We start from the raw sequence: 45,989 nt of genomic DNA, 5'->3' as shown, positions 1-45,989 counted from the left end.
ATTTGGTGGGGGTGCAAAAACGCCGGTCATTCAGACGCTCGTAGACTCGCTCTAAGCGAAGCCATGCCGTTCGCGCAGCGTCTCGTAGAGAAGGCTTTACGCTGCGCTATCCGCCAGTTATACAGAATTCAGAATGAATTCTGACTCCTGACTCCTGAATTCTGTTCGATAAAGCACCAATCAGATAAAAGCTGTGCTTCTAGCACAAGGCTTTAAACCCTTTTTTTGGTAAAAATTTAGAAAAGTAGGGGGCTTTATACCTCCTACTTCTCACGGCTTGGATAGATAATTTTGCGGAATCAGTTCAATCTACTAATGGTGTATTGCTAGCTCATATTAGGAATATGCCAGAGAGTAAATCAAAGAAATATTTACCCTAAAATTTTTCAATTCAGCTTTGTCCTTCGGAAAATCCAGTTGCATCGCCTTCTTTGACGAATCCACTGTAAGCTTCCATACCGTGTTCACCAATATCCAAACCTTCTAGTTCTTCTTCTTTGGATACTCTGATACCTAAAGTAGCCTTTAGGGCCAGCCAAAAAATACTACTGACTAGAACAGTGAAGCCACCTACTGAGACAACGCCCAGTAACTGAACACCAAACTGTCCGAAGCCACCGCCTGCAAATAAACCTTTTGCTGGGCCAAGTGCATCACCATACCAGGAATAAACGCCAGGGCCAATAGCCCAAAGACCTACTGCTAAAGTTCCCCAGATCCCACAAACTAGGTGAACTGATGTAGCTCCAACTGGGTCATCAATCCCAAGTTTGTCAAAGAATGTTACAGAGAAAACTACCAGTACTCCAGCAATCAAGCCAATGATTAAAGAACTAGGAATACTTACGTAAGCACAAGGCGCTGTAATAGCAACCAAGCCAGCCAAAATACCATTGATAATCATTGACAAGTCTGGTTTACCTAAGTACAACCAAGCTGTAATTGTGGCGGCAATTCCACCGGCAGCACCAGCCATGTTAGTGGTGACAGCAATATGACTGATTGCATTAGGATCAGCAGCCATCACAGAACCTGGGTTGAAACCGAACCAGCCCAACCACAGAATCAGACAGCCCAAAGTGGCAATACTCATGTTGTGACCAGGCAAGGCCACAACTTGCTTATCTTGATATTTACCCAGACGGGGACCAAGAAATGCTGCTCCCATTAAAGCTGCCCAGCCACCTACGGAGTGAACCACTGTAGAACCAGCAAAATCCCAAAAGCCTCTGTCTGCTAGCCAACCAGTTCCCCAAATCCAGTGTCCGGTAATGGGGTAGAGAATACCTACAAGCAAGAGGCTAAAAATGAGGAAATCAACAAACTTAATCCGTTCGGCTACTGCACCAGAAACGATTGTTGCTGCTGTTCCAGCAAACACTAGCTGGAATAAAAACTTGGCAGCTAAAGGTACACCAGCCCAACTGATAGCACTGAAGACACCTTTATAGGCATCTCCAGTCGCTGGACTGTTATCTGTGCCTCCTAGGAAAAACCCATTCAATCCAATGAAGTCGTTGCCATCACCGAACATTAAGCCAAAACCGATTACCCAAAAGGCAACGGTGGACAGAGCAAATACAATCAAGTTTTTGGAAAGAACGTTGACAGCATTTTTCTGGCGACAGAAGCCGGTTTCTAACATACCAAAACCAGCGTTCATGAAGAACACTAAAAAGGCTGCGATCGCAACCCACAGCGTATCAAGAGCAACTTTGAGTTCTGCTGTCGTTGGTCCTGCGGCTGGAGCTTGGGCAACTGCGGCATAACCCCAACCCAATACAATCAGACAAGCTAAAGGTAAGCAGGCTTGCCAACTGGGAGAGAGCCGCTTAATTGCTAAATTAAATAGCTTGACTTTTGAGTTGGATTGTGAATTTACAGTGTAATTTCTTGGAGACAGACGCCTATTTTTTGTTTTTGATTTTTGTTTATACATGAATTTCAACATTATCCTCCAAACCATCCTTAAAAAAGCGAAAAAACAGGTTAAGCAGAAAAAACTACCGTCCGAAGTTCAATCCAGGTTTTTTGATATTTTTCACTTTAGACCACTTATTTAAAAAGCAGAAACTCAAATAACCTTAACAGGAGTTTAGGAAATTATTGGCACATCTGTAAATATTTTTCGTAGATATTCTTAAGTAATTATGATGTAATTTCTGAAACCGTCAAGTCTTCTTCACTTAATCTTTAATTTTTCAAAAATAAGTTGTGCTTAGGTAATTACCACAAATTATCAATATTATATCTATAAAAAAAGGTGCAACACAGTTACAGCCGATTTTTCCTCACACTAAGATTGTTACAGCAATATTGATGAAGTTTTCTAGTAAGGCGTGAACTACACCTCTTGGACAGATCAAACCTGCTTCTAACATGGCAAAGCCGATTTACATGAAGAATACTAAAAAACCAGTGATTAGTACCCAGCTAGTATCAATGGAAGTTTAAAGTTTAGTTGTAGTTTCAGATAAAGGCTCAACAGTGAGAGCTTGACAGAAATTATGAGACTACTTCCTATTCCACCTCTAGTAAATTTATGGCTAGACGAATAAATTTGATTGATTGTCTATTTACTCAAACCAAAAAACTGTATTGCAGAATACATTTTTTCGTTTTTTTGGTGGCAATTAGCTCTTGATGCAACAAATAAAGCATCTATCTCCTTTATGAGTAAGTATTTTCCGCTTTCAGGATAGGAAAATTATGAATATTATTAAGTTTTTATACAAAAAGTTAATTTTTGTTAACCTTGCAGCCAGTAATTCTTCTTTAAATCGACCACTGGGTGTAATTCAGAAGCTACCATCAGATAAAATAAGCGATAAATTGCCCGCAGCCTCTACCATCCAACACTTCTCGGCTTTTGGGGGAAAGGGAAAGAAAAATTTTTAACCAAAATCCGATTCCGAATTAAAAATGCAAAATTGCCATCCAACCTTGTTGATAAAACTGACGGTTATGGAGATACACTCAACACGGAGGTTAATGTAATTCACCCCTGCAAAAATTTGTATTAAACGCAGATTTCCATGCCTATGCTGACAGACTGGATTAGTCGAGCTATTTACAACAGATTTTTCACTCAGGTAAACTCACAGGCGATCGCTATCTTAATTGATCAGGTACGCCAGTTGATCAAAGACGCTCCGCTTCTGACTTGTCGTTAGACATTACTTTACCCATTAAGCACCAATCAGTGAGGGAAACATCTATCGAAACTCACATACAAGCTTATAGCCTCAGTTAAATAGAATCGTAGAGGTAAACAAGGCTAAAAAACCTAATTTCCTTGAAGAAACCGGGTTTAGAGTACCTGTAATATGGGAGACTTGGCAATATTCCCTATAATTCAGATTCAAGATGAGTAACACAATTTCGGACATCGCAGTTAAGACGATCAATGGTGAGGATAAGCAATTAAACGACTACACCGGAAATGTACTCTTAATTGTGAATGTGGCTTCCTTCTGCGGTTATACTTCTCAATACAATGGGCTAGAAAACTTGAACCAGAAGTATAGGGAAGCAGGGTTACGGATTTTGGGGTTCCCCTGTAACGATTTTGGAGCGCAGGAACCAGGAAGCAATGAAGAAATTGTGCAATTTTGCACGAGTAAATATGGTGTTACCTTTGAACTATTCGATAAAGTTCATGCCAAAGGCTCGCAGCAGCATCCACTTTATGAGAGGCTTACCCAAGCCGTTGAACCAACGGGAACTGTTGCTTGGAACTTTGAAAAATTTTTAGTTAATAAACAAGGTGAAGTTATAGCTAGATTTAATAGTAGTGTCCAGCCAAATTCACCAGAAATAATTGCCATAATTGAAGAAGAATTAGCAAAATAGTCATTAGTCATTAAGTAAAAACTTCTGTCTTATTGAATATTGACTGTTAGTTCTGGAGTGTTAAATTTATTTACGTCCAGTCCTTCAATTGAGAATATTGTCTCGATGAGTAGTTTAATTCATTTGTATCTAATTTGTCATGAACGTTGCAATCATCGGTTGTGGTTATGTTGGTTATAAAGTTGCTGAATATTGGCATAAAAAGGGAAATTTTGTTGTCAGTGTAACCACAACTTCTTCTGAACGTGTCCCTACACTAAAAGCAGTATCCGAAAGAGTTGTAGTTACCCGTGGTAATGACCTAGATCGTCTAAAATCAGTTTTACACGATCAAGATGTTGTACTTTTGAGTATCGGTGCAAAAAATGGGGAAGTTTATGAAGAAACTTATCTACAAACTGCCCAAACTTTAGTTACATCTTTGCAGCAGATTCCGAGTATAAAACAATTAATATACACAGGAAGTTATGCAGTGTATGGTGACAGAAATGGTGTATGGGTAGATGAAGAAACACCGCTTGCACCCGCTAATTTAAATGCACAAATTCTCCGAAAAACAGAGGATGTGTTGCTATCAGCATCTAGCGAAAATCTCCGCGTTTGTATCTTTCGCTTAGGAGGAATTTATGGCCCTGGTAGAGAACTGTTGAAAATATTTAGCAGATATTCTGGTACAACCCGTCCTGGCGGTGATGATATCACAAATTGGATTCACTTGGATGATATTGTTGGTGCGATAGAATTTTCGCGTCACCGACGTTTGCAAGGGATTTATAATTTGGTAGATGATGCACATCTCACGAGTCGAGACTTGCTAGATAGCCTATTTGAAAAACATAATTTGCCCAAAGTTATATGGGATACTTCTGTCAAAAGTATCCGTCCATATAATGCTTGGGTATCGAATGAAAAGCTTAAAGAGGCAGGATACCAGTTAATTCATCCACAGTTGATTTTTTAGCAAGTATTAAAAACTAGGAATTATGCAATCATCTGCTAGAACCAACATAACAAATTTGACAGCATCTCCTAGCCAGTTTTATACTTGGCAGAATTACTGTTGTGCTTACGAAGTTCATCAACCAACTAACACAACGCCTGAAGGTATTCCCTTACTATTAATTCATCCTATTGGCGTCGGATTGTCGCGGCAATTTTGGCAGCGTTTTTGTCGGGAATGGTATAATACAGGTCAGCGTAATTCAATTTACAACCCTGATTTATTAGGATGTGGCGAAAGTGATATGCCTCATGTGGCTTACACTCCTAATGATTGGGCAGAACAGTTGCAGTACTTTTTACAAACAGTAGTGCAAAAACCTGTCATTGTAGTAGTACAAGGTGCTTTATTACCAGTTGCCATCGCATTAGTCCAAAAGCAATCAAACTTAATTGCCAAACTTGTACTTTCTGGGCCTCCAACGTGGGCTTTGATGACAAATAAATCACCAGAATGGCGGCAAAAATTTGCTTGGAATCTGTTAGATTCGCCTTTTGGGAGTGCTTTTTATCGCTATGCACGCACCCGAAAGTTTTTACATTCTTTCTCGACTCGTCAACTCTTTGCTTCTGAGAATGCTGTGGATGCAGAGTGGTTGAACACATTGCTTGCAGGTGCAGAAAATCCTGAGAGTCGTCATGCAGTTTTTTCTTTTCTAGCAGGGTTTTGGCGACAGGATTATACTAGTTCTATCGCCTCTATTGAGCAACCAACATTAGCGGTTATGGGGGAAACTGCATCGAGTATTAGTCAAAAAAGTAAAAAAGAAACACCAGACGAACGCTTGACTCACTACATCACCTGTTTGCCCCAATGTCAAGGTATAAAAATAAATGGGCGCAATGTTTTACCTTATGAATCAACTGCTGAATTTGTAGCAGCGATCGCTCCATTTATTAATGAAATTTTTTAGCTGATTGATAGTTACATCATACCAGTCTTCCCATGATAGGTTATGACTGGAATTGATTACTTCAGGAAGCAAAATTATGTTCCCCAATCGTCGAGGACAAAGAGTTCCTAATGTCACTTTTCATACTCGTAAGGATAACGAGTGGGTGGATGTGACAACCGATGAATTGTTTGCTAATAAGACAGTGGTTGTCTTCTCTTTACCAGGTGCTTATACTCCGACTTGTTCATCAACTCATCTTCCTGGTTACAACGAATTGGCTGGGGTTTTCAAAGAAAATGGTGTCGATGACATTATCTGTATTTCTGTCAATGATCCCTTTGTGATGAACGAATGGGCAAAAGTTCAAGAGGCAGAAAATGTTACAGTAATTCCCGATGGTAACGGTGAATTTACTGAAGGCATGGGAATGCTGGTAGATAAATCAGACTTGGGGTTTGGTAAGCGATCGTGGCGCTACTCGATGCTGGTAAGAGATGGTGTAATTAACCAAATGTTTATTGAGCCAGAGGAGCCAGGAGATCCCTTTAAGGTGTCCGATGCCGAGACAATGCTCAGATATATTAACCCCCAAGCAGTGAAGCCCGAAGTAGTTTCTCTGTTTACGAAAGTGGGCTGTCCCTTCTGTGCCCGTGCTAAGGCGATGCTCAAGGAACATGGCATCAACTACGAAGAAATTACCTTGGGTAAGGATATTACCACACGTTCGTTACGAGCAGTTGCAGGCGCGACAACAGTTCCCCAAGTATTTATTGATGGTAAATTAATTGGTGGTTCTGAGGCATTAGAAGCCTACTTCGCTTCTAAATAGATTTTAGTTGGCGCACACAGCCTTTACCTGTATTAACTTCAGGTGAAAGTCACGGTATTTATGACTATAGCCTGATTTGTGAGAATTGAAAGCCACAGATCCCCGACTTCTTAAAGAAGTCGGGGATTTTGTTTCTCGTCAGCAATTAATAAATCTACATATGGATAGATGTATTTTTGCCCAGCTATTAACAAATTATCATATAAAATTGACTCGGATTGAATTTCCTTTTATTTAAAAGACAATATGTTTACCAGAATCCGCCGAATTTTGAGTCAATTTTTTAGTAAATCAAGGACAATCAACAACGAACCACTGAATAAAGTAAGTTTGATTGTCATTATTTTGATTGATATTTTTATCTTGATTAATGTTTTTACCGGACTTGATGACATTAGCAGATGGCATATCAGCCCTACTGAGGCTTATCCATGTTATTCAGAGTGGCAAAATTACCGGACAAAAACTACTCAAGATAAAGACTATGAAATTATTAGACTTTCATTGCTATATAACCCGAACAATCAATTCAGTTTTCAGCGAAATTATCAACAAGCTGAAGCAGGACATCTGGGAAAGGTTTCTACAACGTGCTTGCAGTATGCTGGCTACAAAGATAAGATTAACAATCCTGAAAAGCAACAAATCATAAAAGTTATTGATCAAAGACAGGCGAAAATTAGTAGGCTTGAACAAGCCAATAGCACCATTAAAGCTCAATATGACTCAACGCTCTTAGAAAAAATTGCAGGACAAGGGCGTGAACAATCAATTAATCAAGTTAGTGCTGAAAAAGCTAAACAGACATTAGAACAAAATAATCGCCAAATTTCTAACCTTAAACAAGAAATTTCTACTCTTAAAAATGAACTGCTTGCCAAACCAGAAAGCATTAGTTTTATAGCCTTTCTTAAAGATGACAATCAATTCCGGGAAGTTGACAAAAGCTATCAGCAAGCATCATTTTGGTATCCAAGTATCCAGCTTGCTTTTCAGTCCCTCTTTCTTCTTCCGCTGATTCTCATTGCCTTATCAGTTCACAAATTTGCCCAAGGAAGAGGATATGGTTTAATATCGCTGATTAGTTGGCATTTGCTAGTCATATTTTTTATCCCATTAATCATTAAAATATTTGAATTCCTTCAAATAGGTGCAATATTTAAATTTTTATTTGATATTATTAGCGCCATTTTTGGTGGCTTACTTTTTTTAATAAATTATGCTTATATCCTGCTGATTCCAATTATTGGTTTTGGAATTATCCAGTTTTTTCAAAAAGTTGTCTTTAATACTAAAGTCCAGGCAGCTAGCAGAGTTCAAAAATCACGGTGTGTCAACTGTGCCAAGAAAATTCGACATTTTGATGCTTACTGTCCGCATTGTGGTTATTATCAAAGCATTGAATGTCAAAACTGTCATAATCTTACTTATAAACATTTGCCATACTGCAAACATTGTGGAACTTCTCAAGATTCAATTATTTTGTAATCAAGACTGATTTGCGTAGTTAAGCAATAGGCAATAAGCAAGTGGACTGAACAATCAATTTAGTCCACTTAAGTGGACTTCAGCTATGAGACTCGGAATTTATTCCGAGGCGGGATAGAAACGTAGTGCGAGATTTATTGGCTGCGACAAGACTTGTGTGTACACCGTAGCTCTTTTTAGGGCGTTGCTGATTCCATGTATGAAAATGATTTTGCATAATACCAAAATCCTTGTAGAAACGTAGCAGTGTTACGTCTCTACATTCAGATTCATAGTTTAATTAAGCAACGCCTTTTTTAGTAGACAGGCTTTGAGTCTTGCTCCCCAACGCTAGTAGGGAAGAGAGGTTAAGTTTGTATTAGACTCAACTGTAAACTGCTATATCTATAGTCAGTGGTAAACTTGACAATTAAGTTTTAAAGAATACAAAAAATATGGTGGTATTTTGATATACATGTAAAAAAAAGAGGAATCAAATTTGACTATTTTAGAATTTTCATTATTAGTTTGGATTGGTTCATTTAGCGCTGGTTTGTTAGGGGCGCTAACTGGTTTAGGGGGCGGAGTGGTAATTGTTCCCTTATTAACTTCGGTATTTGACGTTGATATTCGATACGCCGTTGGTGCTTCACTGGTATCTGTAATCGCTACGTCTTTGGGTGCAGCATCTACCTATATTAAAAGAGGCTATACCAATTTACGATTGGGAATGTTTTTAGAAGTAGCGACAACCATTGGTGCGATCGCAGGAGCAATGATCGCTACTTTTGTTTCTGTGAAAGCCCTAACTATCGTACTAGCGATCGCCCTTATTTATTCAGCATACCTTTCACAACGACCCAGAATAGAACATATTGAAGATGAAGCAGCAGATCCCATAGCAAATTATCTGAAACTGAATGGTACTTATCCAACTCCTGATGGAGTGATGTCTTACCAAGTTTATTCAGTACCAATGGGATTTGGTGTGATGTTAATAGCTGGGGTACTTTCTGGGTTACTTGGTATTGGTTCCGGGGGATTCAAAGTATTGGCGATGGATCAAGCTATGCGTTTACCCTTCAAAGTTTCTACTACAACTAGCAATTTTATGATTGGCGTTACAGCAGCAGCATCAGCTGGAGTTTACCTAGCACGAGGCTATATCGATCCGGGACTATCCATGCCAGTGATGTTGGGGGTATTACCTGGTGCTTTCTTAGGCGCAAGAATCCTGACGGGCGCTAAAACGCAAGTTTTGAGAATGATCTTCAGTCTTGTGTTGGTGGTAATGGCTTTGAAAATGGTCTACAACAGTTTAATAGGAGGGCTATAAAATGTATAAATTTAATAGTAGCTTTCGTAGGACATTATTGGCACAGCTTGATATTGAAGTGATTACACCAACCTTACAGCAGGAAGATATAGATTCCAATATAAAACAATTAAAAGAGCAACGCACTAGTGCAGTAACGCAATTTCCGAATAGCTGTGAGATTGTTACTAACAAGAGCGTGACAAAAACATTAAGTGAGCAGCAATTAGAATATTTGCTCAGTAAATTCCTGAAATATGGTGTTTTGATAGCTAGTTTTGTAGTTTTGATGGGGGGTATACTCTACTTGATTCATCACCGTGATGAACCTGCGGGATATCACTTTTTTCAAGCAGAACCATCCGAATTTCGCTCACCATTAGGTGTCGTAACAGCAGCTTTATCAGGTAGCGACCGCGGCATTATTCAACTCGGACTGTTACTACTAATTGCTATTCCAATTGTGCGTGTTTTGATTTCCCTGTTAACTTTCTTGCTACAGCGAGAATTTATCTATGTGATTATTACTTTATTAGTATTGTCTAGTCTAATTTACAGTCTTGTAGGAGCATACTATTAGGAATATTCTCAAAGGTTAAGGAGTAAGTTTAACCTTTTACGCTTAACCTAATTATCCAACAACAGATATTTAATACTTATTGTTGCAAAAGCTCATTTATTGAACTTATACTCTGTTTAATTTGTTCTATTATAGAACTTCTTAATTCTTTCTTACCCAGCAAGGGATGTGAGCTAATTTATAGTCGTTTTTAGCATAAAAAGTAATGAAGAACCGTAATTTTATTGTAGCTATTAAGTAAATTGGTGCAATAAAACCAAACTATGTAATTAAAAGTAAATAAGGCTCAAACTCTTTCTCACCCTGCTCCCTGCCCCCTGCTTTATTGCAATAATAATTATTTACGCCGACCTACTTATTAGTTAAGGCTAATCCAAAATTGGTATAACTATCTTCCCAACTTATTAGGAATACCTTCACAACCGCTAGGGATAGTGCCCCTAGTTTTTTCGCCACCCCAAGCGCAACAATAGTTACGTGCAGACTCAGACATCCGCTGTACATTAGTGAAATCGGCATTTTCCACCACAGCGCCAGTGTGTTCGCCAGTTTGATAATTTGGTGGTTCAGTGCGACTGCGAGGTGATGCTTTATCCACTACACCATAAAATAGCCGAATCCCATTGATGTCAGCACCGCTGAGATTAGCATTATATAAAATTGTGCGGGAGAGGTTGGCTTTTACTAAATCACAACCGCTCAGATTAGCACGGACAAGATTAGCTTCACTGAGGTCAGTCCAACGTAAATCAGTACCAGAAAGGTCTGCTGCGGCTAACATAACGCCTAAATCAATGACGCGCACACCTTCTAGGCGGTCTTCTGCATATCCGCCACTTCCGTTGAAAATGGCTCGACCTAATCGGCCATCGCGTTTTAGAGGTGACAATAACTTAGAACGTGAGAGAAAACGGAGAATTTTCGCTTTACCACTGCTATCAACACTACTGAAAATTGCCGCCGTGCGTCCTTCAGCGATCGCTCTTTCTTGAGGCCAATCTTCTAATAATCCTTCTTCATCTAACACCAAGTCTGAAACGCCTTGGAAATAGGAATCAATTGTCTGTTGCTGGGTGATAATATTTTGCTGAACTGTGAGCAGGTTTTGCTGAATTGTCAAGTCTTTGGAAATAACATATTGCCGCCAAGCTACATAAACGGCAATGATGGCGATGAGAATTTGTCCCAAAGCGCCAAACCATTCTGCTAGGCTACCAGCAATGTCCCAGTTAATTTTGCGCCCTAAAGCAAGTAAGCGATCGCCTACACCTGTAAACTTGAGCAAGCCGATGATGGCTACTATTAGTCCCAAAAAAGCAACAAACAGGGTGCGTTCTTGGGGTGAAAACCACTCGTCTAAGGCTTTTTGCAACCAAGGCAATAGTATCGCTAGGGATAACAGCAAAGTCATCAGTGTGCCGATAATACCGACGATCCAGTTATTGAGGATAAATCCAATAAAGGTGATGGCGATCGCGATTAAAGTAATTAGCAATGCCCTCGGCTTAACTGTAAATTGCTTGGTAGTGGGTTGCTGAAAGTCAGAACGGGCTTGTTTGAGAGCAGTTGTATGTTGCGGAGATTGCAAAGACCCAATCGCTGCTAGGGCTTGTTGTGTCGCTAGTGCTTCTGAAGTTAGGTTTTTCTCAGTTCCATTACCGTCAAAGTCATCTGGTTGCAAGTCATTTTCAGGGATTGGTTCTGGGGTTGGTAGATTAGAGGAATCGGGTTCAATTGTCATGTTTTCTATTTTGCCCCAGCAGATTCAGTTCAACATCTGTTTTATCAGAAATTGCACAAAACCAAAAACGAAAGAACTGGATTCAATGCAGCAAAAAACGCTAAATTTAGCAGTTTTCAATTGCGTACAGTACACATAATTTGTAGGAGCATCGACTTCCAAATAGAAAAAGCTCTAACATAAATGTTGTGGGGTGGGCGTCTTGCCCGCTCTAATTGATGAGCGTGCAGGATGTCCACCCCACAAAATGGAGTAATTTATTTGTTGGAATTCCCAGTCTTTTGCACTTACCTAAGGCGCAAGGGCATTACCCCGAATTAGGCTACCAATGGTTTTGGCAGTAATTTTCAATTGGGTGATGGGATTAGCTGGGACAACCGTCTTATACAGATAGCTATCAAATGTTAGCCGCTGTACATCCAGGTCATCACACATCTCCACAAACGCCTCACGGGTGGCGTTGGTACGATAGAACACACTTTGCAGAATGTCCAGCACCTTGTAAGTGAGTCCGTATCTTTTATCCCAACGCTTCAGATAAACCTTGAGGTCATCTTCTGTAGGAATACGGCTACCACTGTTAGATGTTTCTACAATGGTTTCGGCACACATCCGCCCAGATTTAGCGGCAAAATAAATACCTTCGCCAGAGGACTTGGTAACGTAACCAGCAGCATCTCCCACCAAAGCTATGCGACCAACAACACGACGGGGACGGGGATGTTCAGGAATGGGGTGCGCTTCTACTTTGATGATTTTACCGCCTGCCAATTTCTCGGAAGCACGAGCGCGGATGCCAGCTTGTAACTGTTTGATGCTGGCTTTATTGACATGCATTGTACCTGTACCGACAGCTACGTGATCATATTTGGGGAAAACCCAAGCGTAGAAGTCAGTAGAAACGTCATCACCGACATACATTTCGGCGAGGTCGTTATAGTAAGCCATTTTATCTTCGGGTAAGCGAATTCGCTCTTGGAAAGCGATCGCATAATTGTAATCCCCAGCGTCCATTTCTTTGGCAACGCGAGAATTAGCCCCATCTGCCCCAATAATTAGATCCACCTTCAGGGTTTTGGCAATCCCCTGTGAGATACCTTCTGTATGGTCAACGTAATGGATGGTATAGGGATCAGTATTGTTTCCTGGTATATCAAGTTTATGAACAGTGGCATTAATTAAATTTGCGCCTAATTTTGCCGCGCGATCGCGCAAAAAGCCATCCAGCACTTCCCGGCGGCACATTCCTATATATTCTTCTTCATTTATCAGATTGATATCAACCTCACGATTGGAAGGCGAAATCATTTTCATCTTCCGTACCCGGCGATCGATAATCTCTGGTGGTAAGTCAAATTCACTCACCATACATAGGGGAATTGCACCCCCGCAAGGCTTTGCATTGTCTAGCTTCCGCTCAAACAGGTAGGTTTCGATCCCAGAGGCTGCCAGTGTTTCAGCGGCAGATGAACCAGCAGGGCCTGACCCAATAACAGCAACCCGTAGTGTCAAAGGTCTTTCTCCCAATCTTCACATTTACCGAGAGCATACTACCACGGTCTTTCTAGTGATTTGGCGGTTTACCTCCAGGTTTCTGCTTAAATGCAATATTCCTTAATGTTTCGATACGAATAGAGATTGGGGATTGGATCAGTTGGTAGCTAAATATTGTTCATCTATTAAATAATTTTGTATGGTATATGTAAGACACGGTAATCCTAGCAGGGAACTGTAGATTAGTTGCAGAGGTATAGCGCCAGTGGGTATAGTAGTTGAAAATGTCTCCAAACAATTCGGGAGTTTCAAGGCAGTTGATCAGGTCAGCCTGGAAATTAAGAGTGGTTCGCTAGTTGCGTTGCTCGGCCCATCGGGATCAGGTAAATCTACGCTACTACGGTTAATTTCAGGTTTAGAAATGCCAGATAGCGGCAAAATCCTGCTTACTGGTAAGGACGCTACATACCAAAGCGTACAACAGCGCAATATTGGGTTTGTGTTTCAGCACTATGCCCTATTTAAGCATCTGACTGTCAGGCAGAATATAGCCTTTGGCTTAGAAATTCGTAAGGCACAGCCAAAAAAAATTAAGGGGCGGGTAGAACAGTTACTGGAATTGGTGCAGTTGAGTGGACTAGGCGATCGCTATCCATCACAACTTTCTGGTGGTCAAAGACAACGGGTAGCATTAGCCAGAGCATTGGCAGTAGAACCCGAAGTATTACTACTAGATGAACCCTTTGGCGCACTCGATGCTAAAGTCCGCAAAGACTTACGGGCGTGGTTACGCAACCTCCATGATGAGGTTCATGTTACCACGGTTTTCGTCACCCACGACCAAGAAGAAGCAATGGAAGTCTCTGATGAAGTTGTGGTTATGAATAAAGGGCGTGTGGAACAGGTGGGGACACCAGCAGAAATTTACGATAATCCTGCCACCGCATTTGTGATGAGCTTCATTGGCCCGGTGAATGTGTTACCCAGCAACTCGAAGATTTTTCAAAGTAGCGGATTTGATGCGCCACACCCACAAGTATTTTTGCGGCCGCAAGATGTGATTTTGGAAAAGGTTGCCAACGGTGCTACTACGGCTGCTACAGTGAGCCGTTTGATACATTTGGGTTGGGAAATTCAGGTGGAATTAACTTTTGATGACGGGCAAGTGGTGATGGCGCATTTAACCCGCGATCGCTTTAACCAATTAGAATTAGAACCGAAACAGCGTGTATATGTGAAGCCAAAGGATGCGAAGTCCTTCCCACTGTCTTATTCAATTTAATTGGCAGTGTGGAAGTATTTATGCTTACAGCTTTAGCTTGCAGCAAAAAAGCATTGCCAGAATGTTTGGTGAATCCACCATTAGCCAATGTAATTGGAGATGCTGCTCAGATAGTTGCACCAAAGTAAACAAAAGCACCAGAATAGTATCATGCTGAGGCTGGTGCGCTTGTTTTTCACTCATTTCTTGTGAGGATTAATTTAACTCTGTAACATTCTACTTTCTACATCGCACCGCTATATCTGCTCCTACTAACAAGGAGTAAAAGTAAACCTAATTCTATAGCCCCGATCGATTCTAATTTGAGTTTGCTGCCCCGCGGCTACATCTCTGGCACGCGCTATCAAATTTGTGTTGATGCCGAAAACCGAATTCACTGGGTTAGCACATGCGTCTATTGTATCTGGTGTAATACCTACATCTTTTACCCATCCGCCTGAAAAGCCAGACGGGAAGTTTGCGTTTGGATCATTACTAGAATTTGGAACATCTTTCCCTTGAAACACTAATCTAACCCTTAGGGCAGCACTGCCCCCCTGAGGCACATTTGTAAAGCCAAAATATCTGATATTAATGGGTTTAACTCTGTAGCCCTTAGGCACATTAAGCCCAATTCTCAGATTGCAAGATTCTGATACAACCTTAGGAGATAAAGCTATAGCCTGAAATCGAGGTAAAGTTACAGACAGAGTATTTCCTTGCAAATTTGTTTGGGCATTTCCCGATGGGCAGCCATTTCCAAAAACAGTTACTGGAACACTTTGAAACTGAAATCCTGGTGATTGAGCCTGTACGTGAGATAAACCCACAACATTTAAACTCAGTAGCGTCAAACTGGAAATAAAAGCACTTAAAACTTTCATATCTTTCATCTCAAACAAGGAGAGTTTAGTCAGCTTTGTTGTCAATACTCTTTCTTCTAAAAACAGAGACTCAAATATTCATTCAGAGTGATTAAAAGAAAAATTTCGATAAACTAGTAAAGCAGCTTGACAGGAAGAAGCTTTTATAAAAAATGAAATGCAAAACTTTTATGCATTTAAAAAACCTAACAAGGATTAAAATCAAACTTGATTTGGAACAATACAGGACCAACTGTTGTGTCGATTGTATCAATTTGAATTTGAGTTTCTTGTTCTGGAGGTATATTTGTAGCTCTTGACGTCAGAGTTGAATTGATACCAAAAATCGAATTCACTGGTTTCTTACATGCATTTATTGTGTTTAATATAATACCTACATCTTTGCTCCAAACATCTGAGAAGCCAGACTTAAACGTTTGGTTTGGATTATCGGTAGTTGGAACTACTTGACCTTGAAAGAGGATTCTAACGTTGAGGTCAGCACTGCCTCCTTTAGGTACATCTGCAAAGCCAAGATACTTGACATTAATCGGCTGAACGTTCAATCCAGAGGGTACATTAAGACCGATCCGCAGATTACAGGATTTTGATACAACCTTAGAAGGTGAAGCTAAAGCTTTAAATTCATCAAATGTTATTGAAAGAGTATCTCCATTCCAAATCCCCTGTGCTGTTCCTGATGGACAACCATTTCCGGCAAGAGTTACTGGAACTGGTTGAAATTCAAATCCTTCTTGCTCTTCTTGTGATTGAGCCTGTACGTGAGATAAACCCACAATATTTAAACTCAGTAGCGTCAAGCTGGAAATAATGCCAGTTACAATTTTCATATTTAATCACTCCTCCGAAAACGTTTGATTTCCGATGCACATTCGCTGCAACTTAAAATTCCCTAAGATATTTTACCCAGCAGCTTCTTTGGGGTTTAGGGGCTTAAGTGTATGCAATACGCTCTGGTAAAAGCAGACAGAAATAGGTTAGAACAATCAATTTCTGGCTCTGAAATTATTTATCAGCATATTTCGTTTATTTGACAGTTGGCATTTTTGCCAATACTATTTTTCAAAATAGATAGTCAAATATTTTTTCATAGCGATTGGAAAGAATATTTCGAGAAGTTGCTACAGCAGCTTTAGAGGATGTTTTAAAAGGATATTTTGTTCTCATAATGAGAAGGGTAAAGCAACCTAATGCATGGCTGTAACCTTCTTTTTTAGTTACAGTTTCTCTGAGTCAAAACGGTAAAATTATACCTTCCGGGACTCTTAAAACATCCTCTTAGAGATATCAGTCTTTGTGAAAAATTAAATGCAAAACTTACTATGTATTTCAAAAACCTAACAAGGATTAAAAGCAAACTTGATTTGGAACAATACAGGACCGATTGTTGTGTCGATTGTATCAATTTGGATTTGGGTTTCCTGATTTGCAGGTATACCTCTAGCTCTTGCTATCAGAGTTGAATTAATCCCAAAAATCGAACTTACTGGTCTCTTACATGCATTTATTGTGCCTAATATAATATCTACATCTTTGCTCCAAACATCTGAAAAGCCAGCATTAAACCTTCGGTTTGGACTATTATTAGTTGGAACTGCTTGACCTTGAAAGAGGATTCTAACGTTCAGATCAGCACTGCCTCCTTGAGGCACATCTGCAAAGCCAAGATATTTAACCTTAATCGGCTGAACGTTCACTCCAGAAGGTACATTAAGACCGATCCGCAGATTGCAGGATTTTGATACAACCTTAGGAGGTGAAGCTAAAGCTTGAAATTCATCAAATGTTATTGAAAGAGTATCTCCATTCAAAATCCCCTGTGCTGTTCCTGATGGACAACCATTTCCGTTAAGAGTGACTGGAACTGGTTGAAACTCAAATCCTTCTTGTGATTGAGCCTGTACGTGAGATAAACCCACAACATTGAAACTCAATAGCGTCAAACTAGAAATAATCCCAGTTAAAACTTTCATATTAATGCTCCGCAAACAAAAATGTGTAATTTCTTGCACACATTAGCTGCAACTTAAAATTCCCTAAGATATTTCTACACAAAGAGATTTTACCCAGCAGCCTCTTTGAGGTTTGGGGACTTATAGCAATTCTTAATTGTGTGCAATACGTTCTGCTTAAGACAGAAAGAAATTGGACAAAACAATCAATTTCTGTCTCTGAAATTATTTATCAGCGTATTTCGCTTATCAGACAATAATTCAGTAGTTAAAATCCAAAATTTAGAATTAAATTCTGACGACTGGCAGATCAAAAAATAGGTTTAAGTCACCGACTAAATCGTTCGCATAACATCTCCAAAGGAGAAAATTTAGTGGTTAAATAGAAATCGGTGGGTCTTAATACCCCAGTATTTGATTTTGACTCCTGAATTCTGACTTCTTCTATTGAGAATTGCCCTTATAAGAAGTCTCGATAAAATAATAAGTCATCCGAGAAATGTATTATATCCATCCAAAGATATATATTATGCAAACCTTGACAAATTATTGCGGGAAAGTACGTAGACACATAACGATGAGATAACGCTCTTGGTAGAGTTTATCCCGTTGTAGCAACTGCTATCAAGTGGCGTCAGGCGTTTGCGAACCCGGTCACGAGTCAGACGCTCCTACAAACGCTTGTTCCTCTCTACGAGATGCTGCACGTAGCTTGCTTTGAGGATAGGAGTAGGAGTACGCTAAAACTGCGCTATCGCTACCGCAATGCTTACACAATGTTATTGTCAGCGCCTTTACCTAAGGTCTCTCAACGGCTATGTGGTATCGCTAAAGGTAAACTAATCTTCTAAAATCTGAATTTCATCAAGTTGATTAATCACCACATTCGCACCTCGGACATTATCTGATTTACCCACCCAAGTTATACCAATACAACCTGCGGCTTTAGCGTCACGCGCCATTTGCATATCACCAATGGAATCACCCACCATCAATGTAGCGCCTGGTTCGACTCCCAAAGCTTGGCAAGCTTGCAAAAATAGCAATGGATCTGGTTTACTTGGTCCCTCATCTACTCCCATTTCCAACTGGATATAATCATTTAATTGGTGATTCTTTACAAAGTTATGTACTTCAAGGCTTGTTGCAGCTGAGAGGATACCAAGTTTCAAACCACCTTCCCTTAGGTATTTCAACAAGTCTAAGCTACCCACAAACAGAGGTGAAGGAGTTTGTTCAATATATTTTTCCGCTTCATCCAAAGCTTGACGGGCTATCTTTAAGGACTCAAACCATCCTCTACCTGTTTCGGCAATATATGCCGCAGCCGCAACTTCTGTTTCACGGCGACTCGCTACTGATATCAAACCTGCTGGATCTAGGCTACTACCATTCACACCAAATGCCATTAATAGCGGTTCGCCAGTACCGGGAACTTGAGCATCTATCAATCTTGCTGCTTTTTGTGCAAGCGATCGCAAATACGTTTCTGAATCTTCTAGAGTACCGTTTTTGTCAAACAAAATCGCCTGGATATTATTAAAAGTGATGTTTCTACATTTAATAGTCGCCATAATATTTAATTCCATTTATTTAGCTAAAAGTGAAAAGTTATAAGTTTTTATTCTTAACTTATACTGTTACCAATTCTCCACATAAAAAAAGAGGGTTTTTCCCTCTTTATACAATGATTTAATACTCTTACTTAAAAACAAGTAAAACTATAAATGTATTATTCTTCAATAGCTGCTGGAATTTCTTCTTCAGTTTCCGTTGCTGCTGGAATTTCTTCTTCAGTTTCCGTCGCTGCTGGAATCTCTTCTTCAATTTCCGCAACTACTGGAGTTACTTCCTCAATTTCTGCTGCTGGTGGAATATCTTCGTCAAGTTCCGTTGCTGGTGGAATATCTTCTTCTGCTGCAACTTCCTCAGGTGCAGCAGGCGCAGCAGTAGCACCTTGTTGCTTGGCTAACAGCTGTTCACGATATTTAGCAGCCATTTCTTCTGCCTTATCGTAGACCAAATCTCGGTTTTTAATCATGTCACCGGGTTCGGGTTCTAGCTGCTTGGTAGATAGGGAAATCCGACCTCTTTCTGCATCCAAGTCAATGATCATAACTTTCACTTCATCATTGACATTGAACACGCTATGAGGTGTATCAATATGTTCGTGGGAAATTTCAGAAATGTGCAGTAGACCACTGACGCCGCCAATGTCGATGAAAGCACCGTAGGGCTTGATACCACGAACTGTACCAATTACTACTTCGCCGACTTCTAGGCGGTTCATCTTGCGTTCAACCAGCGCCCGACGGTGAGATAGAACTAAGCGGTTACGTTCTTCGTCCACCTCTAGGAATTTCAATGGTAAATCTTCGCCTACCAATTCTTCTTTAGGTTTGCGAGTACTGATATGGGAACCGGGGATAAAGCCACGTAATCCCTCAATTCGTACCAATGCTCCACCGCGATTGGTTGCAAACACGCCAGAACGGACAGTAGCATCTTCTGCTTGCAACTGTCGCACGCGCTCCCAAGCCCGCATATATTCAATACGGCGAATGGAAAGGGTTAATTGACCATCTTCGTTTTCATCGGTAAGGATGAAAAATTCCCGCGTTTCGTTTGATTGTAAGACTTCTTCCGGGCTATCTACCCGGTTAATAGACATTTCTTGTATAGGAATATATGCTGCGGTTTTAGCACCAATGTCAATCAGAGCGCCGCGCGGCTCTATACTGAAAACTGTTCCTGGGACAACATCACCAGGGCTAAAATGATAATCGTATTTGTCAAGTAGAGCAGCGAAATCTTCGTGAGTGAATCCAATTTCTGTAGCGGTTAAATTCTGATTGACCATGCTGATTTGTTCCTGGTTCTAGTCTCCGTAAAGGTTGTGCGACAAGCGCGATGCGTTATGCAAACAGTTTTATGGCAATTTACATTAACATCCATTTTTATCCTAGCGCAGAAAAGCTAGTATTAACACATATCTACTCCCAAGATTGGAAATTATATCACAATATTAAAATGATTGGTCATTTACTTAGTAGTTAGAACCAACAGAGGGCATACACAATAATATCCGTTGCTACTAAGGATCGTAGCAACGGATACTAACATTAAATCCGCTTAAAGGTCTGGTAATTAGGATCTACTTATCTTTTGGTTTCTCAAAGCGAGGGGGTTCGCGAAATGCGATCGCAAAAAAGATAGTACCTATACACAGAGTAAAAATCAAGATGTACGCAACGCTTTCCATATTACGATTTCCTGCCTATCCAGCTAGTAATGAGGGATTAGGGATTGGGTACTGGGTATTAGGGACTAGGAAAAGTTTTCCCAGTCTCCAGTCCCCAGTTTCCTGTTTTTTAAAGGGCTTCTTTCCGGCGGGTTGACTTGTCACCCACTTTCTGGAATAGACCCCACTCAACTTGCTCTTCTAGATCGGCATCAACACCAGCAAATACGTCTCGGTAGATTGTCCGAGAGCCATGCCAGAGATGACCAAAGAAGAACAAGAGAGCAAATACTGCATGTCCAAAGGTAAACCAACCTCTAGGACTGGTGCGGAATACACCATCAGAGTTCAAGGTTTCCCGGTCAAATTCAAAGATTTCACCGCCTTGAGCTTTCCGGGCATACTTCTTCACATCAGCTGGTTCTGTAAAGGTCTTACCATTCAGATTGCCACCATAGAAGCTGACGGTGACGCCAGATTGCTCGAAGCTATACTTAGATTCTGCCCGACGGAAGGGAATGTCAGCGCGGACAATTCCATCTGCGTCGGTCAAAATCACTGGGAAGGTTTCAAAGAAGTTGGGGAGACGACGCACGGTCAATTCCCGTCCTTCAGAATCTTTGAATACGGCGTGACCTTGCCAAGACTGAGCAATACCATCACCCTTGACCATCGGCCCTGTACGGAATAGACCGCCTTTAGCGGGGCTATTACCGACGTAATCATAGAAAGCCAGCTTTTCAGGAATCTGCGACCAAGCTTGGTCAAGGGTTGCACCTTGGGCAACACTTGTTTGGACACGCTGCTGGATTTCTTGACGGAAGTAGCCCTGATCCCATTGATAACGGGTTGGACCAAACAATTCGATGGGAGTGGCGGCGTTACCGTACCACATAGTACCTGCAACAACGAAAGCAGCAAAGAAAACTGCTGCAATACTGCTAGAAAGTACTGTTTCAATGTTCCCCATCCGTAGGGCTTTATAGAGCCGTTCGGGTGGTCTGACTGTGAGGTGGAATAAGCCTGCAATAATACCAACAACGCCAGCAGCAATGTGGTGAGCCACAATACCACCAGGGTTGTATGGGTTAAAACCATCTGGGCCCCATTCTGGTGCGACTGCTTGCGCGGCTCCAGTTATGCCGTAGGGGTCAGTAACCCACATGCCTGGGCCAAATAGTCCGGTGAGGTGAAAAGCACCAAATCCAAAACAAAGTAGACCAGATAAGAACAGGTGAATGCCAAACATTTTTGGCAAGTCTAGGGCAGGTTCACCAGTGCGTGGATCTCTAAAGAGTTCCAAATCCCAATAAACCCAGTGCCAAACGGCAGCTAGGAACAAAAGACCGGAAAGAACGATGTGAGCAGCTGCAACGCCTTCAAATGACCAGAAGCCAGGATCAGTTGCTGGGCCACCAGTAACGCTCCAACCACCCCAAGATTGGGTAACGCCCAAACGTGACATGAAGGGTAGAACGAACATCCCTTGACGCCACATCGGATTGAGAACCGGATCGCTAGGGTCAAAAACAGCCAGTTCGTAGAGTGCCATCGAACCAGCCCAGCCTGCTACTAAGGCTGTGTGCATTAGGTGTACAGAAATCAGCCGCCCTGGATCATTCAGAACGACTGTATGTACTCGGTACCAGGGTAGTCCCATCGACTACGCTCCTCCTCGATGAGTTAGTTTACAAAGCAATTTTCTTACTGAGATTCTGAGAAACGAAACTCGCCACTCAGAAAACTCTCTCTTGTTTTTTGTTATTGCCACAGCCAGAACCTTACCACAACTTAGTCTTATAAGTTAGACAGTGTGGGTGCTTTAGCTATGCTTACTCGCTTCGGGAGGTTTACCTTGTAGGGTAGCCATCACTAAGCAAAAATGAGAATGTTTTAAAAAGTGTAACTATTGATGGAATTGTTTGCAAGCGTGTAAATTGATGCGATCGCGTAGCATCTCCGAGTTTTTTCGCTACCAATCCCTTTCGGAGATTAAATTTGCTTATCTTTTCTTGATGAGGGGAATGGGGAGTGGGCATTGGTGTCAACTTAAGCTAAAAGTAGCTTAACTGAAAGTTTAACTCGCCCGCCTCGAACTAAAGTTCCTTGCGGGACATGGCTTTTACGTTAAGTTGACACGTATGGGGAGTGGGGGAACAAGAGGAGGGGACAAGAATAATTATGTTACTTTGCCTATTCCCTACTCCCTACTCCCTACTCCCTACTCCCCACTATCTACTGAACCACCAATTGGATGTTTTGCAGGTGACACTTCGCCTCAGCTGTACCCAGGCGTTCGATTACCTGTTCGGCGCTCATCAGACGCTTGAGTACTACTTGACCTATGGTTTCACTGGCAATTACTGGTGTTGTTGGCTTCACTTCCACAGTTAAAATGGCTTCTTCAACTCGATAAAGCCATAGCAATTCGTTTTGTTCCACTAAACAAATATTCATTCGCTGAATATCTGGTTGACGTCGCCATGCATTTATTTGCCAGAGTCCATCAGATGCCCAGACTCTAGCAACTGCCCATCCTTCAGATAGAAAGAAATACTTCACGGTCTTCGTCTCACTATTAGACTTTCAATCTGCTGTTAACGATATCGCGATCGCTTTAGTCGCTGATGTTCAAACACTCTTCTTTTTGACAATACAGCCGATCTTTACGATAAAACGCTTTATTATTGCGAATTGCGAATTGGATTTATATATACTACTTAGGCTAAATTCAAAGCTTAACTTCCTAGTAACTATGAATTTACGACAAATTTAACCAATGTTGAAAATCTTAATCAAATAAAAATTTTTCAGTACTTATCTGGCTGCAAATTATGTTTATCTATCTGCGTATACTTAGCCACAGGTATTGCCGTAACTAATTGTAAAAAGTAAGCACAATATTCACAAATGTAGTAGAATTGCTGACCGCTGACATCAAATATTTTATTACTATGACCTGGTTTTCCTTGTCCATGAAACGGTGGGGTCGGATTACACAATTCCTATCTTTGTTCTGTGTATGTTTCTTTCTAGTTGTTAGTTGCGCTTCTCGTCCGCAGACTACGCCACCATCGGGTTCTGTGAATAGCTCTACAGGTGATGGTCGTATTACTATAGGTACAACAGCAAAGCCGAGAACCCTTGATCCGGCTGATACTTATGAGTTAGCATCTTTGGGTTTGGTGTTTAATATGAGCGATCGCCTCTACACCTACGAACCAGGAAGCACCGAAATTAAGCCACAACTCGCCACAGCATTACCTAAAGTCAGTCAAGATGCGTTAACTTATACCATCCCCTTACGTCAGGGTGTAGTTTTTCACGATGGGACTCCCTTCAATGCCCAAGCAATGGCATTTACCATCAACCGCTTTATTCAAAATAAAGGCAAACCCTCTTTCTTACTAGGCGATATAGTAGATTCGGTAACAACCACAGGCGAGTATGAGTTAAGCATTAAGCTGAAAAAGCCCTTTGCAGCATTTCCCTCACTGTTGGCGTTTCCTGGGGTGTGTGCAGTTTCGCCAAAAGCTTACGAACTAGGTGCAGGTAAATTCAAGCCGAATATTTTTGTGGGGACTGGCCCTTACAAGTTAGCGCAGTATGGTACTGATTCCATACGATTTGACCCATTTGATAAGTATTGGGGAGAAAAACCAGCTAACAAGGGTGTTAACCTCCAAATTCAAACTAGTCCGGTTAATTTGTTTAATGCTTTCCGTACAGGCGCAATCGATGTAGCTTACCTGTCGCTACAACCAGATCAAAATCGTAGCTTAGAAGAAGGTGCTAAAAAAGGAGATTGGCAAGCGATCGCTGCTCAAGGTAGTGTAGTCAGTTATATGGTATTGAATCGTAATCAAAAGCCTTTAGATAAACCAGAGGTAAGAGCTGCGATCGCATCAATCATTGACCGTCCACTTTTAAATCAGCGGGCTTTACTTGGTCAAGCAGATCCGCTTTATAGCATGATTCCCACGACATTCAATGTTTCCCAGCCATTATTTAAAGATAAATATGGCGATGCTAACTTTGAGCAAGCTAAAAAATTATTAGCTACTGCTGGTTTCTCCAAAGAAAATCCCGCAAGAGTACAAATTTGGTATCCTTCTAGTTCGCCTACTCGGAGTTTGGCAGCACAGACACTCAAATCTCTTGTGGATGTCAAAATGGATGGAATCCTGCAATTTGAAGTCACCCAAGCGGAAGGGCCAGCCTTTTTTAAGGACATTTCCAAGGGATTATATCCAGCAGCTTTACTTGATTGGTATCCAGACTTTTTAGACCCAGATAATTACGTCCAGCCGTTTTTGTCTTGTGATAAAGGTTCAGTTGCCAAAGGATGCGAAGATGGAGGCAGTCAAACTCAGGGTTCGTTTTACTATAGCGAAGCCATGAATAAACTGATTGATCAGCAACGCAAAGAACTAAACCCCGAAGCGCGTCAGAAAATTTTTACCGAAATTCAAACGCAAGTAGCGACTGATGTACCTTATGTTCCTTTATGGCAAAGCAAAGACTATGTATTTGCCCGCAATGGTGTGAGCAGCGTCCAACTTAACCCTACCCAAATTCTGGTTTACCAAAGAATTAAAAAGTAGTCATTGGTCATTAGTCATAAATGTTGACTATTGACTTTTGACTATTAAATAAAATATTTTATGCTCAATATATTTCTAGTTAATAGCTAAGATAATTCTAAAAACTGCATTTTAAACTTTTAACAAAGTTTGGGGGTTTAATTCCCCCGCCTCTACAGGCAGCAGGTTTTGTGTCGGGGTTAAATCCCCGTTACAAAACGTAATTGCGAATTGCGAATTGCGAATTGGTTTAATTGCTTATGTCTCGTTCTAAAGCCTTACAGTATTACATTGTTTCTCGCCTGCTTCTCGCGCCACTTCAGCTATTAACAATCATCACGATTGTATTTCTTTTACTAAGAGCAACACCAGGAGATCCAGCAGATGCAATTCTCGGCGGACGTGCGCCAGAAGCAGCTAAAGAGGAATTGCGAAAACAACTCGGTTTAAACCTTCCCCTGTGGCTACAGTACCTAAACTATTTAGGAAGCATACTGCGCTTTGATTTGGGAACGTCTTTAATGAGTCGCGGACAAAATGTTTGGGACATAATTGGGCAATATTTCCCGGCAACGGTAGAGTTAGCAGTATGCAGTATGGCGGTTGCGCTCATCGTTGGAATTGCGGTTGGGACTCTTTCCGCCTCTCGTCCTGGGACATATTTTGATGTCGGTGGGCGCTTATTTGGGATCATCACCTACGCACTCCCCATGTTTTGGGCGGGAATGCTTTTGCAGTTGATTTTCTCAGTACAACTAGGTTGGTTTCCTAATTCCAACCGCTTTCCACCCAATCTTCCATCTCCCACTCCTGTCACTGGATTGTATACAATTGATAGCTTACTCGGTGGAAACTTCACCCAGTTTTTCACATCTTTGCACCATCTAGCCCTACCGAGTCTCACACTAGGAATTTTGCTCAGTGGAATTTTTGAGCGAATTGTGCGAGTGAATTTAAAGCAAACCTTGCAAGCCGATTATGTAGAAGCTGCTAGAGCCAGAGGTATTGGTGAAAATAAGATTTTAGCCTCTCATGCTTTAAAAAATGCGCTAATTCCAGTAATTACAGTCTTGGGATTAACCTTTGCGTCTCTGTTGGGTGGAGCGATTTTGACAGAGGTAACGTTTTCTTGGCCTGGTTTGGCTAATCGACTTTATCAAGCGATCGCAGATCGTGATTATCCCACAGTCCAGGGAGTGCTAGTCTTTTTTGGTGCGATCGTTGTGAGTGCCAGCATTTTAATTGATATTTTAAATGCTTATGTAGATCCGCGAATTCGATATTAAGCTGTTGGACATTTTGTTAAATTTCTTGAGAAATACCACTGGCTAAAATCCCCAGAATTTTATTCACATCTTTGAGATAATATTCGCTTAAATCAATGGTCAATATTTGTTCTTCTAGTTTGAGGAATTGCCAAATACTGCCCGTTGTGACTGCACCATAAATTGTTTTAATCTCACTTGCAGCTTGCTCATTAAAGATTTGGGCTGCTACCATTTCTGCTGCACACTGACCCAAACCCCCATTAATATTTTCTTTTTTAGCTTCTACAACTGTAATTACTGGTGCTGTCAAAATTAGAATTTCTGGAGATTTGGTAATAATAAAATCGCAAGTGCCGTTTAATCCTTTGCTATTATCGACAGTAAAATCTACCCCAGAAAATAAACTAACTTGTTCGTGTAATTGTCGGCGTAAATCAACTAAAATGGGAGCAATAATTAACTCAGAACGAGCTTTTTCACTATTACTTCCTAAAGCGATATCCAGGTTATAGTTGAGTGTTTCTACAAGTAAGTTACTCGCTGTTAATTCAGAAACACCAGCGAAGATATTGCGTTTTTCTAATGTGCTTAAACTAAAGTCTTGTTTTGCTTTAGCTAAACTAAACTCGCTGTAAGCCATAAAACTATTACTCTCTTTCGCTTTTAAATAGAAGACTGAAATTACCGTCCAACATCCAAGTCAAAATAGAAACCACCGTCAACAATTCTGTTGCTGCCAACATATTTGATAATGGGTATGCTAACTCGGTGCTGTCCTGGTTCAAGCGTCCAAGTTTGTTGAAAATTACCAATATTATGACAAGCAGCATAAATCGGGAAGTTACTAGGAGTGGAAAGTCTATTTTTATAACTCTCAACTCCATTTGGAAACAGATAAACTTTTACTTCTACTCGATTGACTGGAGCTTTAGATGGTATGCAATAGGTTAGATTTGATAATCTTAGAGTATCTCCAGCTTTTAAAGGTATGCGATCGCTATTTTTTACTTGCTGAGGTTCGTTGCTATTAAACTGCACTGTAAGATTATCAACGCATACTTTAGCCACAGTAACTTTATCACACGTTGTAGAAGTGGCGGTGACAGAGGGTGACTCTAGAGAAGATTTGTTCCCAAGCCCCATTATGGCAGGCACTCCGGCAGCTACTATGGTGGCGGTGGCAGCAATAAGAGCAAGTGCAAGCTGTTGTCTAAAAGTTGTCATTTCTCAAACTCCTCAACTTTTGTGCTGTAACACCATCATCACTTGAGACACAGGCTCTATAGGTAGGCGTTAGTAGGAAGTTTGAGCGACTAAATTGTTGTAAGGGAAAGTAGGCAAATGTAGGTTTGTAGGGTAAAGTATTACACTACTGCCTGATTTTTACTTCGCTCTGCCAATTCAATTACGTCTAATGGACTCAAAAGAACTGTTAGCTTTCATTAATGGGGTACTTGCAAAAAATGATAACCAAGTCTTAAATGAGTTAGAAGTAAAGCTCTTTTTAGGGATGTGGGAAGGGAAGGAGTATACAGACATTGTTAATGATGCTTCTTATAGTGCTGAACATGTAAGAGATGTGGGTGCAAAATTATGCAAGAAGATTGCAGAACATATAGGAATAAAAGTTACAAAAAGAAATTTTAAAAACCCAATAAAAGAACGATATCAACAGTATTCAAAAAAAGTTTCACTTTCCCAAGAGCCAATTACAGAACCAACTAATCCAGCACAAGAAGATGAATCACAGCCAGATAATCTATTACAGCGAAGTCATAATCCCTTCGTTCCCTTTAATGGCAGAGTAGAAGAAAAGTATTTATTCTTTGACCGAGGCGGCGAAATCTGGCAAGTATTTGAGGTACTAAATAGCGGTAGTAGTGTCGTTTTAATTGGTGAAGAGGGAATCGGCAAGTCCTCGCTGCTATGGATGATTTGCCAAGAAGCAGAAACTCGTCTAAATGTTAAACGTCAGCCAGTTTTCTTAGACCTGAATTTACTTCATAATGAAAGTCAATTTTATAGTGATTTGTGCTACAAGATTGGTATACCTGAAAGTAAAGACTATCAGTTAACCCGCAATTTGCGAAGTTGTAAAATACTACTGGCTATAGATAATGTAGGAAAACTTACAGGCGAAGGTTTTACTCGCAACATAAGAGATTATTTGCGCGGTTTAGCCGAAGGGAGTAATGCTCCGTTGAAGCTGATTTTAGCTGCCACCGAACCTCTGAACAACCTTTTTAACGATAGCCAGGACCAAGGTAATACTTCTCCATTGGCAGGTATTTGCCAAGAGGAATACATTCATCCTTGGGATGAAGCTACTATGTGTGCTTTTATTATCAACCGTCTAGCTAGAACTTCTGTGAGTTTTACTGAAGAAGAAACCATCAAACTAATCCACGAAAGTGGCGGACATCCTCGTAAACTGATGCAACTGTGTTATCGAACTTATTGGCGGTATGTGAAAAGTTTTCAATGAAATATAGTGCTTTACATCTCCTTTGCAAAGGAAGGTAATTTAGGAAATTAGGTTTTTCACAGGTAAAGAAGGAGACTGAATCATGACCCAACACCTCGCTGTACCCCGCTTAGACTTAGCACCTAAATTGAGGCGACCTCTCTCACTTTGGAATCCCTGGGATTATGTGCGTCTATTACACTGGGTATTTTTCTTTCCCCAAGCTTTACGATGGTATACGCTTTGGTACACACAAAATTTGCCAGAAGGATTTTTTATTCCTGAAAATCTGAATTGGAAAAATGCTTGGGGATTATTACCTAATAAGATTATTGGTAAATTATTTTTACAGAGTTTAATATTAGCGATTATTCTAGCATTAGGTCAGTCCTTTATTTTGCAAAAAATAGGTTTTACCTTAAATTATTTATATGTATTAGCTGGTATTGCTTTAATATTTATTGGTTATTTTTTCTTTTTGTATCTATTTTATCTGTCTAGTTATGAATCAAATAGAAATAATTATTATGTAGAAATTTTAAAAAGCTGGATAAATTGGGGTCTGCCTTTATTTATCATTTTAAGTATTACTTTTAATCTATTTTATAGTATTAGTACTTTGCCATCAAAAGAACAATTTTCAGATATATTAACTCCTTTAAGTTTTTCAGTATTACGATTTATTTGGTTAAGTATATCTCTTCAGACAGCTTTTGTAATTTTAGTAGATGTAGCAAATATTGAATCGTTTTTTATAATTAGCATATTTTTATTTTTATTTATTATAACTAATTTTTTAGTCATTTTTCAGAATATTCCAGTTGAGTTTGGTTTATTAAAATCTATACTATTTATTTTATTATCAAGTATTGCTTCTATATTAATTATATGTTTTATATTCTTACGTCCTGATGACTGGCTTTTAAGTTTATTTAGAAAAAAAAACTTATGTAGCGATAATAGAGGGCAGGAATTTCCCCATGTAACTCCAATACCTTTTCCCTATCTATCTGAACAATTGAAAATTTGGTTACATTATAATTGGGAAGAAGGAGCAATAAATGCTAAAAAGCTTTTTTCTTATACTTTTCAATTTATACCTATTATCAAAGCTCTTAATCAAGTTTTAGCTGAAACAGATTCAGACCAATTAGTATATCGTGTAGCACAATTGGCCGAACCTCCTTATAATTGGGAATTGATTCGTTGTCTCTGTGGTTATCTGTTTCCTCTATCGTATCGATTGGATACTCCGGCGACTGCTACTGCTGCTGGATTTTGGTTTTTACATCAAAAAAATCTTCGTGAGTCTACAGAAGCTTTTGCTGCTGTACGTTCTCTAAATCATGGGTCAGAGATGTATATTCTTACTCAAACTTTGTTCAACTTTGATAGAGCTAAGAATTTAAATAATATTGCTGCCCTTAAAATACAAAATTTTCCAATAGAACGTTTGTTACGCCCGGAGACTTGGAAGGCAATTGCTAGTTTGCGTCGAGTTGCAGAAGATATCAAAGTTATTAGGGATAGTTTGTCTCGTTCTGCCAGAGCCTTTGCCCTCAGCCGTGCTATTGGAGAACTTAAAAGTTTGCGAGACAATTATTATATTTTACCTGAACTTGAACGAGAGCTAATTAAAAAAATAGCGATTAATTGGTCAGTAGCCCTAATGGATGTAGCTACTGAGGTAGGGCAAGTTCGCATCGATCATCGTGTGGCTAATCCCTACATAGTTGGTGATCCCGTTCAGGGAAACCTTTTCATTGGTCGAGAAGATGTTATCAAGCAACTACAAGAACTTTGGGTGCTGGGTTATCAACTTCAGTCTATAGTTATCTACGGTCACAGGCGCATGGGCAAAACCTCTATCTTGCTTAATGCTACTAACCGTCTAGGGTTAGGAATCAAGCTAGCATATGTCAATTTACTGCGTTTGGGAGATAGCCCTCAAGGTGTTGGTGAAGTTTTAATGGCAATTAGTGATGAAATTTCTCAAGCTGTACAACTTCCACCTCCTGCTGATTGTGATTTGCTGAATCTTCCCTACCGAACTTTTGAACGGTATTTGAAACAAGCGGAATCAAATTTAGAAGGTGGGCTAATCATTGCCTTAGACGAGTTCGAGAAGATTGAAGAACTGATTGATGCTGGCAAAATACCTTCAGACTTTGTAGCTTATCTGCGAGGGTTGGTGCAAATGAGTTGTAAAGTCGCTTTTGCATTTGCTGGTTTGCATACTTTAGAGGAGATGACAGCAAATTACTTTCATCCATTCTTTGGAAGCCTAATTAATATCCATGTCAGCTTTCAAGAACGTGCAGCTACGCTCCAAATTCTAGCTAACCCAGGTAATGAAGACTTCCTCCTCGACTACACCCCGGAAGCTTTAGATGAAATTTATGCTTTGACACATGGTCAACCATATCTAGTGCAACTGCTGGGTTTTCAGCTAGTGCGCCGCTACAATGACTTTGTTTTTGAGCAAGGACGATCGCGTGGGCCAGTTTTCACAGTAGAAGATGTGGAAGCAGTTATCAATGACCCTAAATTTTTCAAGCAGGGAAGCGGCTATTTCACTGGGGTTTGGGGTCAGGCTGCGCGGGGTGCTGAGGATCAACAGTTAATTCTACAAGTGCTTGCACCTCACTTAGAAGGGCTAAGTTTGGATGCCTTAGCTCAGTCTACAGGTATGAACAATGCCGATTTACAGGAAGCCCTGAATACTCTGAAGCGTCATGATGTCGTTGAAGAAACTCAGGGAAGTTGGCGGATTATGGTAGAGCTTTTTCGCCGTTGGGTTTTGCAGCAGTAGATTTTTGCAGTACCGGGCGAATAGAATTCGCGGCTACACAGGCAAAGTCCGCCTTCGCGGACTAATTTCGGCGAACTCATTTGTTATTTCGGCGAACTCATTTGTTACTTCGGTGATCGCATTTGTGACTTTGGCGCTCGCATTTGTTACTTCGGAGTTCGCATTTGTTACTTTGGCGAACTCATTTGCTATTTCGGAGTTCGCATTTGTTACTTGGGCGAACTCATTTGTTATTTCGGCGAACTCATTTGTTGCTTCGGCGTTCGCATTTGTTACTTTGGCGAACTCATTTGTTACTTCGGCGAACTCATTTGTTGCTTCGGCGTTCGCATTTGCTTGTTTGGCAACAGCATTTGCTATTTCAGCGATCGCATTTGCTATTCTAAACGCTTATCTCCTCAAACTACGAGGATCAAGTGCATCTCTCAGTCCATCACCGAGTAAGTTGAATGCCAGTACTGTGAGGATAATCACCACAGCCGGCGGCCAGATTAACCAAGGTTGCAGTACCAAAATTGAAGCATTGCTAGCTAGAGAAAGCATATTTCCCCAAGAAGGGTCTGGTTGTTGAATACCCAAGCCGATGAGACTCAATATCGCTTCTGCACCAATAAAGCTGGGAATTGCAAGGGTCGCAGAGATAACTACATAACTAGCTGTTTGCGGCAAAACGTGGCGGAGGATGATATAAAGTGGGTTCGCACCCATTGCCCGCGCTGCTTGGACAAATTCTCGCTCTTTAAGTGATAATACCTGTCCGCGAATGACCCGTGCTAAACCAGCCCAACTAATAACCGAAGTAATCACCACAATCAGCAAAAAGCGCTGAGTACTGCTTAAACCAGCTGGTAAGACTGCGCCCAATGTCACCAAAAGATAAATACTAGGGAAAGTCATTAGCACTTCTGCCAAGCGCATAATAAGGCTATCAGTCACACCGCCGAAATAGCCAGAAATTCCCCCGATAAGCAAACCAAGGGGATAGGTAATGATAATGCCAAAAATCCCGATAAACATACTGATGCGACCGCCATGCAGCAAGCGACTAAATTGGTCGCGGCCTTGGTCATCAGTGCCCAAAACATTGACTTTGACGCCACTTGTTGTCCCAAATAAATGCCAATTTAAGGGGATACCAGGAAAGATCGTGACTTCATCCCACTTGGGGGGTAATGGCAAACTCATCTGTAACAATCGGTATTCTGGCCCGGAGACAAATAGACGCAGAGGTGAGGGCTTTGTCGAGTCTACAATGAGTTTGCGATCGCCTGTTTCTAAATTAGTGTCTCCCTGAGTCGTCGGATAAACATGGGGCCCGATAAACTGCCCTGACTGAGAAACCCAGTGTATTTTAGTTGGTGGCAGCAGTGAACCATTGGGCTGTGAAGCATAGGGGTCATAAGGAGCCACGAAATCAGCGGCAATTACTGCTATATAGAAAATTAACAGCAAAATTGCCCCAAATCGTGCCAAAGGATTTTTCTTCAGTCGTCGCCACCAATCCATAGTAGTTAGGAGTTATAAATTAGGAGTTAACGCGATGTGCAACTTAATTTTTGACCTCTCTCCAAACCTCTCTCCTGCAAGGAGAGAGGCTTTGAATTCTCCCCCTTCCCTACCAGGGAAGCAGGGTGGTTTCATACAACGAGAGAAAAAAACTAAAACTGGGTTTCAAAGCCTCTCCCCCCGTGGGGGAGAGGTTTGGAGAGAGGGAAAAAGCCATGCCACAAAACGAGAAATCAAGACTTATGTATTTTTCTTTTTCCGTATGAAACCACCCTGCCCTTCCCTACCAGGGAAGGGGGCTGGGGGGTTAGGTTCGAGTAAAAGTTGCACACAGCGTTCGTTATTAAAGTTTTATCTTAGTTCATAACTCATCATTAATAATTCCTAACTCCTAACTCTCAGTTCCCCACTCCTAACTTTTCTAAATACCGCTGCTGTTCTTGCTGTTGTTTTTCGTGTTCTACAACAAACACATTTGAGTAGAGATTAGCCAGAATTTGTTTTCCCTGCTGTGTCAGTGATAGATAATGTAGTCCCTCTTGGATATAGGGAAAGACGCCATTCCAGTAGAATTTAGCGTAGTTATTACGTAAATCGGCAGGGGTTTTATAGCCCAAAACTTTATTTACACCAGTTTCTTCAAACTCATAAAATAAAGAAGTAATTTTCTTCAGATAACGTGGGTCGCTTAGTTGACCAATCAAATCAGCAGCCCGGACTAACCCGGCAAAGCATTTTGTATCTTGATGATCTTCTGCCGCAGGCACGGGAAATCGAGTTAATTCAATGTTGCTCTTAATTGCCTCAGCATCTATTAACTTGTGACCTCCAAAACGCTCATCAATAAAAAGCTTGGCTCTATCAACATGATACGGCGTGAGACTGGCATCAGAAGCGCCAGGAGCTACAGAAATCATTTTGCCATTTTTACCTGTGGCATATAAGCCTGCTGCTTCTCGGTCTTGTCGGCAAACTCCCTTAACGTAGCCAATATCATGACTTACCAAGGAAATAATACAATGCAACCAATCTTCACTAGAAACACCACCTTCCCTAATGTGTTTGCCACGTAAGATTTCTTGCCCCACTAGAGTGACAAGGACAGTGTGTTCAACATTGTGATAAAGGGCGTCGCTATTGGCAATGTTTTCCAAAGCCATGTTACCAGCCCAGGCGATAATGTCCTGATAATCATTTTTAAAGCAGCCGTAGGTGCGACGGTAGCCGTCTCGAATTTCATTTACAAAGGCATCAATTAAAATTTCAGTGGCATTGAACATATCTTGTTACTCTGGTAAATACCAATTATTTATTGATTGATTTCAAAATTCCATAATCAGGGCCATCCTTGCTGGAATTTAGGGCAATGGATTTGCTCCTTTGTAACTCACGTGTAGCTGTGGACGCTAGCTTGAGCTATGCCTAAATTGCATGGTAAAGAATAGTTTTCTGGTAATACAAAGGCTTTAGAGGAATTATCAATGCCAAACTGAAGCATTTTTTAATATAACTTTATACATTAAAAATTGGATTTTAAATTAGATAAATCTAGATTAGCCTCACTAGTTTTTCATATCTAACCATTGGTTGACAGTGATCTAAATACATATGGTGTGTGACCTTGAGTAGCTAGATGAGATGAAATAATCATTAGTATCATAATTTACGTAACAAGCTTAAGTGTCACTTGCTAGTAATTACTCTTAGCAAAATTGTTTTATTATATACAGTTTTATATAAAGGACATATACTATGAAATGCGTCATAGTTGATACGAAGTAAATAAATTTCAATTTTTCTTAAGAAAATACCAAGATTGGTATGCATAGATAGAAAGTGGAGGTCGGACTGTGAGCGATGAAAGTTTTTCAGAAATCGAGGTGGAAGAAGCTATAACCTCTGAAGATAGGAGCTTTTTGAGCAAATCAGATCAAAAATTAACCAAGGTATGGTTGAAGCCGTTATTCTTGGGTGCTGGTTTAGGAATTGCGATCGCCTTTGGTGGAATGGGTGTACTAAATCGTCTTCCGGCTCGTCAACAAAAAGCGGTAGCGGATAAAAAAGTTAACCCAGTGATGACAGTCACCATCGCCAAAGTAGAAACCGCCCGTGTTTTCCGTACCCTTAAAACTACTGGGACAGTAGCAGCGCGTGATTTAATTGCGGTGTTACCACAGACAAACGGCTTACAAATCAAAAGCATCCCTGAAGATGTAAAAGAAGGGACTTTTGTCAGAAGAGGTCAGGTGTTGGCGGTGTTAGATGGTTCCATACTGCAAAGCCAAATTAGCCAAGCAAAGGCAGATGTGGAATCAAAACAAGCAGATTTAGAATCGAAACAAGTAGATTTAGCAGCCAAGCAGGCAGCTTTGGCATCAAATACAGCCATAATTCAACAAAGACGAGCAGATTTAGCTCAAACTAAGGCGAGGTTAGAAGAAGCAGCCAAGAATTATCAGCGCTATCAACAACTTGCTGACTCTGGGACGATTAGTAAGCAAGAACTCGATACTCGTTCCTACGCTGTAAAAACTGCTATAGAAATTGTAAATCTATCCGAAGAAAATGTGCGTAGTGCCCAGGCCAATATCGGCAGCGCCCAGGCTAATATTGGTAACGCCCAAGCTATCATCAACAAAGCCAAAGCCGATGTCCGCAGCAGTGCTGCTAAGGTGCAACAACTACAAACTCAGTTGCAACAAACTGTGGTGCGATCGCCGGCTTCTGGATTAATCGCTGAGAAATTGGCCAGAGTCGGTGATGTGACTGGTGTACCGCCACAAACTCAGCTGGGAACTGTGATTGGTGGCACACAAAAGCTATTTTCGATTATCCGAGATCAAAAGTTAGAACTTCAGGCTAAGGTTCCCATAATTCAACTAACTCAGGTAAAAATTGGCGCATCTGTGCAAATTACTTCAGATGTCGATCAGCGCGTGCGATCGCAGGGACGAGTTAGAGACATACAGCCACAGGTGAACGATCAAAGACGGGAGGCTACAGTAAAAATTGACTTACCGCCAAGAACTTTACTTAAATCAGGGATGTTTGCTAGTGCTGCAATTACTACTAGCTCAGGAATGAAGATGGTAGTACCGCAAAAAGCAGTTCAATCTCAAGCAGATGGAAGTGTAATTGTATTCACCTTATCAAGTGGAGATATAGTCCGCAGCCAAAAAGTAGAGTTAGGAGATCCTGCAAATGGCGACAAAGTGGAAATCAAGAGTGGGTTGCAATTAGGCGATCGCGTCGTAGTTGCAGGTGCAGCATATCTCAAAGATGGCGACAAGGTTCGAGTTGCAAATTGAATTAAATAATGTGCGATTCACTCATGGTAAAGTTTCATGACAAGTTTTGACACGAGTAAAAAATAAATGCATCTGCCATACTAGCCAAGATCCAACTCGCCAAGCTGCCATTGACAAGGGGGTTGTAGATGAATTTGAAGGCATGTCTAATATATTTTGGTCATAATGTAACCATTTAACTGGTAGATGTCCCATCGGTGTCGTTGGGGATAATTTAAAAGTTAGTTGGTCGTAATTTAACCAGTTTCCCTCTCTTCGCCAACCCAGGCGATCGCCAAGTCTTTTTTCTGTTTCATAATCTATTTGACCGCCTATTTCGTGCCAAATACTTTGCTGAACACTAAAACCAAAGTAACCATGACTGTATTGTTGCCAAAGTCGATCGATTTTATGAAAAGCTTGACATGAAAAGTTAAGAATATCTTGTTTATAAACTTCATTCCAATCATTCTTACCCATAACTTGTAGCATTAATTTAGCTGTTTCAATATCAGCTTCTTGCCACTTGTACTGCGTAAGAAGGTTTTGCAATTTACTGTAATCAATATGACAATTATTTTTAAATTCTGTGGTAAGCTCAATATCAATATCCTTATTAAGTTGTTCTGCCAATTCTGTTTTTTCAATAAAAAGTTGAGAATCATCAGAAACAATATCTGTTTCTTCTATCCCTAGCACTTTCTTTTGAGCAACCAGTTGAGTAGACATATAATTAGATATTAGGTAAATCGCTTGATTTAAAGTTATCTCATCTTTACTTAGCTCAAATTCATGAACCTGCAAATCTAATAATTTTGACTGAAAGAAAGCATCTGGCAGCCTATCTTTTTTATCATAACTTGCCACCAATAAATTTAGGATGTCATGAGATATCGTACTAGTATTTTGTATTGTTAATAGATTAACTTGAGAATTTAGAGTACTACTTGCTAAATTTTGAATTTCTCCTACAATTGCGTAAAAATCTGCATCTACTTTTACTACATCATCTATTAAAGATTGAAACGGACTAAAGTAATCTTGTAGAGAGTTTTCTAAATTAATTGCTGTTTCAGCTATTTTTGCTATTTCTTGACGAATTTTTGTAGCTTTGACTTGATATTCATAAATTTCTTGATACACCTCTATATCTTTAAGTATTTTCTGAATAGCTTGCTTTTGATTTTTGGTATCTTCCGCTAAATTTTTAATTCCTTCGCTGAGTAGCTTTACTTTCTCTAAAATTAAAAAATTAGTATTGCTTAACAACAAAATAGATTTTAAGTTTTCTTCTTCTTCCCATTTTAGCTTGTCAATTATTTGAGAATTTTTATGATTTTTTACCTCTAACTTACTTCTTTCTTCATTTACTTTTCTAATTTCATCATATTTTTGATTAAACAAATTTTTCCAGTCATCTATAAATTTTAATAAAAAGTCTTGATAACTATTTTTATAATTTTCTAAAAAATCAAGAAGGTAAGTATAATCTCTAATTAATAATTTAACCTCTGCTAAAGTTTGTTCTTGACTAATTTCTTTTTTCCATTTAATTACTCCCCAAAAATAAGAATGATATTTAGTACCTTCTTTAATTAAGGTTTGGCATTTTCTAATTTTTCTTTGAACTTTTTTTAGTTTGGGGTTTTTTAAAGTAGGGAATTTGTAATGTATTTCATAAATCTTAATAGATTTATAAGTAACTAATTGTTTTTGCTTTCTAAATAGCATCACTTATTTGAAATATACAAATAGTTACTAAACTCTTACCCATTTCAATACCTTTGGGTTTTTATTATAGCAGTAGTTTACACCATCCTTAGTAGTCACAGACTTTTCTTGACTAGCTTTGCTTCTGATCGTAGTAATAGAATAGTCTGTTAATGCCTGAAGCTCTTTATGAGAAAGTCCTATAATTGTAGCGTAGACGCTTTGCGTATTGTCATTAGACATCACTGCTGATTCTGGTTTGATTTTGAGTTCATTTTTCGGGTAAATATCTATCGTAATTTGCTCCTTTTCAACTGCTTTAACAACAATACCTTTTTGCAATTGATAATCTGGCATAGAAACAAGTTGCCAATTAGATTCTTGTGAAAGTTCTAACACCCATTGATGATAGTTAAATAAGCTTTCTCTATGACCAACGCTGATAAAAGTTGTTTTCGATGATTGTAACTGTTGATACAAGTTACCTTCGTTATTTAAATCTAAGGCACTCGTTGCTTCATCTAAGATAGTGAAACTAGGATGTGTAATTAATAGCCGTGCAAAAGCGAGGCGTTGTTGTTCTCCTAAAGACAATATATTTTCCCAAGGAACTTCTGTATCAAAGCCATTTACGCGGGTAAGTAAGTGTTGCAAGTTAACTTGTTGCAAAATGTGTTCAAGTTCGCGATCGCTCATTTTCCTGTCTGTATGAGGATAGAGCAATTGTTGGCGCAAAGTCCCCAAAATGATATAAGGCCGTTGGGGTAAGAATAATACTTCTTTTAGAGGAGGACGCACTAGACGGCCAGTTCCCGCATTCCACAAACCAGCGATCGCTCTTAACAAAGAACTTTTACCTCTACCACTAGGGCCAACAATCAATAAACCTTCTCCTGGCTGAACAGCTAGTGACAAGTTTTCGACGATTATCTGTTCATAATTTGGCGTTTGTAAAGTGACATTCTCAAAAGCTAAACGTTCTTCTTCTATAATTTTTATAGTATTGACGTTCTCTGGTTGTTTACTAGCAGCCTGTAGTGCATCTGAAAACTCTGCTAAACGTTTTACATAGCCAGAAAATCGCCCTGAAATTCCAAACTCAGATATTAGTTCTCCTAGAGCATTAGAAAACATAAAACAAGCAAAACTAGCTTGATTTATTTGTCCATAATCAATTTGATCTTGGAGAAATAAAGGTGTAAGAATGAACATCGAGAATACGCTAATGGCAGACTGATATGCTCTGCCAAAAGCGTCTTGTCCTCTCTCTAAATTCAGCCTGCGTTCAGCAGTTTTTAAAACATTATTAAATCGGCGCTGAATTATATTGAATTCTTCATCTTCTCCATGAAAAAAAGCGATTGATTCAGCGTGATTACGAACATGAGTCAAGCAATAAGCAAAATCTGCTTTGAATGCAAGTTCTTCTTGGTTAACTTTATTTATTCCTTTATTTAAGTAAACAGCTATTAAATTACCTACAATTGTATAAATAACTAAATAAATTGCAATTTGTGAAGAAACTGTCCAGAGAATTATCAAAGAACTTCCCATTTCTAAAGATTTTTCTAGCAAAGAAGATGAGAATCTCAAGCCAATACTAGTAATGGGTTCTATCTCTTGGGATAAGCGTTGATCTGGATTATCTATCTCAGATTTAAAATTGATTTTGTAATAAGCTTGATTGCTTAAATATTTTTCTAAAACATGAAGATTTAGCCATTTATACCAGTCAATAATTATTTTTTTCCTGACATATCTCAAAAGAGTTACTAACAATACCATGCCGACAATAATGAGACTGGAAAACAATAAAGTACCATTATATTTATCAAGGCTTCTCTGTTCAATAACAATATCAATTACATAGCGATTCCAGTAACTATTTGCAGCATTTGCAGCGACAATTACGACTATTAATAATACCAAGGAAATTAGCATTCCCCATGAGCGAATCACATCTGAAAATGCTCTTCCTTCTGCTTTTGTTGGATACCAATAAGGTTGAGCAACTACTTTCACATCTTGCCAAAATTGAATCAGGGTTGAAAAAGGATTCGTTGTATTTTGCTCACGCACAGATGGAGTTTGCATATTCTAAAAATGTAGCCGTTACTAATTACAGTAGGAATTTTGAAATGGCCTTTGAGAATCAAGTTAGACTCAAAGGCCATTTTTCCTTTTAGAGAATGTCCGAAAACAGTACTAGGTCAATGGTTCCTCATCAACAATTTCGACTGTTCTCGGAAAAGGTCCTTGGTCAGGCTCAGTAACGACTACTGGGCTAATATGATGTTTCAGTTTGAGTTTTAACTCATCTGAAATGGGCAATTCTTGAATTTCTTTGAGAAGAAATCTGACAGATTCAGTTTTGCTACGTTCTGTATAGACGAGCTTGAGAATGTTTTCAATTCCAAATCCCGCTATATATTCCCCTAGAACGGCTACCAGCCCAAGCAAGCCCAAACCTCCTAAGAGACCTAAAGGGCCGCCCAGCGTTGAAAGCATGGCGACAACGGCGGCGACATTACCCCCTGATGCACCCGTTGCTATCACAAAAAGTATGCCAGGAAGACCTAAACCAGAAATTTTTTTGACGAGTTCATCCATTGTACTTACCTACAATCCTTATAAAGTGGAAACATGACTAATACCAATTCGCAATTCGCAATTCGCAATTCGCAATTCGCAATTAAAAAACTTAGAGATACTCACCTTTCAGGGTTTATATCTGTTTCGTAATTTAAGTGAATTGGTATAAGAGAGTCATTACTAATTTCTTTTGTGAAGAAATTAAAAATCTTACATCTTGCACCAGTTAGTTGGTGCAAGATGTAAGAAATCTGATTTAGCCCAACAAAAGACTACATAGTTCATCGATTTGTTGACTTTTGTTAGATATTAGTCGATGGGCTATAGCTTGTAACTGACGAGTATTTTGGAGTTTGGTATTATCTATTTCTTCTAGTTCACTATCTAACAATGTTTGAAAGCGATAATAAAAACTTTTAGCTTCTTTATCAGTAGGCTCAAACAACTGTTCTAATTCTCCAGCTACCACTTCACTACTACCATCAAACATAATATTTAAAAGTGGTCTTCCCCATTGCAAAAGTCCCCAATTTTTGACTTCTTTATAAGGGTAGACACTTGTCAGGGAACCTGTACCTAAAGAAACTACTAAAATATCTTCTGTATTCAGGACTTTTTGGGCTTTTCGTTTACTACTAATTTGTGCTTCTAAAATAGCTAAATGGGCTGGATTATTAGCAAATACTCCACCATCGATTAAAGTATAGGCGATGCCGCTATTATGGGGGTTTACAAGCCGATGAGGAGCAAAATAAGTCGGAGTGGCACTAGTTGCCAATGCCGCATCTAGGAGAGAAAAACCGTCACATAACTTCTGAAAATTCTTAGATTCTATTTGCTGCTTTTCTAGTTGGTTGGTAAAAAATATCGGAATTCGCTGCTCGATATCGTAACTCGTTACAAAAACTTCTTTGAGATTATTTTCTAGAGGCGCGTTACCAAAATATTTCCTGAAAATTTCTTCTCTGTTTTCGGAAGGATATTTTGGCTGGAGAAATATATCCTCTAATGGGCCAAGTAGTCTTTCAAACAACGGCTCGTAAAATATTTCTACCCCATACTCAAGAAATAACTGTAGGATATCCTCAGCAGTGTATTCAGCTACTGGCAAGTTATCAGATACATCGGAACTTAATCGGGGTTTAGTTAGTCCAAGTGCTAAAATTCCGCCACTGGAAGTCCCAGTAATTAAATCAAACAAACTGAATATAGGCTTTTGTGTCCGCCTTTCAATTTCTGATAGGAGTAATGCAGGAATAATGCCCCGAATACCGCCTCCATCAATGGAAAGTATTTTATATTTGGGACGGGCTTCTGTATTCATGGTTTCTGGCGATTCCTCCTGAGTTAATATTTGTGCTTGTTGGATATTGACGGGATCTTCAGTTTTTTCTGTTTTGGTTTCCTCGTCATGAGCTATCGCAGTTGGAATAATCTCGGATTCTTCGCTGTTTATTTCTGTCTGTTGAATTTCCTTGGCTTGGTTTTCGTCGTCGCTTACTAACGATACCGTTGCTGCTAATAAATTTGTGGTTAGCGGTGAGATATTTTCTTCAGGAATAACTGCTATCTCAGTTTGGATCTCTTCTTGAATATCTTCTTGATTGGCTAATTCTTCTGCAAATATAACTGGATTTGATGATTGTGTTGCGAATGGAATTTCTGCTAAAGTCCAAATAGGATTACCACGAAAATTTCCTTGATAAGACTTTCCAGTTTGGTTTTTGACAGTTGTACCTTGCCCATCGTCTAATCTCCAGTAGGCCACTAATCCTTCTTCATCTCCGACTATTAGCCCACAACGATGATTCTGGATTTGTGCTTGAGTACAAGGATAATTCCAAACGCTAATGTTTGCTAATTGCCCTTTGAAATAGACCTGTTTGTGTAACGTTGCTCCCAGAGTTATAGAACTTGTGGCTTTGTTTAAAGATGAACCTCTAAGAGAATCGTTATATTCATGATCGTCAAGATATACGGCTAGCTGACCACTATTAAAAACAATAGCAAAAAAGTGCCATTGCCCTATAGTTAGTTCTCCTTGCCCGAATGTTTTGATACCCTTGCTAACACTTTCATCAATGTAGACATCTAAGCTTCCTGTTTCACTGATGCCGAATTCAAAGTTATCGCTGAATCTCTCTGAAGAACGGGCAAAAAATACATTGCGCGTCCCGTAACTAGTGGCTTTATTTGTTAGTTCATGTGGATTTATCCATCCTGAAACTGTAAAAGCTGAACTCCCTTGAGCGAAAACGCCGCCAATATCGTTTCTACCAAAATCTATATAATCTTTTTCCCCATCAAATGTTAAAACTGTTTGTGTATTTACTAGGTTTATCACAAGGGTTTAAGCTCCAAGTATCAATAATTTTATAATTTTAAATAAGGAATTTAATATTAATAAACTTAATAGTGAAATCTCACGAACACTTTTCAAAATAGAAGACAATAAAAATATACAAGGCTCAATATCCTAATTTTTATTAGTCAGTAATACTTCTGCGATCGCCTGCGAAATAGGGTAATGTGGTGAATATATCTCCAGCCAAAAAAATTCCCCGACTGGGTTAACTTCGAGGAATACATGCCGACCTTCGGGGGTGACAATAATATCAATTGCTCCATAGTTTAAGCCAAAATAAGCCATCAGTTTGAGCAGTTTTTTCTCAATATCTTCTGGCAAGTTGTAGGGTTGCCAATTTTTCACTAAGGCTCTCCCTTCTTTGCGCCAGTCATAAGTAGATCCTTCTAAGCTTTGGGAATCTACTGCGGCAGTAAATACGCGGTGTCCAACAATAGTTGTTCGCAATTCCAGCGCCTTAGGCACATTTTCTTGAAAGGTCATCGGACAAAAACGCAATCCTTCCATATTCTCCAGATCATCATTTGTAACTGGAGTGGTAAACACAACGTTTTCTCGCCCCTGCTGATCGTAAATAGCAAAGGAAGAAAGCATTTTGGTAACTATACCTTGCTGACACTCTTGAGCAAATTGCTTGACTGCTTCTGGATTGTTTGAAGTCAGGGTACGTGGAGTTACAAGGCCAACTTCTCGTGCAACTTGCAATTGTAGTTGTTTATTATTAGCCCGATCCACATTGGACATTTTATCAAAGTGGAATCCCTGAAGGCTGGCAATCATACCTCTGACTGTGGCGCGACATTCGTTAATTGACGCATCTCTGTATTGCTTGTCCATTGAGTCGGGGATTTTTTGTCCGTAGCGCATCCGCCGATACCAAACTGAGGAGACTTCACTCAAATCTAGCTTTTGTTCGCCATCAGTAATAATTACTTGTTCAGTAACGCCAGAGTAAATATCTAGCTTGACTTCGGTGGGATATCTGTCTGTGTCAAACCGAAATGCTTTTTCTCCTCTAGCCTCAATTTCTTTGATGACTAGAGGAATACTTTCGTTGTCTTTACTAAACGTAACTATTAATACGGTCATAATTGAGTTGCGCTTAAGATACCCTACAGTAATTGACTTTCTTAATTACGAATTACGAATTGGCACAAGAGCATCCGCGATCGCACTTGCAATGGGTAAGTTTAAATCCTTTTCCAGCATTCCCCACTCCCCCAGAGGGTTGATTTCCAAAAAGACGTATTCGCCTGATGGTGTGACGATGAAATCTAACGCTCCAAACAACAACCCAAATTTCCTCATAAAGGTTTTGAGACGGCGAACTACTTCATCAGGAAGCTGATGATGTTGCCATGCGCCAACCTCAACACCAGGTTTACGCCAATCAACTTTGGCTGCCGCATATATATCTGCATTTAGCGCCCCCACAAATACATTACCATTCACATACACTACCCGTAATTCTTGTTGCTTTGGAATTTGCTCTTGAAAAACCATTGGGCAATAGCGCAGTGACTCGGCATCTTCTAAGTCTTCTTCCTTGACGATGCTGGTGTACAGGAAAAACGAAGAGTTAGCTTCCATACTACGGGAAAGAGCAGTTAAGAGCTTGCTCACCATTTTGCCGTTGACTTGCCCGAAAAACTCTCGTGCTGCTTGGGCTTTGTTGGTAACAAGAGTCTGGGGAATAACAAAACCTACTTCAGACGCAATCCGTAGTTGACGCAGCTTGTTACTTGCATAATCTATCCGTTCTAAATTATCTACCCAACAAGCTCCCTTGAGGCTGTCCCAAAAAGCATCTAAAGTTGCTTGTGATTCTCTAACGCAAGCTTCTCGGAACTTTGGCGCTAATTCTTGGCTCAGTTCTGGTTCCCAAATACGGCGCATCCATACAGCTTCCACCTGCTCTGTGCTGATAGAGTGGTTGTTACATTCTATAGTGTGGTAGCTTTTAGACTTATCAAAATGTGCTGTTAATTGGACTTCTAGAGGAAACTTATCAGTATCTAGACGAAATGGTTGCACCCCTTTTTTTGATAAGGCTTCTGCCACTCTATCTATTGTGAAAAAATCACCACTGTGGGTGATTAATAAAACAACATCACGAGATAGGTGCATAAAATATACTTTTTTGAAAATTTTAGGAGGTAGCTATTAAGCAATAGCAAACAAATTGCTTTTTATAACCTAAAATTTTTAAATATTTAAAAATATTTAGGTATCTATAAAAAGCAATCACCTCCATGTTATAGATAAGGCAATATGAAAGCGATCGCCTACGGCGGGCGCTCTGCGCCATCGCGTTTATATGAGTAGCTTTCAATTATTTGATAACTGCTACTCTATGAAATTATGATTCAGCCAATTACAAGGTATCTTTCCGATCAGAAAGGTGTTTTCAGATGTAGAAGAGTAAATAAATTATCTATCTTCCAAATCTGAAGGATACTTGTAAGTCCAAGGAACCTCTGTTCCTTCAGTAGCTTGCTCTTCCAAGAAACGCGCAAAAAATGGTATTGCTACGACATCCACTGTTTTTGCTGTGTTTGTAGGCATAGAGTTCTCCTTAAAGTAAATTGATTTTTCAAATAAAAATATATCATTAAATTAAATATATTTTCAAGGTCAGTTAAGACAGTTAAGAAGTAATTTTTCTAAGATAGTTAGGAAAGTTAGGAAAGTTAAGAAAGTTAAGAAAAAATTATTTAATAATTATCAAGTTAAATAATCAAGATTATAGTAATTCTATTTAATTATTGAACAAGTAGGGGTTGGTTCGCCGAGATCATCATTAATAATTAATAACATTTTTAAACCCGCCTCTACTCTCAATACTTCTCGGTTAAGGGGAAAAGGGGAAAGGGAAAAAGGGAAAGAAAAAA

The 45,989-nt window shown here is 39.8% G+C and carries 37 protein-coding genes and 1 pseudogene; 15 read left to right on the top strand and 23 right to left on the bottom strand.

Going from position 1 to position 45,989, the window contains the following annotated elements; all coding sequences use genetic code 11:
• Positions 1-391 precede the first annotated feature (391 nt).
• Together VB740_RS04450 and VB740_RS04445 are read right to left on the bottom strand one after the other, a co-directional pair.
• Positions 392-1,939: an ammonium transporter gene (locus VB740_RS04450; RefSeq protein ID WP_323198858.1), complete on the bottom strand. Its 1,548-nt coding sequence runs from the start codon at positions 1,937-1,939 to the stop codon at positions 392-394.
• A 355-nt stretch (positions 1,940-2,294) separates the two neighbouring features.
• Positions 2,295-2,489 (bottom strand): annotated as a pseudogene (locus VB740_RS04445) (ammonium transporter); the annotation flags it as partial.
• 220 nt (positions 2,490-2,709) lie between these two features.
• Between VB740_RS04445 and VB740_RS04440 the strand changes: the two are divergent.
• The 9 genes from VB740_RS04440 (at position 2,710) to VB740_RS04400 (ending at position 9,938) form a co-directional block, all read left to right on the top strand.
• Positions 2,710-2,898, top strand: coding sequence for a hypothetical protein (locus VB740_RS04440; RefSeq protein ID WP_323198857.1), 189 nt, complete (start codon positions 2,710-2,712; stop codon positions 2,896-2,898).
• 137 nt (positions 2,899-3,035) lie between these two features.
• The gene (locus VB740_RS04435) at positions 3,036-3,173 is read left to right on the top strand and encodes a hypothetical protein (RefSeq protein ID WP_323198856.1); all 138 of its coding nucleotides are present in this window, start codon (positions 3,036-3,038) and stop codon (positions 3,171-3,173) included.
• 193 nt (positions 3,174-3,366) lie between these two features.
• A complete protein-coding gene (locus tag VB740_RS04430; protein ID WP_323198855.1) occupies positions 3,367-3,852 on the top strand; it encodes a glutathione peroxidase in 486 nt (161 codons plus the stop codon).
• A 139-nt stretch (positions 3,853-3,991) separates the two neighbouring features.
• On the top strand, positions 3,992-4,813 hold the full coding sequence (locus VB740_RS04425) for an SDR family oxidoreductase (protein WP_323198854.1): 822 nt from the start codon (positions 3,992-3,994) through the stop codon (positions 4,811-4,813).
• A gap of 22 nt (positions 4,814-4,835) precedes the next feature.
• Entirely contained in the window at positions 4,836-5,765 is a 930-nt protein-coding gene (locus VB740_RS04420) for an alpha/beta hydrolase (RefSeq protein WP_323198853.1), read from the top strand.
• A 76-nt stretch (positions 5,766-5,841) separates the two neighbouring features.
• Positions 5,842-6,576, top strand: a complete 735-nt coding sequence (locus tag VB740_RS04415; protein WP_323198852.1) for a redoxin family protein — start codon at positions 5,842-5,844, stop codon at positions 6,574-6,576.
• Between the two features lie 246 nt (positions 6,577-6,822).
• Complete coding sequence (locus VB740_RS04410) at positions 6,823-8,064, top strand: hypothetical protein (RefSeq protein ID WP_323198851.1); 1,242 nt, start codon at positions 6,823-6,825, stop codon at positions 8,062-8,064.
• A gap of 478 nt (positions 8,065-8,542) precedes the next feature.
• On the top strand, positions 8,543-9,379 hold the full coding sequence (locus tag VB740_RS04405; protein ID WP_323198850.1) for a sulfite exporter TauE/SafE family protein: 837 nt from the start codon (positions 8,543-8,545) through the stop codon (positions 9,377-9,379).
• Position 9,380: 1 nt separating this feature from the next.
• Positions 9,381-9,938: a DUF1634 domain-containing protein gene (locus tag VB740_RS04400; RefSeq protein ID WP_323198849.1), complete on the top strand. Its 558-nt coding sequence runs from the start codon at positions 9,381-9,383 to the stop codon at positions 9,936-9,938.
• A 388-nt stretch (positions 9,939-10,326) separates the two neighbouring features.
• Here the strand turns inward: VB740_RS04400 and VB740_RS04395 are convergent, their stop codons facing one another.
• Positions 10,327-11,679 carry a pentapeptide repeat-containing protein gene (locus VB740_RS04395; protein WP_323198848.1) on the bottom strand — a complete coding sequence of 451 codons (1,353 nt, stop codon included), beginning with the start codon at positions 11,677-11,679 and terminating at the stop codon, positions 10,327-10,329.
• A 291-nt stretch (positions 11,680-11,970) separates the two neighbouring features.
• Complete coding sequence (gene chlP, locus VB740_RS04390) at positions 11,971-13,191, bottom strand: geranylgeranyl reductase (protein ID WP_323198847.1); 1,221 nt, start codon at positions 13,189-13,191, stop codon at positions 11,971-11,973.
• A 247-nt stretch (positions 13,192-13,438) separates the two neighbouring features.
• Between chlP and VB740_RS04385 the strand changes: the two genes are divergently transcribed.
• Positions 13,439-14,455 carry a sulfate/molybdate ABC transporter ATP-binding protein gene (locus VB740_RS04385; protein ID WP_323198846.1) on the top strand — a complete coding sequence of 339 codons (1,017 nt, stop codon included), beginning with the start codon at positions 13,439-13,441 and terminating at the stop codon, positions 14,453-14,455.
• Positions 14,456-14,706: 251 nt separating this feature from the next.
• Here the strand turns inward: VB740_RS04385 and VB740_RS04380 are convergent, their stop codons facing one another.
• The 8 genes from VB740_RS04380 to VB740_RS04345 form a co-directional block, all read right to left on the bottom strand.
• Entirely contained in the window at positions 14,707-15,318 is a 612-nt protein-coding gene (locus tag VB740_RS04380) for a DUF4360 domain-containing protein (protein WP_323198845.1), read from the bottom strand.
• A 185-nt stretch (positions 15,319-15,503) separates the two neighbouring features.
• Complete coding sequence (locus tag VB740_RS04375) at positions 15,504-16,148, bottom strand: DUF4360 domain-containing protein (RefSeq protein ID WP_323198844.1); 645 nt, start codon at positions 16,146-16,148, stop codon at positions 15,504-15,506.
• A 507-nt stretch (positions 16,149-16,655) separates the two neighbouring features.
• Complete coding sequence (locus VB740_RS04370) at positions 16,656-17,330, bottom strand: DUF4360 domain-containing protein (protein WP_323198843.1); 675 nt, start codon at positions 17,328-17,330, stop codon at positions 16,656-16,658.
• Positions 17,331-18,109: 779 nt separating this feature from the next.
• A complete protein-coding gene (locus tag VB740_RS04365) occupies positions 18,110-18,844 on the bottom strand; it encodes an HAD family hydrolase (RefSeq protein WP_323198842.1) in 735 nt (244 codons plus the stop codon).
• A gap of 158 nt (positions 18,845-19,002) precedes the next feature.
• Complete coding sequence (locus VB740_RS04360) at positions 19,003-20,130, bottom strand: 30S ribosomal protein S1 (RefSeq protein ID WP_323198841.1); 1,128 nt, start codon at positions 20,128-20,130, stop codon at positions 19,003-19,005.
• Positions 20,131-20,424: 294 nt separating this feature from the next.
• Positions 20,425-20,532, bottom strand: a complete 108-nt coding sequence (locus VB740_RS04355; RefSeq protein ID WP_012409025.1) for a photosystem II reaction center protein T — start codon at positions 20,530-20,532, stop codon at positions 20,425-20,427.
• A gap of 109 nt (positions 20,533-20,641) precedes the next feature.
• A complete protein-coding gene (gene psbB, locus VB740_RS04350) occupies positions 20,642-22,171 on the bottom strand; it encodes a photosystem II chlorophyll-binding protein CP47 (RefSeq protein ID WP_323198840.1) in 1,530 nt (509 codons plus the stop codon).
• 575 nt (positions 22,172-22,746) lie between these two features.
• Positions 22,747-23,073: a hypothetical protein gene (locus VB740_RS04345; RefSeq protein WP_323198839.1), complete on the bottom strand. Its 327-nt coding sequence runs from the start codon at positions 23,071-23,073 to the stop codon at positions 22,747-22,749.
• A 392-nt stretch (positions 23,074-23,465) separates the two neighbouring features.
• On the opposite strand from VB740_RS04345, the gene VB740_RS04340 reads away from it, so the two are divergent.
• Entirely contained in the window at positions 23,466-25,115 is a 1,650-nt protein-coding gene (locus tag VB740_RS04340) for an ABC transporter substrate-binding protein (protein ID WP_323198838.1), read from the top strand.
• Between the two features lie 239 nt (positions 25,116-25,354).
• A complete protein-coding gene (locus VB740_RS04335) occupies positions 25,355-26,380 on the top strand; it encodes an ABC transporter permease (protein ID WP_323198837.1) in 1,026 nt (341 codons plus the stop codon).
• 16 nt (positions 26,381-26,396) lie between these two features.
• On the opposite strand, the gene VB740_RS04330 is transcribed toward VB740_RS04335, so the two are convergent.
• Positions 26,397-27,002 carry a hypothetical protein gene (locus VB740_RS04330; protein WP_323198836.1) on the bottom strand — a complete coding sequence of 202 codons (606 nt, stop codon included), beginning with the start codon at positions 27,000-27,002 and terminating at the stop codon, positions 26,397-26,399.
• Positions 27,003-27,043: 41 nt separating this feature from the next.
• Positions 27,044-27,586 carry a hypothetical protein gene (locus VB740_RS04325; RefSeq protein WP_323198835.1) on the bottom strand — a complete coding sequence of 181 codons (543 nt, stop codon included), beginning with the start codon at positions 27,584-27,586 and terminating at the stop codon, positions 27,044-27,046.
• 190 nt (positions 27,587-27,776) lie between these two features.
• Here VB740_RS04325 and VB740_RS04320 point away from each other — a divergent pair, with 190 nt between their 5' ends.
• Together VB740_RS04320 and VB740_RS04315 are read left to right on the top strand one after the other, a co-directional pair.
• A complete protein-coding gene (locus VB740_RS04320) occupies positions 27,777-28,847 on the top strand; it encodes an ATP-binding protein (RefSeq protein ID WP_323198834.1) in 1,071 nt (356 codons plus the stop codon).
• Positions 28,848-28,929: 82 nt separating this feature from the next.
• On the top strand, positions 28,930-31,638 hold the full coding sequence (locus VB740_RS04315; RefSeq protein ID WP_323198833.1) for an ATP-binding protein: 2,709 nt from the start codon (positions 28,930-28,932) through the stop codon (positions 31,636-31,638).
• A 390-nt stretch (positions 31,639-32,028) separates the two neighbouring features.
• Here the strand turns inward: VB740_RS04315 and VB740_RS04310 are convergent, their stop codons facing one another.
• Positions 32,029-33,144, bottom strand: coding sequence for an ABC transporter permease (locus VB740_RS04310; RefSeq protein ID WP_323198832.1), 1,116 nt, complete (start codon positions 33,142-33,144; stop codon positions 32,029-32,031).
• Between the two features lie 398 nt (positions 33,145-33,542).
• Entirely contained in the window at positions 33,543-34,424 is an 882-nt protein-coding gene (locus VB740_RS04305) for an Npun_R2479 family HD domain-containing metalloprotein (RefSeq protein WP_323198831.1), read from the bottom strand.
• A 570-nt stretch (positions 34,425-34,994) separates the two neighbouring features.
• Here VB740_RS04305 and VB740_RS04300 point away from each other — a divergent pair.
• Positions 34,995-36,452 (top strand): efflux RND transporter periplasmic adaptor subunit, encoded by a 1,458-nt coding sequence (locus tag VB740_RS04300; RefSeq protein WP_323198830.1) that lies wholly within the window; start codon positions 34,995-34,997, stop codon positions 36,450-36,452.
• Between the two features lie 21 nt (positions 36,453-36,473).
• Here the strand turns inward: VB740_RS04300 and VB740_RS04295 are convergent, their stop codons facing one another.
• From VB740_RS04295 to VB740_RS04265, 7 genes are all read right to left on the bottom strand, one after another.
• Complete coding sequence (locus VB740_RS04295) at positions 36,474-38,162, bottom strand: GUN4 domain-containing protein (RefSeq protein ID WP_323198829.1); 1,689 nt, start codon at positions 38,160-38,162, stop codon at positions 36,474-36,476.
• Positions 38,163-38,189: 27 nt separating this feature from the next.
• Positions 38,190-40,235, bottom strand: coding sequence for an ABC transporter ATP-binding protein/permease (locus tag VB740_RS04290; RefSeq protein WP_323198828.1), 2,046 nt, complete (start codon positions 40,233-40,235; stop codon positions 38,190-38,192).
• Between the two features lie 111 nt (positions 40,236-40,346).
• On the bottom strand, positions 40,347-40,751 hold the full coding sequence (locus VB740_RS04285; protein WP_323198827.1) for a hypothetical protein: 405 nt from the start codon (positions 40,749-40,751) through the stop codon (positions 40,347-40,349).
• Between the two features lie 238 nt (positions 40,752-40,989).
• Entirely contained in the window at positions 40,990-43,077 is a 2,088-nt protein-coding gene (locus VB740_RS04280; RefSeq protein ID WP_323198826.1) for a patatin-like phospholipase family protein, read from the bottom strand.
• Positions 43,078-43,209: 132 nt separating this feature from the next.
• Complete coding sequence (locus VB740_RS04275) at positions 43,210-44,187, bottom strand: MvdD family ATP-grasp ribosomal peptide maturase (RefSeq protein ID WP_323198825.1); 978 nt, start codon at positions 44,185-44,187, stop codon at positions 43,210-43,212.
• 45 nt (positions 44,188-44,232) lie between these two features.
• On the bottom strand, positions 44,233-45,225 hold the full coding sequence (locus VB740_RS04270; RefSeq protein WP_323198824.1) for an MvdC family ATP-grasp ribosomal peptide maturase: 993 nt from the start codon (positions 45,223-45,225) through the stop codon (positions 44,233-44,235).
• A 303-nt stretch (positions 45,226-45,528) separates the two neighbouring features.
• Positions 45,529-45,663 (bottom strand): microviridin/marinostatin family tricyclic proteinase inhibitor, encoded by a 135-nt coding sequence (locus VB740_RS04265; protein WP_323198823.1) that lies wholly within the window; start codon positions 45,661-45,663, stop codon positions 45,529-45,531.
• Between the last annotated feature and the right edge of the window lie 326 nt (positions 45,664-45,989).

This window comes from Nostoc sp. UHCC 0251, assembly GCF_034932245.1.
Classification (GTDB): Bacteria; Cyanobacteriota; Cyanobacteriia; order Cyanobacteriales; family Nostocaceae; genus Nostoc.
This window is presented reverse-complemented; position numbering and strand designations above follow the sequence as displayed.

What these genes read in the sequence shown, in the direction of transcription:
- VB740_RS04365 (WP_323198842.1), bottom strand. Translation starts at nt 18,844, where the DNA reads ATGGCGACTATTAAATGTAGAAACATCACTTTTAATAATATCCAGGCG.
- VB740_RS04395 (WP_323198848.1), bottom strand. Translation starts at nt 11,679, where the DNA reads ATGACAATTGAACCCGATTCCTCTAATCTACCAACCCCAGAACCAATC.
- VB740_RS04330 (WP_323198836.1), bottom strand. Translation starts at nt 27,002, where the DNA reads ATGGCTTACAGCGAGTTTAGTTTAGCTAAAGCAAAACAAGACTTTAGT.
- VB740_RS04420 (WP_323198853.1), top strand. Translation starts at nt 4,836, where the DNA reads ATGCAATCATCTGCTAGAACCAACATAACAAATTTGACAGCATCTCCT.
- VB740_RS04265 (WP_323198823.1), bottom strand. Translation starts at nt 45,663, where the DNA reads ATGCCTACAAACACAGCAAAAACAGTGGATGTCGTAGCAATACCATTT.
- VB740_RS04450 (WP_323198858.1), bottom strand. Translation starts at nt 1,939, where the DNA reads ATGTATAAACAAAAATCAAAAACAAAAAATAGGCGTCTGTCTCCAAGA.
- VB740_RS04360 (WP_323198841.1), bottom strand. Translation starts at nt 20,130, where the DNA reads ATGGTCAATCAGAATTTAACCGCTACAGAAATTGGATTCACTCACGAA.
- VB740_RS04415 (WP_323198852.1), top strand. Translation starts at nt 5,842, where the DNA reads ATGTTCCCCAATCGTCGAGGACAAAGAGTTCCTAATGTCACTTTTCAT.
- VB740_RS04275 (WP_323198825.1), bottom strand. Translation starts at nt 44,187, where the DNA reads ATGACCGTATTAATAGTTACGTTTAGTAAAGACAACGAAAGTATTCCT.
- VB740_RS04380 (WP_323198845.1), bottom strand. Translation starts at nt 15,318, where the DNA reads ATGAAAGTTTTAAGTGCTTTTATTTCCAGTTTGACGCTACTGAGTTTA.
- VB740_RS04400 (WP_323198849.1), top strand. Translation starts at nt 9,381, where the DNA reads ATGTATAAATTTAATAGTAGCTTTCGTAGGACATTATTGGCACAGCTT.
- VB740_RS04325 (WP_323198835.1), bottom strand. Translation starts at nt 27,586, where the DNA reads ATGACAACTTTTAGACAACAGCTTGCACTTGCTCTTATTGCTGCCACC.
- VB740_RS04430 (WP_323198855.1), top strand. Translation starts at nt 3,367, where the DNA reads ATGAGTAACACAATTTCGGACATCGCAGTTAAGACGATCAATGGTGAG.
- VB740_RS04375 (WP_323198844.1), bottom strand. Translation starts at nt 16,148, where the DNA reads ATGAAAATTGTAACTGGCATTATTTCCAGCTTGACGCTACTGAGTTTA.
- VB740_RS04355 (WP_012409025.1), bottom strand. Translation starts at nt 20,532, where the DNA reads ATGGAAAGCGTTGCGTACATCTTGATTTTTACTCTGTGTATAGGTACT.
- VB740_RS04335 (WP_323198837.1), top strand. Translation starts at nt 25,355, where the DNA reads ATGTCTCGTTCTAAAGCCTTACAGTATTACATTGTTTCTCGCCTGCTT.
- VB740_RS04425 (WP_323198854.1), top strand. Translation starts at nt 3,992, where the DNA reads ATGAACGTTGCAATCATCGGTTGTGGTTATGTTGGTTATAAAGTTGCT.
- VB740_RS04435 (WP_323198856.1), top strand. Translation starts at nt 3,036, where the DNA reads ATGCCTATGCTGACAGACTGGATTAGTCGAGCTATTTACAACAGATTT.
- VB740_RS04440 (WP_323198857.1), top strand. Translation starts at nt 2,710, where the DNA reads ATGAATATTATTAAGTTTTTATACAAAAAGTTAATTTTTGTTAACCTT.
- VB740_RS04320 (WP_323198834.1), top strand. Translation starts at nt 27,777, where the DNA reads ATGGACTCAAAAGAACTGTTAGCTTTCATTAATGGGGTACTTGCAAAA.
- VB740_RS04410 (WP_323198851.1), top strand. Translation starts at nt 6,823, where the DNA reads ATGTTTACCAGAATCCGCCGAATTTTGAGTCAATTTTTTAGTAAATCA.
- VB740_RS04310 (WP_323198832.1), bottom strand. Translation starts at nt 33,144, where the DNA reads ATGGATTGGTGGCGACGACTGAAGAAAAATCCTTTGGCACGATTTGGG.
- VB740_RS04340 (WP_323198838.1), top strand. Translation starts at nt 23,466, where the DNA reads ATGACCTGGTTTTCCTTGTCCATGAAACGGTGGGGTCGGATTACACAA.
- VB740_RS04295 (WP_323198829.1), bottom strand. Translation starts at nt 38,162, where the DNA reads ATGCTATTTAGAAAGCAAAAACAATTAGTTACTTATAAATCTATTAAG.
- VB740_RS04285 (WP_323198827.1), bottom strand. Translation starts at nt 40,751, where the DNA reads ATGGATGAACTCGTCAAAAAAATTTCTGGTTTAGGTCTTCCTGGCATA.
- VB740_RS04270 (WP_323198824.1), bottom strand. Translation starts at nt 45,225, where the DNA reads ATGCACCTATCTCGTGATGTTGTTTTATTAATCACCCACAGTGGTGAT.
- psbB (WP_323198840.1), bottom strand. Translation starts at nt 22,171, where the DNA reads ATGGGACTACCCTGGTACCGAGTACATACAGTCGTTCTGAATGATCCA.
- VB740_RS04305 (WP_323198831.1), bottom strand. Translation starts at nt 34,424, where the DNA reads ATGTTCAATGCCACTGAAATTTTAATTGATGCCTTTGTAAATGAAATT.
- VB740_RS04315 (WP_323198833.1), top strand. Translation starts at nt 28,930, where the DNA reads ATGACCCAACACCTCGCTGTACCCCGCTTAGACTTAGCACCTAAATTG.
- VB740_RS04290 (WP_323198828.1), bottom strand. Translation starts at nt 40,235, where the DNA reads ATGCAAACTCCATCTGTGCGTGAGCAAAATACAACGAATCCTTTTTCA.